The sequence below is a fragment of the Streptomyces sp. NPDC002787 genome (assembly GCF_053592095.1).
In genome coordinates, this window is record NZ_JBSFVC010000039.1 from 1 (window position 1) to 55,325 (window position 55,325).

The 55,325-nt window shown below is 71.1% G+C and carries 53 protein-coding genes, 1 pseudogene and 1 riboswitch (1 of these 55 running past the window's edge); of the genes and pseudogenes, 24 read left to right on the forward strand and 30 right to left on the reverse strand.

Annotation, left to right across the window (positions count from 1 at the left end; all coding sequences use genetic code 11):
* Positions 1-213: 213 nt before the first annotated feature.
* The gene (pdxR, locus tag ACWD26_RS37775; RefSeq protein ID WP_451277183.1) at positions 214-1,668 is read right to left on the reverse strand and encodes a MocR-like pyridoxine biosynthesis transcription factor PdxR; all 1,455 of its coding nucleotides are present in this window, start codon (positions 1,666-1,668) and stop codon (positions 214-216) included.
* 47 nt (positions 1,669-1,715) lie between these two features.
* On the opposite strand from pdxR, the pseudogene ACWD26_RS37780 reads away from it, so the two are divergent.
* A pseudogene (locus tag ACWD26_RS37780) lies at positions 1,716-2,612 on the forward strand (DMT family transporter); the annotation flags it as partial.
* 39 nt (positions 2,613-2,651) lie between these two features.
* On the opposite strand, the gene ACWD26_RS37785 reads toward ACWD26_RS37780, so the two are convergent.
* Entirely contained in the window at positions 2,652-3,485 is an 834-nt protein-coding gene (locus tag ACWD26_RS37785) for an alpha/beta fold hydrolase (protein WP_451277185.1), read from the reverse strand.
* A gap of 159 nt (positions 3,486-3,644) precedes the next feature.
* On the opposite strand from ACWD26_RS37785, the gene ACWD26_RS37790 reads away from it, so the two are divergent.
* Entirely contained in the window at positions 3,645-4,532 is an 888-nt protein-coding gene (locus tag ACWD26_RS37790) for an RNA polymerase sigma-70 factor (RefSeq protein ID WP_451277187.1), read from the forward strand.
* Between the two features lie 155 nt (positions 4,533-4,687).
* The gene (locus tag ACWD26_RS37795; protein ID WP_451277189.1) at positions 4,688-5,449 is read left to right on the forward strand and encodes a GntR family transcriptional regulator; all 762 of its coding nucleotides are present in this window, start codon (positions 4,688-4,690) and stop codon (positions 5,447-5,449) included.
* A gap of 100 nt (positions 5,450-5,549) precedes the next feature.
* On the opposite strand, the gene ACWD26_RS37800 is transcribed toward ACWD26_RS37795, so the two are convergent.
* Positions 5,550-6,707 carry an ROK family transcriptional regulator gene (locus tag ACWD26_RS37800; RefSeq protein WP_451277191.1) on the reverse strand — a complete coding sequence of 386 codons (1,158 nt, stop codon included), beginning with the start codon at positions 6,705-6,707 and terminating at the stop codon, positions 5,550-5,552.
* Between the two features lie 287 nt (positions 6,708-6,994).
* On the opposite strand from ACWD26_RS37800, the gene ACWD26_RS37805 reads away from it, so the two are divergent.
* Positions 6,995-7,432 carry a hypothetical protein gene (locus tag ACWD26_RS37805; protein ID WP_451277193.1) on the forward strand — a complete coding sequence of 146 codons (438 nt, stop codon included), beginning with the start codon at positions 6,995-6,997 and terminating at the stop codon, positions 7,430-7,432.
* A 30-nt stretch (positions 7,433-7,462) separates the two neighbouring features.
* Here the strand turns inward: ACWD26_RS37805 and mug are convergent, their stop codons facing one another.
* The 13 genes from mug to ACWD26_RS37870 form a co-directional block, all read right to left on the reverse strand.
* A complete protein-coding gene (mug, locus tag ACWD26_RS37810; RefSeq protein ID WP_451277195.1) occupies positions 7,463-7,960 on the reverse strand; it encodes a G/U mismatch-specific DNA glycosylase in 498 nt (165 codons plus the stop codon).
* Positions 7,961-8,004: 44 nt separating this feature from the next.
* Entirely contained in the window at positions 8,005-9,447 is a 1,443-nt protein-coding gene (gene purB, locus ACWD26_RS37815) for an adenylosuccinate lyase (RefSeq protein WP_451277197.1), read from the reverse strand.
* A 364-nt stretch (positions 9,448-9,811) separates the two neighbouring features.
* Positions 9,812-11,047 carry a PP2C family protein-serine/threonine phosphatase gene (locus tag ACWD26_RS37820; protein ID WP_451277199.1) on the reverse strand — a complete coding sequence of 412 codons (1,236 nt, stop codon included), beginning with the start codon at positions 11,045-11,047 and terminating at the stop codon, positions 9,812-9,814.
* Between the two features lie 296 nt (positions 11,048-11,343).
* Complete coding sequence (locus ACWD26_RS37825) at positions 11,344-11,691, reverse strand: DUF4326 domain-containing protein (RefSeq protein ID WP_451277201.1); 348 nt, start codon at positions 11,689-11,691, stop codon at positions 11,344-11,346.
* A 194-nt stretch (positions 11,692-11,885) separates the two neighbouring features.
* Positions 11,886-12,986, reverse strand: a complete 1,101-nt coding sequence (locus ACWD26_RS37830; RefSeq protein WP_451277203.1) for an amidohydrolase family protein — start codon at positions 12,984-12,986, stop codon at positions 11,886-11,888.
* A gap of 539 nt (positions 12,987-13,525) precedes the next feature.
* Positions 13,526-13,660: a hypothetical protein gene (locus ACWD26_RS37835; RefSeq protein WP_451277205.1), complete on the reverse strand. Its 135-nt coding sequence runs from the start codon at positions 13,658-13,660 to the stop codon at positions 13,526-13,528.
* Between the two features lie 172 nt (positions 13,661-13,832).
* Positions 13,833-14,672 (reverse strand): SGNH/GDSL hydrolase family protein, encoded by an 840-nt coding sequence (locus ACWD26_RS37840; protein ID WP_451277207.1) that lies wholly within the window; start codon positions 14,670-14,672, stop codon positions 13,833-13,835.
* A 187-nt stretch (positions 14,673-14,859) separates the two neighbouring features.
* The gene (locus tag ACWD26_RS37845) at positions 14,860-15,876 is read right to left on the reverse strand and encodes a hemolysin family protein (protein ID WP_451277209.1); all 1,017 of its coding nucleotides are present in this window, start codon (positions 15,874-15,876) and stop codon (positions 14,860-14,862) included.
* A complete protein-coding gene (locus ACWD26_RS37850) occupies positions 15,873-17,210 on the reverse strand; it encodes a hemolysin family protein (RefSeq protein ID WP_451277211.1) in 1,338 nt (445 codons plus the stop codon). The genes ACWD26_RS37845 and ACWD26_RS37850 overlap by 4 nt, the downstream gene beginning before the upstream one ends.
* A 205-nt stretch (positions 17,211-17,415) precedes the next feature.
* A complete protein-coding gene (locus ACWD26_RS37855) occupies positions 17,416-17,841 on the reverse strand; it encodes a GNAT family N-acetyltransferase (protein WP_451277213.1) in 426 nt (141 codons plus the stop codon).
* A 235-nt stretch (positions 17,842-18,076) separates the two neighbouring features.
* Positions 18,077-18,994, reverse strand: a complete 918-nt coding sequence (locus tag ACWD26_RS37860) for an LLM class F420-dependent oxidoreductase (protein ID WP_451277215.1) — start codon at positions 18,992-18,994, stop codon at positions 18,077-18,079.
* A gap of 50 nt (positions 18,995-19,044) precedes the next feature.
* Positions 19,045-21,615: an ABC transporter permease gene (locus tag ACWD26_RS37865; RefSeq protein ID WP_451277217.1), complete on the reverse strand. Its 2,571-nt coding sequence runs from the start codon at positions 21,613-21,615 to the stop codon at positions 19,045-19,047.
* 4 nt (positions 21,616-21,619) lie between these two features.
* Entirely contained in the window at positions 21,620-22,465 is an 846-nt protein-coding gene (locus ACWD26_RS37870) for an ABC transporter ATP-binding protein (RefSeq protein ID WP_451277219.1), read from the reverse strand.
* Positions 22,466-22,711: 246 nt separating this feature from the next.
* On the opposite strand from ACWD26_RS37870, the gene ACWD26_RS37875 reads away from it, so the two are divergent.
* Positions 22,712-22,951 carry a toxin-antitoxin system HicB family antitoxin gene (locus ACWD26_RS37875; protein ID WP_451277221.1) on the forward strand — a complete coding sequence of 80 codons (240 nt, stop codon included), beginning with the start codon at positions 22,712-22,714 and terminating at the stop codon, positions 22,949-22,951.
* A 4-nt stretch (positions 22,952-22,955) separates the two neighbouring features.
* Positions 22,956-23,330 (forward strand): fic family toxin-antitoxin system, toxin component, encoded by a 375-nt coding sequence (locus ACWD26_RS37880; protein WP_451277223.1) that lies wholly within the window; start codon positions 22,956-22,958, stop codon positions 23,328-23,330.
* Positions 23,331-23,365: 35 nt separating this feature from the next.
* Here the strand turns inward: ACWD26_RS37880 and ACWD26_RS37885 are convergent, their stop codons facing one another.
* Both ACWD26_RS37885 and ACWD26_RS37890 read right to left on the reverse strand, forming a co-directional pair.
* On the reverse strand, positions 23,366-24,040 hold the full coding sequence (locus ACWD26_RS37885) for a class I SAM-dependent methyltransferase (RefSeq protein ID WP_451277224.1): 675 nt from the start codon (positions 24,038-24,040) through the stop codon (positions 23,366-23,368).
* Between the two features lie 126 nt (positions 24,041-24,166).
* Positions 24,167-24,853 carry an esterase/lipase family protein gene (locus ACWD26_RS37890; protein ID WP_451277226.1) on the reverse strand — a complete coding sequence of 229 codons (687 nt, stop codon included), beginning with the start codon at positions 24,851-24,853 and terminating at the stop codon, positions 24,167-24,169.
* A 169-nt stretch (positions 24,854-25,022) separates the two neighbouring features.
* Between ACWD26_RS37890 and ACWD26_RS37895 the strand changes: the two genes are divergently transcribed.
* Positions 25,023-27,176, forward strand: coding sequence for a LuxR C-terminal-related transcriptional regulator (locus ACWD26_RS37895; protein ID WP_451277228.1), 2,154 nt, complete (start codon positions 25,023-25,025; stop codon positions 27,174-27,176).
* 81 nt (positions 27,177-27,257) lie between these two features.
* Here the strand turns inward: ACWD26_RS37895 and bioD are convergent, their stop codons facing one another.
* Genes bioD through bioB form a run of 3 tightly spaced genes read right to left on the reverse strand, consistent with a single transcriptional unit; the run spans position 27,258 to position 30,494 of the window.
* Positions 27,258-27,977, reverse strand: a complete 720-nt coding sequence (gene bioD / locus ACWD26_RS37900; protein WP_451277297.1) for a dethiobiotin synthase — start codon at positions 27,975-27,977, stop codon at positions 27,258-27,260.
* A gap of 14 nt (positions 27,978-27,991) precedes the next feature.
* Positions 27,992-29,281: an adenosylmethionine--8-amino-7-oxononanoate transaminase gene (locus ACWD26_RS37905; RefSeq protein ID WP_451277230.1), complete on the reverse strand. Its 1,290-nt coding sequence runs from the start codon at positions 29,279-29,281 to the stop codon at positions 27,992-27,994.
* On the reverse strand, positions 29,274-30,494 hold the full coding sequence (bioB, locus tag ACWD26_RS37910) for a biotin synthase BioB (RefSeq protein WP_451277232.1): 1,221 nt from the start codon (positions 30,492-30,494) through the stop codon (positions 29,274-29,276). The genes ACWD26_RS37905 and bioB overlap by 8 nt, the downstream gene beginning before the upstream one ends.
* A 198-nt stretch (positions 30,495-30,692) precedes the next feature.
* Here bioB and ACWD26_RS37915 point away from each other — a divergent pair, with 198 nt between their 5' ends.
* A complete protein-coding gene (locus tag ACWD26_RS37915) occupies positions 30,693-31,823 on the forward strand; it encodes an 8-amino-7-oxononanoate synthase (protein WP_451277234.1) in 1,131 nt (376 codons plus the stop codon).
* Positions 31,824-31,880: 57 nt separating this feature from the next.
* Here ACWD26_RS37915 and ACWD26_RS37920 read toward each other — a convergent pair whose 3' ends face one another.
* On the reverse strand, positions 31,881-32,105 hold the full coding sequence (locus ACWD26_RS37920; protein ID WP_451277235.1) for a DUF397 domain-containing protein: 225 nt from the start codon (positions 32,103-32,105) through the stop codon (positions 31,881-31,883).
* 23 nt (positions 32,106-32,128) lie between these two features.
* The gene (locus tag ACWD26_RS37925; RefSeq protein ID WP_451277237.1) at positions 32,129-32,986 is read right to left on the reverse strand and encodes a helix-turn-helix domain-containing protein; all 858 of its coding nucleotides are present in this window, start codon (positions 32,984-32,986) and stop codon (positions 32,129-32,131) included.
* 247 nt (positions 32,987-33,233) lie between these two features.
* Between ACWD26_RS37925 and ACWD26_RS37930 the strand changes: the two genes are divergently transcribed.
* Positions 33,234-33,692 (forward strand): ATP-binding protein, encoded by a 459-nt coding sequence (locus tag ACWD26_RS37930; RefSeq protein WP_451277239.1) that lies wholly within the window; start codon positions 33,234-33,236, stop codon positions 33,690-33,692.
* Here the strand turns inward: ACWD26_RS37930 and ACWD26_RS37935 are convergent.
* The 4 genes from ACWD26_RS37935 to ACWD26_RS37950 all read right to left on the reverse strand — a co-directional run bounded on the left by ACWD26_RS37935 (position 33,664) and on the right by ACWD26_RS37950 (position 36,349).
* Positions 33,664-34,233, reverse strand: coding sequence for a DUF6328 family protein (locus tag ACWD26_RS37935; RefSeq protein WP_451277241.1), 570 nt, complete (start codon positions 34,231-34,233; stop codon positions 33,664-33,666). The genes ACWD26_RS37930 and ACWD26_RS37935 overlap by 29 nt on opposite strands.
* 130 nt (positions 34,234-34,363) lie before the next feature.
* Positions 34,364-34,837: a C40 family peptidase gene (locus ACWD26_RS37940; RefSeq protein ID WP_451277243.1), complete on the reverse strand. Its 474-nt coding sequence runs from the start codon at positions 34,835-34,837 to the stop codon at positions 34,364-34,366.
* A gap of 3 nt (positions 34,838-34,840) precedes the next feature.
* A riboswitch (cyclic di-AMP (ydaO/yuaA leader) is annotated at positions 34,841-35,011 on the reverse strand.
* 371 nt (positions 35,012-35,382) lie between these two features.
* A complete protein-coding gene (locus tag ACWD26_RS37945) occupies positions 35,383-35,700 on the reverse strand; it encodes a hypothetical protein (protein ID WP_451277244.1) in 318 nt (105 codons plus the stop codon).
* A gap of 7 nt (positions 35,701-35,707) precedes the next feature.
* A complete protein-coding gene (locus ACWD26_RS37950) occupies positions 35,708-36,349 on the reverse strand; it encodes an ATP-dependent Clp protease proteolytic subunit (RefSeq protein WP_451277246.1) in 642 nt (213 codons plus the stop codon).
* A gap of 163 nt (positions 36,350-36,512) precedes the next feature.
* Between ACWD26_RS37950 and ACWD26_RS37955 the strand changes: the two genes are divergently transcribed.
* The 8 genes from ACWD26_RS37955 to ACWD26_RS37990 all read left to right on the forward strand — a co-directional run bounded on the left by ACWD26_RS37955 (position 36,513) and on the right by ACWD26_RS37990 (position 43,567).
* Positions 36,513-36,791: a type II toxin-antitoxin system Phd/YefM family antitoxin gene (locus tag ACWD26_RS37955; protein ID WP_451277248.1), complete on the forward strand. Its 279-nt coding sequence runs from the start codon at positions 36,513-36,515 to the stop codon at positions 36,789-36,791.
* A 360-nt stretch (positions 36,792-37,151) separates the two neighbouring features.
* Positions 37,152-37,454: an urease subunit gamma gene (locus tag ACWD26_RS37960; RefSeq protein WP_037705202.1), complete on the forward strand. Its 303-nt coding sequence runs from the start codon at positions 37,152-37,154 to the stop codon at positions 37,452-37,454.
* 10 nt (positions 37,455-37,464) lie between these two features.
* Positions 37,465-37,776 (forward strand): urease subunit beta, encoded by a 312-nt coding sequence (locus ACWD26_RS37965; RefSeq protein WP_451277250.1) that lies wholly within the window; start codon positions 37,465-37,467, stop codon positions 37,774-37,776.
* Positions 37,769-39,490: an urease subunit alpha gene (locus ACWD26_RS37970; RefSeq protein WP_451277252.1), complete on the forward strand. Its 1,722-nt coding sequence runs from the start codon at positions 37,769-37,771 to the stop codon at positions 39,488-39,490. Before ACWD26_RS37965 ends, ACWD26_RS37970 begins: the two co-directional genes overlap by 8 nt.
* Positions 39,490-40,164, forward strand: coding sequence for an urease accessory protein UreF (locus ACWD26_RS37975; RefSeq protein WP_451277253.1), 675 nt, complete (start codon positions 39,490-39,492; stop codon positions 40,162-40,164). Before ACWD26_RS37970 ends, ACWD26_RS37975 begins: the two co-directional genes overlap by 1 nt.
* A gap of 210 nt (positions 40,165-40,374) precedes the next feature.
* Positions 40,375-41,058 carry an urease accessory protein UreG gene (ureG, locus tag ACWD26_RS37980; protein WP_451277255.1) on the forward strand — a complete coding sequence of 228 codons (684 nt, stop codon included), beginning with the start codon at positions 40,375-40,377 and terminating at the stop codon, positions 41,056-41,058.
* Positions 41,055-41,816, forward strand: coding sequence for an urease accessory protein UreD (locus tag ACWD26_RS37985; protein WP_451277299.1), 762 nt, complete (start codon positions 41,055-41,057; stop codon positions 41,814-41,816). The genes ureG and ACWD26_RS37985 overlap by 4 nt, the downstream gene beginning before the upstream one ends.
* Before the next feature lie 161 nt (positions 41,817-41,977).
* Positions 41,978-43,567, forward strand: coding sequence for an alpha/beta hydrolase (locus ACWD26_RS37990; RefSeq protein ID WP_451277257.1), 1,590 nt, complete (start codon positions 41,978-41,980; stop codon positions 43,565-43,567).
* Between the two features lie 68 nt (positions 43,568-43,635).
* On the opposite strand, the gene ACWD26_RS37995 is transcribed toward ACWD26_RS37990, so the two are convergent.
* Positions 43,636-44,661: an NAD-dependent epimerase/dehydratase family protein gene (locus ACWD26_RS37995; RefSeq protein ID WP_451277301.1), complete on the reverse strand. Its 1,026-nt coding sequence runs from the start codon at positions 44,659-44,661 to the stop codon at positions 43,636-43,638.
* A gap of 106 nt (positions 44,662-44,767) precedes the next feature.
* Entirely contained in the window at positions 44,768-45,487 is a 720-nt protein-coding gene (locus tag ACWD26_RS38000) for a lysophospholipid acyltransferase family protein (RefSeq protein ID WP_451277259.1), read from the reverse strand.
* 530 nt (positions 45,488-46,017) lie between these two features.
* On the opposite strand from ACWD26_RS38000, the gene ACWD26_RS38005 reads away from it, so the two are divergent.
* The 6 genes from ACWD26_RS38005 (at position 46,018) to ACWD26_RS38030 (ending at position 52,904) form a co-directional block, all read left to right on the forward strand.
* On the forward strand, positions 46,018-47,817 hold the full coding sequence (locus tag ACWD26_RS38005) for a BCCT family transporter (RefSeq protein ID WP_451277261.1): 1,800 nt from the start codon (positions 46,018-46,020) through the stop codon (positions 47,815-47,817).
* 282 nt (positions 47,818-48,099) lie between these two features.
* Positions 48,100-49,185, forward strand: coding sequence for an S-(hydroxymethyl)mycothiol dehydrogenase (locus tag ACWD26_RS38010; RefSeq protein WP_451277263.1), 1,086 nt, complete (start codon positions 48,100-48,102; stop codon positions 49,183-49,185).
* On the forward strand, positions 49,185-49,817 hold the full coding sequence (locus ACWD26_RS38015; protein ID WP_451277265.1) for an MBL fold metallo-hydrolase: 633 nt from the start codon (positions 49,185-49,187) through the stop codon (positions 49,815-49,817). The genes ACWD26_RS38010 and ACWD26_RS38015 overlap by 1 nt, the downstream gene beginning before the upstream one ends.
* Before the next feature lie 300 nt (positions 49,818-50,117).
* Positions 50,118-50,480: a bifunctional 3-phenylpropionate/cinnamic acid dioxygenase ferredoxin subunit gene (locus ACWD26_RS38020; RefSeq protein ID WP_451277266.1), complete on the forward strand. Its 363-nt coding sequence runs from the start codon at positions 50,118-50,120 to the stop codon at positions 50,478-50,480.
* Positions 50,477-51,640, forward strand: coding sequence for an NAD(P)/FAD-dependent oxidoreductase (locus tag ACWD26_RS38025; protein WP_451277268.1), 1,164 nt, complete (start codon positions 50,477-50,479; stop codon positions 51,638-51,640). Before ACWD26_RS38020 ends, ACWD26_RS38025 begins: the two co-directional genes overlap by 4 nt.
* 130 nt (positions 51,641-51,770) lie before the next feature.
* Positions 51,771-52,904, forward strand: a complete 1,134-nt coding sequence (locus ACWD26_RS38030) for an aromatic ring-hydroxylating oxygenase subunit alpha (RefSeq protein WP_451277270.1) — start codon at positions 51,771-51,773, stop codon at positions 52,902-52,904.
* A 14-nt stretch (positions 52,905-52,918) separates the two neighbouring features.
* Here ACWD26_RS38030 and ACWD26_RS38035 read toward each other — a convergent pair whose 3' ends face one another.
* Positions 52,919-53,665 (reverse strand): IclR family transcriptional regulator, encoded by a 747-nt coding sequence (locus ACWD26_RS38035; protein ID WP_451277303.1) that lies wholly within the window; start codon positions 53,663-53,665, stop codon positions 52,919-52,921.
* A gap of 201 nt (positions 53,666-53,866) precedes the next feature.
* Between ACWD26_RS38035 and betA the strand changes: the two genes are divergently transcribed.
* On the forward strand, positions 53,867-55,325 hold the 5' portion of the coding sequence (gene betA, locus ACWD26_RS38040; RefSeq protein ID WP_451277272.1) for a choline dehydrogenase. The gene runs 218 nt beyond the window's last position; the window shows 1,459 of its 1,677 coding nt (coding positions 1-1,459); it begins with the start codon at positions 53,867-53,869; its stop codon lies off the right edge, out of view.

The window sequence follows — 55,325 nt, forward strand, 5'->3', positions numbered from 1 at the left end:
CCGCGCCCCTAAAGACACGGCCCCTACGGGCCGAAAAGCACGGGGCGCAGCCCCTGCTTTTCAGGGGCGCGGGGAACTGCGCGAGAAGCCCCACCGGACCCGCAGATGGGGGTCGAAGGGGCGCAGCCCCTGGGTGGTGGCACCTCCCGCTCGAGCGAAGCCGAGAGTGGGGGAGGGACGGGTAGGGGCGGCGGGGGCGAGAAAAACCCACGGTCAGCCGACCGCCGACGCCAGCACCCCCACTCCCTCCCGAATCCGAGCCGGAGACAGATGCGCGTACCCAAGAACCAACCGCACCCCCTCATCCGGCGTCCCCCCGTACCGCGCCAGCCCCCGCACCGCGACCCCCGCCGCCGCGGCCCGTTCGAGAAACCGGTCGATCGGCCCGTACCGATCCGGCAACGCGACGATGACATGCAGCCCCGCCGCGATCCCGGACACCTCCGCCCCGGGAAAACACTCGGTGAGCGCGGACACCAGCACGTCACGCCGCTCCCGATACGCCCGCTGGCACCGCCGCAACTGCCGGTCGTAGTCCCCCCGTTCCACGAACCGAGCGAAGAGCGCCTGGTCGAGGGTGGGATGGCCGAGATCCATGGTCCGTTTGCGTTCGACGACCTCCTCCGCCAGGGACGCCGGCACGAGGAGCCAGCCGAGCCGCAGCCCGGGCGCGAGGGACTTGCTGACGGACCCGGTGTACGCGACCCGTTCGGGATCGAGCCCCTGGAGCGCGCCCACGGGCGCCCGGTCGTAGCGGAAGTCCCCGTCGTAGTCGTCCTCGACGATCAGCCCGTCCACCGACCGCGCCCAGTCGAGCAGTTCGGCCCGCCGCCGAGCGGAGTACGCGATCCCCGAGGGGAACTGATGCGCCGGCGTCGTCACCACCGCCCGCACTCCCGACGCACGCAGCGGCCCGACGGCCAGCCCCTCCTCGTCCAGCGGCAGCGCCACGGTGCCGAGCCCGGCCGCGGTGTACAAGGTGCCGTGCTCGGGGCTGCCCGGGTCCTCGACGCCGACGACGCGTATCCCGCGCGCGTGGAGCACGAACCCGAGCAGGGTCGTCGCCTGCGCGACCCCGGAGACGACGACGATCCGCTCAGGGTCGGCGACCACGCCCCGGCGCCGGGTGAGGAGTTCGGCGAGGGCGGTGCGCAGCCGGGGCAGCCCGCGCGGATCGGGGTAACCCAGCGCCTGGTGCGGCAGCTCCGCGAGCACCCCGCGCTGGGCCGCCGCCCAGGCGGCGCGCGGGAACAGCGACAGGTCGGGCGTCCCGGGCACGAAGTCCGCGCGGGCGCCCGGGGAACGCGGAGCGAGGTCACGCGCGCGGGGGAGGGCGGCCCGCACGGCGGCGCCCACCCAGGTACCCGCACCCCGGTCGCTGCGCAGATACCCTTCCGCGGTCAGTTGTTCGTACGCCTCCGTCACCAGACCGCGCGACACCCCGAGGTCGGCCGCGAGTTCCCGGCTCGCCGGCAGCCGAGTCCCCCGCGCGAGCCGCCCCGTCCGGATCGCCTCCCGCAGCGCGGCCTGCAACGTACGTCCACGCGCGCGTGCGGGCGCGTCGGCGACGGGCAGCAGCAACTCCCAGGCGGTGGCCCAGGGAGCGGACCCGGAGGGGCCACCACTCCCCGAAGCGCCGTCCCCCGAATTGGTCCTCGATGACGTCATGGAAGTGGACCTTAAGCCGGACCGCCCGCCTCCCTAGCGTCACGACCATGAAAGCCACGCCCGCGCGGACCATCGCCCCGCACACCACCGCCCCGCACACCACGGCGACGCACGCCGGCAGCCTCCACGGAGCCCTCCTCGCCGCCCTCGCCTGCGTCCTCGTGGGCGGCTCGTTCACCGCCAACAGCGTCCTGGGCGACTACCCGTACGCGGGCGGCCAGTTCCTCCGCTACGGCCTCGCCTGCCTCCTGCTGCTCCCGCTCCTCGGCCGGGGCGGCACGGCACCCCTGCGCCGCCTCGGCGCACGCCAGTGGGTGCGGTTGGCGCTGCTCGCGGCCATCGGCATGGTCGGCTTCAACGTCGCCGTGATCGCCGCCGAGCGCACCGCGGAACCGGCCGTACCGGGAGTCTTCGTGGGCTGCGCCCCGGTGGCCGTGGCGGTACTCGTGCCGCTGCTGGAGGGCCGGCGCCCTCAACGGCTCGTCCTGCATGGGGCGTTGCTCGTCGCGGCCGGCGCGTTCACCGTCCAGGGGTGGGGCCGTACGGACGGCGCCGGAATAGCCTTCTCGCTGTGCGCGCTGGCCGGCGAGGTCGGCTTCGCGGTGCTGGCCGTGCCGGTGCTGCGACCGCTCGGGCCGAGGCTCCTGTCGGCGACCGTGTGCGGCGTCGCCGCGGTCGAGTCCGCGGCCGTCGGCCTGGTCGTGGACGGCGGCGCGTGGCTGCGCCGCCCGGACGGCACGGAGACCGCCGCGCTGCTGTGGCAGGCGGCGGTCGTCACGGTCATCGGGTTCGTGTGCTGGTACATGGGCATGCAGCGCATCGGCGCCGAGCGCGCCACGCTCTTCTCCGGCCTCATCCCGGTCGCCGCCGCCTGCACGGCGCCGCTCGTCGGCACGGGTTCCTACGGTGCCGCGCAGGCCGTCGGCAGCGCACTGGTGGGCGCCGGAGTCGCCCTGGGATCAGGGGCGTTGACCCGCCGCCGGTCAGCGGCTGCCGTCGAGGATGACACGGGCGACCAGCGCGGGGTCGTCGTTCATGGGGCAGTGACCGCAACCGGGCAGCCGCACCAGCCGCGCACCGGGGATGACCCGCTTGGCGCGGACGCCCTGGCGGCGCACGAGCAGCCAGTCTCGCGTGCCCCAGGCCACCGTGACCGGGAGCCCGGGCAGGTCGTCGGTGAACAGGACGCTGCCCCCGGCGCGGAGGGTCTCGTCGAATCCGGCGGCCCCCGCGAGCGCGAGGGTCTCGGCGACCACCGCCTCGGGTGAACGGCGGGCCGGGCGGGCGTAGATGGTGCTCGTCAGAGCCGTGCGGCCGACCGCCGTACGGGACAGTTGTTCGACCAGCGGCAGCGGCAGCCGCCGGGAGATGTGCCGCATGGTGAGCAGGACGCCGAAGGCGTACCGCCGCTCGGCCTCGCTCCAGAACCCGGCCGGGGACAGGGCCGTGACGGACCGTACGAGCTTCTCGCGGCCCAGTTCCAGGGCGAGCAGACCGCCCAGGGAGTTGCCCGCGACATGGGGGCGGTCGAGCTCCAGTGCCTCGCAGAAGGCGCCGAACACGGCGGACGTCGTGGGCAGGTCGTAGGCCAGGCCGTCCGGCAGCGCGGGGGACTCGCCGAAGCCGGGCAGGTCCACGGTGATGACCTCGCGCTCGGCCGCCAGGATGTGGACCACCGGGTCCCAGGCCTGCCGGTGGTGGCCGATGCCGTGCAGCAGGAGCAGTGGTTCGCCGGCGCCCTCGCGCGCGTAGGAGACCGTCACGGGTCGCGGGCCGAGCGGGGAGGGGACCTGGAAGGAGACCGTGGCGGCGGACATGGTGCAGCTCCTCGTCTGGGCGGTGGCGCGCTGACGTGCGGGGGTTCGTAGACAGCTTGTCAGCAACCGCTACCGGCGGGTAGTCCCAGTGGGTAACAAGCCGCGGGCGCAGCGGGAATCGCCTGGACACGGCCCCGCCCCTCGGGGTGGGATGGAGCGGTGACGACCGACATCGCGACCGACGTCTTCGAAGAGCACCGCCCCGTCCTCATGGGAGTCGCCTACCGCATGCTCGGCCGGGTCGCCGACGCCGAGGACGTGGTCCAGGAGGCCTGGCTGCGCTGGTCCGGCACCGACCGGTCCACGGTGCGCGAACCGCGCGGCTACCTGGTCCGCGTCACCACCCGGCTCGCCATCGACCGGCTGCGCCAGGTGCAGTCGCGCAACGAGGCGTACCCCGGCCCGTGGCTGCCCGAGCCGTACGTCACCGACTACGGGGCCACCGTCCCGGACACCGCCGAGCGTGCCGTCCTCGTCGACACCGTCTCGCTCGCCGTCCTCGTCGTCATGGAGTCCCTCTCGCCCCTGGAGCGCGCGGTGTTCGTGCTCCGGGAGGCCTTCGGCTACCCGTACGCCGAGATCGCGGCCATGATCGACCGCGCCGAGCCCGCCGTGCGCCAGCTCGCCGGGCGGGCCCGCCGCCACGTCGACGAGCGCCGCCCGCGCTACGAGGTCGACCCCGCCGAACGCCGTGAGCTGACCGAGAAGTTCCTCGCCGCGGCGGCCGACGGCGACCTCGACGGCCTCATGTCGCTGCTGGCGCCCGACGTCCGGCTGGTCGGCGACGGCGGCGGCCTCAACAAGGCGCCGGTGCGCGTCCTCGAAACCGCCGACAAGGTGGGCCGGTTCCTGCACGGCGCAGCCGGCAAGGGCCTCGCCGACGTGTCGTTCCGCTTCATGGAGATCAACGGCGGCTTCGCGGTGGTCCTGCTGTCCGGCGACAAGGTCGACAGCGTGTTCCAGCTCGACGTCGCCGACGGCCGCATCCAATGCGTCTACATCGTGCGCAACCCGGAGAAGCTGGTCTCGCTGCCGGTGGAGCGGTAGGCCGCCACGTCCGACCTGTCGGATGCCTGAGGGTTCGATGATTGGTCTTGACCAAGGGTGGGGGCGGGCCTATGGTCGCAAGAAAGTGCAACAACCTTTAATAAACAAGGGCGCTAAAAACGCCGCCGGGCCACGGCGAAGCAGCGGAGGACAGGGTGGGGACCCAGCAGCTGGAATCGGTGCCGGAACCGAAGTACTGGCATCTGAAGACCGTGCTCACTGAGGCATTGGACTCCGAGTTCTCGGTGGGGGAGATCCTGCCCAACGAACGTGACCTCGCGGCCCGCTTCGGCGTCGCCCGGGCCACCCTGCGCCAGGCACTGGAGCAGCTCGAACTGGAGGGCCGGCTGCAGCGCCGTCGCGGCGTCGGCACCACCGTCGCCCCGCCGCGCGTCGGGGTCGCGGTCGGCTCCGAACAGCACACGTGGCCGGGCACCGTCGGCGACGCCTGGCAGGCCGTGGACTGCGCGACCGTGGCGCCGCCCGCCGCGGTCGCCGACATCCTGGAGACCGCGCCCGGCGAGCAGGTGCACGTCGTGCGCCGCTCCCGTATGTCGCACGGTCAGCCCGTCGCCGCCGAACTGCTCTACGTACCGGCGGACTCGGTGCCCGCCCTCTCCGCCATCGACGCGCCCTCCGGTGCGGCACGCGCGCGTGCCGTACTGCGCGAGCTGCAGCGCATGGAGCTGGAGGGCCAGGACCGCTCGGTCGAGCTGGGCTCGGCCCGCGCGGACGACGCCAAGGAGCTCGACCGGCTGCCCGGCGCGCCCGTCCTCGTCGTCACCACCCGCTTCTTCGCCGAGGGCCGCACAGCGGCCGTCTCCCTGGCCACCTACCGCGCTGACACATGCCGCCTGACCTTCGGCGACTCGGGCGGCGTGGAGATCCACCACGGCCCGGAGAGCCGCGCGTCCTGACGACGAGGGCCGTACGTGGTGACCACGCCGGCCGACCCCGAGCCGTACCCGCCGCGTCCCGGACTTCCGGGGCGCGGCGTTCTCGTGCCCCGGCACCGGTTCAGCGCCGCGCCGTCACCGTGCCCTCCACCGCGAACAGCTCCTCCTCGACGTGGTCCAGCGCGAGCCGCAGCGCGCCCATGGCGACGGCCGCCTCGCCCAGCCGGGAGAGGGCGACCCGGGGCGGTCGCAGGCAGTAGCGCGCCAGTTCGTGCCGCAGGGGGTCGAGGACGTCGTCGATGCCCGTCGCCCAGCCGCCCACGACCACCAGTTCGGGATCGAGGGCGAGGACGAGCGCCGTCACATCATGGACGAGGCGCTGTATGAAGCGGTCCACAGCCGCGCGGGCCCGCTCGTCGCCCTCCCGCGCGTGCTTGAACACCTCGGCGACGGCCTGCTCGTCGAGCGGGTGCAGGGGCTCCCCCGTGGTCGACAGCAGCGCCTCCGGTGTGGCCTCCCGGCCCAGCAGATGCAGCGCGCCGATCTCCCCGGCCGCGCCGCCGTACCCCCGGTGCAGCCGCCCGCCGATCAGCGAACCGGCCCCCGGGCTCAGCCCCGCCAGCACGAACACCACGTCGTCGGACTCGGTGGCCGCGCCCTTCCAGTGCTCGGCGACCGCGGCGGCGTTGGCGTCGTTCTCGACCAGGACGGAGCACTTGAAGGAGCGGCTCAGCCGCTCGCCCAGGTTCAGCCCCGTCCACTCCGGCAGAGCCGCGCACAGCCGTACGGCGCCGTCGGCCTCGATGACGCCCGGGCTGCCCACGCCGACCGCGCGCAGCGAACCCCGGGAGACGCCCGACCTGCGGAGCAGCTCCGCGACGGTCGAGCGCAGCCGCTCCAGCCGGTCGTCCGCCGACGCCGACTCGGAGACGTCCTTGGACAGCGACCCCAGCACCCGCCCGTCCAGGTCCGCGAGCAGCGCGGTCACCTGGTGCGAGCCCACGTCCAGGCCCAGAAGGTGGCCTGCCTCGGCCCGGAACCGGTAGTGCCGCGCCGGCCGTCCCTGCCGCCGGGCGGCGCCCTCCTCGGCGGCCCGCTCGACGACCAGCCCGGCCTCGACCAGGCCCTCGACGACGCCCTCGACCGTCGGCCGCGACAGCCCGGTGACCCGGGTGATCTCGGTGAGCGTCGCATGGTCCGTCGCCCGCAGCGCGTGCAGCACCACGGCCGAGTTGATTCTTCGCAGCAGAGAAGGATCCCCGCCGGTCAGTCGCCCCAACGCCCGTCCTCCCAGCTCGCGCCCGATGTCTGCCGGATCGTACTCGCCGCGGCGGACCCCGGCGAGTGCCCGGCGCCCCCGACCTGCGGAATCCCGCACGGTCGCCGGGGCCCCGCCTGGCTGGGCCGGCGCCACGAACCCCGACCCGTACGCCACGCCAGCGCCCGGCGGAGCACGCCGTGCCCGCCCTGGTCACAGTCCGCGTACCCGCGTACGATCCCGCGGCCTGAGCGGACCGCCGCCTGACGCCACGCCAATTGTCAGTGGCCGGCGCTTTACTGGACCGCATGAGCATCACGCGGCACCTCGCGGTCATCGACCGGCTGTGCTCCGAGGACTTCCCGGCGGAGCGCGGCCGGTCCGACGTCGGCACTGCCGGGCCCGGCTATCACCTCGCCGAGTTAGAGACGAGTGCCGACTTCTGGGAGGACGACGGCACGCGCCGGGAGGAGACGGAGGAGCAGTACGAGGCGGCCCGGGACGCCCTCTCGGAGCGGCTGGCCGAGCGCTGGGGGCCTCCGGACGTCTTCAGTCTGTGGAGCGTGTCCAGCCGTCACCTGGAGGGGGAGGGCATACCCGAGCCCTGGGGACCGCTCAGCTCCCACGTCCCCGACGTGCACCTCTGGCAGGCCGACGGCCGCTGGATCGCCCTCGGCGTCTCGCAGTGGGACCAGGAGCTGCCGTTCCAACTCGTCGCGGTGATAACGGAGATCGACCCGCCCTGACCGGACCGCCCCGTGGCGAACGGCCGGCGGTCAGGCCTCCGCCGCCACCCGCAGCCGCCCGAACTCCTCCGCCATCGTCGCCGCCGTCCAGTGCGCGTTCAGCCCGCTGGGATTGGGCAGCACCCACACGCGAGAGTCCCCGATGGTCCGCTCCTGCGGACCGACGACAGCCTTCCGGTCACCGAAGGCGGCCCGGTACGCGGTCACGCCGACCACCGCGAGCCAGCGCGGCCGCAGCCGTTCCACCTTGGCCGTCAGCAGGCGCCCGCCCTCGACGTACTCCTGCGCCGTCAGCTCGTCGGCGCGTGCCGTGGCCCGGGCGACGACGTTCGTGATGCCGAGCCCGTACGAGGGCAACTCGTCCTGCTCGGACGGCTTGAGGAGGCGGGGCGTGAAGCCGGACAGGTGCAGGACGGGCCAGAAGCGGTTGCCGGGGCGGGCGAAGTGGTGGCCGGTGGCCGCCGTCATCAGCCCCGGGTTGATGCCGCAGAAAAGGACCCGGAGGCCGTCCGCGGTGACGTCCGGCACCAGCCGGTCGCGGGCGGCCTCCAGTTCGGCCTGGGTGAAGCGGGTCAGAGGATCGCTCCCGGGGTGTAGCCCGCGGCCTCCGGGCGCTGCTTCACGATCTCCTCGATCCGGCCGACGACGACGGCGACCTGGTCGGAGGCGGCACCCGTGAAGGAGAGCTTGTCGGCCATGAGCGCGTCGAGCTGGGCACGGTCCAGCGGGATGCGGTCGTCGGCGGCGAGCTTGTCGAGCAGCTCGTTGCGCTCGGCCCCCTGCTCGCGCATGGCCAGCGCGGAGGCGACGGCGTTCTCCTTGATGGCCTCGTGCGCGACCTCACGGCCCACGCCCGCGCGCACCGCGCCCATCAGCACCTTGGTCGTGGCGAGGAAGGGGAGGTAGCGGTCCAGCTCACGCGCGACCACCGCCGGGAACGCGCCGAACTCGTCGAGCACGGTCAGGAAGGTCTCCAGCAGACCGTCCAGCGCGAAGAACGCGTCCGGCAGCGCGACCCGGCGCACCACCGAGCAGGACACGTCGCCCTCGTTCCACTGGTCGCCGGCCAGCTCGCCGGTCATCGAGGCGTAGCCGCGCAGGATGACCATCAGTCCGTTGACGCGCTCGCAGGAGCGGGTGTTCATCTTGTGCGGCATGGCGGACGAGCCGACCTGGCCCGGCTTGAAGCCCTCGGTCACCAGCTCGTGCCCGGCCATGAGCCGGATCGTCTTCGCCAGCGAGGATGGCGCCGCCGCCAGCTGCACCAGCGCGGTCACCACGTCGTAGTCCAACGAGCGCGGGTAGACCTGGCCGACCGAGGTGAACGCCTGGGCGAACCCGAGGTGCCCGGCGATGCGGTCCTCCAGCTCCGCCAGCTTGGCGGCGTCCCCGCCCAGCAGGTCGAGCATGTCCTGGGCCGTGCCCACCGGGCCCTTGATACCGCGCAGCGGGTAACGGCCCAGCAGCTCCTCGATGCGGCCGTACGCCACGAGCAGCTCGTCGGCGGCGGTCGCGAACCGCTTGCCGAGGGTGGTGGCCTGCGCGGCCACGTTGTGCGAGCGGCCGGCCATGACCAGCTCGCCGTACTCACCGGCCAGCTTGCCGAGGCGTGCCAGCACGGCCACCGCACGGTCGCGGATCAGCTCCAGGGAGAGCCGGATCTGCAGCTGCTCGACGTTCTCGGTGAGGTCGCGGGAGGTCATGCCCTTGTGCACGTGCTCGTGCCCGGCGAGGTCGTTGAACTCCTCGATCCGCGCCTTCACGTCGTGCCGCGTGACCTTCTCGCGCTCGGCGATGGAGGCCAGGTCGACGGTGTCGAGGACCCGCTCGTAGTCGGTGAGCGCCTCGTCGGGCACCTCGATGCCGAGGTCCTTCTGGGCCCGCAGCACGGCCAACCAGAGCCGCCGCTCCAGCCTCACCTTCTGCTCGGGCGACCAGAGCGTGGCGAGCTCGGCGGAGGCGTAGCGTCCGGCGAGGACGTTCGGGATGCGGGGCTTGGCTGGCGCAGAAGTCACGTAGACGGAGTTTACCGGGCGTCCATATGGGCTCCGGACCGTCCAGGCGATGTAGGAACGTACAGCTCAGGGGCTCCTAATGGGAGGGGGCGAGTTCTGGTCAACAGGCGTGACGTCGTCTCGTAAAGCAGCACGCCTGCAGCACAGGCCGCCTTCTTCGGCTGCATGTACTACGACCGCTTCGGTGTGGCACCGGATGGGCGAGTGTTTCGCAACGCGGCCGGGATGACATCTCCGACGGCACCTCCCGTGCCCGGAGGCCAGCGGCCCTCTTGCAGGACCGCAGGAAACATGACGGGGGCGACGCAGCTGCCGTCCGGCGATCTCGCGTAAATCATCGGCGCCCGTCACCTTGCCCGCTCGGCTACAGGTCTACGACGACCAGGGCGATGTCGTCGCGGGAGCCGCCGGCCACGCCGAGGCGGGCCAGCAGGGCGTCGGCGAGGCGGTCGGGGCCCATACCGGCATAGCGGGCCAGGGCGTCGGTCAGCCGGTGCAGGCCGGCGTCGATGTCCTCGCCGCGGCGCTCGATGAGCCCATCGGTGTACAGCACGAGGGTGTCACCGGGGGCGTACGACAGAGCGGCCTGCGGGCGGGTGACGTGCTCGGGGCGGGCACCCAGGGGCGGGTCGGTCGCCTCATCCAGCAGGTCGCAGCCGCCGTCGTGATGCACCAGGACGGGCGGGGGATGGCCGGCGCTGCTGTACGTGATCCGGTGATGGCGGGTGTCGACGACGACCTCGACAGCGGTGGTGGCCACCGCCCCCTCCACCGAGCGGGCGTACAGGCCGAGGACTTCCAGCGACCTTGCGGGCTCGTGCAGGGCACGGACGGCGGCGCTCAGTGCGCTGCGGAGCATGCCCATGACGGCGGCGGCCCCCAGACCGTGGCCGACGACGTCGCCGACGGCAACGCCGAAACAGTCACCGGGCAGGTCGACCACGTCGTACCAGTCGCCGCACACGTTCAGCGACCCGACCGCGGGCAGGTAGCGCACCGCGACGTTCGGGTGCCCGGCCAGATCGGGCGCGTGCAGCATGGCCTCCTGAAGGGCGAGGGCGACCTGGCGTTCCCGTGCGTGCGCCTGGCGCAACTCCTCGTTCAGGCGCTGCAGCTCCCGCGCTCGCGCGTACAGCTCGGCCTCCATCGCTTCGCGCTCGCCCAGCGTTCCGCTTTGCGGGCGGGCCGGGCGGGACAGGACGAAGGCGGTCACGTCCTCCACCCGGTGGATGATCCATGCCACTTGCCCGTCCGGCCCGAGGACGGGTGTGTTGATCGGGGACCACCACCGCTCCTCGAACGTCCCGGGCCGGGCGGTGACGGGGATGTCGTACTTCTGCACCGCCATGGTGTCCGGCTGCCTCGACCGCAGGACCCGGTGAAGCGAGGCGTCGAGGTTGCGCACGCCGTCCGCGTCGGGGTCCGCGGGATTGTCCGGGAAGGCGTCGAACAGGTACTGCCCCACCAGCTCTGGCCTGCTCCGCCCGGTCGCACTCAGGTACGCCTCGTTGACGTCGACGATCACCAGGTCGGGCCCAAGCACGAGATAGGGACTGGGTGTGGCCGCGAACAACGCAGAGTAGTCGATCTGCGGTACCACTGGTCTGGTGCCAGTCCTTTCCGGTCGGTGGGATTCTCACAGGCCGCTTGTCCACTCCGGCGAGCCGCACGCGGACTGCAGCATGGCGGCGGGTGACCGGGCTCCGGCTGGAGGGGGAGACGGGCGAAGCCGAAACACGCCTCGCCCACCGTTCCAACGGCTGGGAAGGCGTGGCCTACCGAACCCTCGCCCGGGACGACGCCTTTTGGGGCGGCGCATTCTCCCTGTGACGCGGATCGATGCAGGCGCGGGGCGGGAAGGGTCTGGTGATCTGCATCGGCGCGAAGAAGAGGAACCTACGAAGAGCCCGACGCGTCGGCCGGCTCCGCCAGGATGTCCCCGTGGCACAACTCCGGCGCGCACCAGCAGGCCAGCGTCCTGCCGCGCAGCTCCGGCACCAGGGCCAGCAGCTCGGGGTCGGCCATCAGGTACTCCCGGTACTTGGCCATGACCTCGGCGCGCGTCCCGTCGCGCTTCTTCTTCTCCGTGTCGTACTGGAACGGGTTGTACAGCGGATGCTGAGGAAGGTCCCAGTGGCCCATCGTCCAGCGGCGGCCGATGTACACCAGGTCGCTCGGGGCGAACTCCAGCCGGGGACCGAAGTCGCGGATGCGGCCCTTCAGATTGATCACTGTCGTGGACACGCGTGCCTCCCGGTACAGCGGCTCCCTAGGCTACTGGCCCCTCGTACGGCAGCAACTCGGGCCGCTTGGCCGGCAGACCGTCGCCGGAAGGCTTCCCACGAGGCCGGACGTGAGAACACATCGTCCACCGAGGCACAGCGTCTCCAACTCCCCATCCAGCGACCGGATCTCGGCGTAAGTAACCGGCTGGGGTACTAGGTTCGCTTGAGCGTGGGCATGAGGCGGAGGGCGTTGTCACGGTTGATGCCGCGGCGTTGGCGTTGGGTGAGGACGGAGTCGGTCTCGACGGCCGGCACCGTGAAGCCGGTGATGATGTCGGCGGAGGCGGCCGGCCAGTCGGTGCCGAAGAGGATCTGGTCGGCACCGGCGGTGGCCACCAGAGTGCCCGAGGGGGCTAGCGGGCCCGCCGTGTCGTAGTAGAAGCGGTGGAGATAGTCCTGTACACGGGCAGCATCGAGGGGTGGCGTGCAGAAGCTGCCGAAGGCCTTCATGCGCGTGGCGATCTGAGGAAGGAACCCGCCGGCGTGTGGCAGGACGACTGACAGGTGCGGGTAGCGGTCGAGTGTCCTGGTACGGATCAGGTTCACGGCGGCACGCGTGGAATCCAGCAGGAAGTCGCACATGAAGTTCGGAATTCCGGGGACGGTGGGCACACCGGGTGGTCCGCCCGGGAGGTCGAGTGGGTGGGTGAAGAGGACCGTGGCGCGTTCGTCGAGTTCTGCGAGGAATCGGTCGTAGGAGGGATCACCGAGGTAGATACCGTTGTAGTTGGCTTTCACGCTGACTCCAACGGCCCCGAGCTTGTCGAAAGCGTGTTGGAGAGCCCACGTGGTCACGTCGGGATGGTCCAGGACAGCAGGGCCGAGGATCGCGAAACGGCCCGGGTGTGCGGCCACCAGGTCGGCCAGTGCCTCGAAGACGACAGTGAGGCCTTCCCTGGCCTGCGCGGCGGAGCGGTACCGGTCCTGCATGGTCGGGTTGAGGACTGCGGTCGCGATGCCTACCCGGTCCATCAGCGCCAGAGTGGAGTCCAGATCCCAGCGCGCCCACCAGGGCAGTTCCTGCCGCCGCACCAGGCCCTCACGCTCGGCCCAGTCGACCCATGCCGGAGCGGTGAAATGGTGGTGGACGTCAATCCTTGCCCGGCTGGCGTCGTCACCGCTCTGCGAGCCCTGAGGCACCGCTTCCTCCCTGGCCAGAGCACTGGACCCGCCCGTCGCGGCGACGGTGGTCGCCACCGCACCACCGGTGATCAGCAGACTGCGCCGACTCATGGCCTCGGTCGATTCCGGCATTCCGCGTATCCCATCCGTAGGTTGCTCCAGCTTGCTGCATCACGATGGCCCGGCGACGGGCCTGCGATCAGCACGGCGTGCCCTGTTCGAGGCCGGTTACCTCGAACGGACGAGGTCCAGAGGGTGGGGCCTGGCCAGTTCCCGCTGTCGTCCGGCTTTTGGGACGGGGCGCCCGGTGCGGACCCCCGGTGGGGAAGGCGTCGTGCACGGCATCGATATACAGATCCCCCTGTACAGGTTTTCGCCGTGGACGGGGCGGATGATGTGGCCGCAGCGCAGCGCAGCGCATCGCGGACGGCGCGCGCGGGTCGGGCTGCGGCAGCTGGCCCGCGCCCGGGAAGTGGCAAAGGAAGTCCGGCGCCCGACTATGGCTGACCGTCCCCGACTGGACATCTGGCAGGGCGGCAGGCCGTACACGCTGGCCGCGTACTCCGAGCGGATCACCGTCGGCTCACCACTGGGATTTCTGGTGGGACTGATCCACTCCGCAGAGGACGCTCAATCGGGGAACTGGCTTTCAGGAGTGCGGTGCTGGGTCGTCAGGCGACGGAGAGTCGGTGCCACCAGATTCCCAGTTGCTCGTCGATCCGGCCTCGTGAGATCAGCACCGCGGGCGTATGTGTCGGGCGCAGCCCCTGCGCGAGCTCGTTGAGCAGGACGTCGCGTTCGTTCATGACTGCCTGCCTGGGGGACGGACGCCTCTCCGCCGCGGTGATCTGGGCAGGTGGTCTGAGTTCACCCATGACGTCCCGCAACAACGACTGCGGGCCATGTGCGGGGAAAGAGGCGGCGCCCCGGCGGCGCCCCGCGTCGAATCGGTGCATGGCAGCCGGGCGGGGCTCCGGGTCAGGGCCCCACCTGTCGCCAGTCCGTCACAGGGCCGGGGTTCGTGTGGTCCACAGGGGTGACCCAGAAGGCTTTGCCCAGCTCAGCGCTGAACTGGGCGCCTGTCCGGCCGTCGCCCGAGGAGCGGCCCGTGAGACGGCGGCCTATCCACGGCAGCAGATACTGGCGGGCGAACCGCGCGTGGGCCACCTGGCGGGCTTTCCAGCCGGGCGGTGGTGTGACGGGCATCGGCGTCCGCCACTCCGGGTCCTCCGCCTGGTAGCCGAGCGTCTGCCAGACCGCCTCGGCGACCCGGCGGTGTCCCTCGGCGGTCAGGTGCAGCCGGTCCACGTCCCACATCCGGGGGTCGGCCAGCGAAGGCGCCCCGTACAGGTCGACGACGAGGGCGCCGTGCCGGGCGGCCAGCTCGTCCACGCAGACGAACAGCTCCTCCATGCGCGGCCGGAACCGCTCCAGGACGGGGCCCTGGCGGCCGGGGCTGCGCATCAGGACGAGCTGCTTGCAGGCGGGGGCGAGGCGTTCCACGGCCTCCTCCAGCAGGCCGCGCACCCGGCCCATGTCGCACTTGGGCCGGAGGGTGTCGTTGAGGCCGCCGACCAGGGTGATCACGTCCGCCTCCATCGCGGCCGCGACCTCCACCTGCTCGGCGACGATCTGCCCGATCAGCTTCCCGCGCACCGCGAGGTTGGCGTACCGGAAGCCGGGCGTCCGCGCGGCCATGCGGCCCGCGAGGAGATCCGCCCAGCCCCGGTACGTACCGTCGGGGAGGAGGTCGGACATGCCCTCGGTGAAGGAGTCGCCGACCGTGACGAGGCTGGAGTATGTGGGGTTCGTCTGCATGGCGGAAACGATGCTAACGCGTTCACATACCCAGCGGTCGGTCGGCCTCCTCGCCTCGGGCGGTGTCTCCGCCGGTATCTCGGACAGCGCCGCCGCCGGTTATCTGGGACAGCGCCGCCCCCGGTGATCTCGGACAGCGCCGCCCCTGGTCATCTGGGACGGCGCCTCCGTCGGCATCTCGAACGGGTCACACCGCAGGCTGTCCGAACAGCTCCCGCAGCACGTCCTCCATGGTCACGATGCCGGCCAGTCGCCCGTCCGCGCCCAGGACGGCCGCCAGGTGCGTCCGGCTGCGACGCATCGCGGTGAGCACGTCGTCCAGCGGCGTGGTCTCCCGGACCCGGGCGATGGACCGCATGTCGCGGACCGAGAACGGCACATCGCGCGGCGCCGCGTCGAGCGCGTCCTTCACATGGAGGTAGCCCACGATCCGGCGCCCCTCGTCGACCACGGGGAAGCGGGAGAATCCGGACTCGGCCGACAGCCGCTCCAGTTCCTCCGGGGTGACCCCCATGCCCGCGTAGACCACGTGCTCCAGCGGGAGCACGACATCGCGCACGGGCCTGCGGCCCAGCTCAAGGGCGTCGCGCAGCCGCTCCCGCGCGCGGTCGTCGATGAGGCCGGCCTCACTGGAGGCCCGGACCAGACGGGCGAGTTCGGTGTCCGAGAAGGTCGCCGTGACCTCGTCCTTGGTCTCGATCCGCATCAGCTTCAGCAGGGCGTTCGCGAAGGCGTTGATCGTGAAGATCACCGGGCGCAGCGCGCGTGACAGGGTCACCAGCGGCGGTCCGAGCAGCAGGGCGCTGCGGACCGGTTCCGCGAGGGCGATGTTCTTCGGCACCATCTCGCCGAGCAGCATGTGCAGATAGGTGGCGAGCGCCAGGGCGATCACGAAGGACACCGCGTGGCCCGCGCTCTCCGGCACCCCGAGCGCGTGGAACAGCGGCTCCAGCAGATGCTCGATCGCGGGCTCCGCGACCACACCGAGGACCAGCGTGCACAGCGTGATGCCGAGCTGCGCCGCCGCCATCAGCGCCGACACATGCTGCAGGCCCCACAGCACGCTGCGGGCCCGCCGGTCACCCTGTTCGGCGTACGGCTCGATCTGGCTGCGGCGCACCGAGATCAGGGCGAACTCGGCGCCCACGAAGAACGCGTTGACGACCAGCGTCGCGAAACCGATCAGCAGCTGGACGGCGGTCATCGCGTCTCCTCCTCGTGCTCCTCGTAGGGCGCGACCGGCGCGTGCAGCAGCACCCGCGCGGCCCGGCGCCCGGCGGCGTCCACCACGTCCAGCCGCCAGCCGGCGACCTCGACCGTGTCACCGATGGCCGGAATCCGGCCCAGCTCGGTGGCGACGAGTCCCGCGAGCGTCTCGTACGGTCCCTCCGGGGCGCGCAGGCCCACCCGGGCGAGCTGGTCGGTGCGGGCGGAGCCGTCGGCGGAGTACAGCTCACGGCCGTTCTCGTCGGTGCCCACGGGGGCCAGGTCGGGCGTCTCGTGCGGGTCGTGCTCGTCCCGCACCTCGCCGACGACCTCCTCGACGATGTCCTCCAGCGTCACCACGCCGGCGGTCCCGCCGTACTCGTCGATGACGACGGCCATCGTGCGCTTGCCCGAGAGCCGGTCCAGGACGCGGTCGACGGTCAGTGACTCCGGGACGAGCAGTGGCTCGCGCAGCAGCTCCGCCACGGAGGTGCGCAGCCGACGACCGGCGGGCACGGCGAGGACGTCCTTGATGTGCACGGTGCCGACCACCGAGTCGAGGCTGCCCCGGTAGACGGGGAAGCGGGACAGACCGGTGGCCCGGGTCGCGTTCGCCACGTCCTCGCAGGTCGCCTGGGCCTCCAGGGCGATGACCTGGACACGCGGGGTCATCACGTTCTCCGCGGTCAGGTCGGCGAGGTTCAGCGTCCGCACGAACAGCTCGGCGGTGTCCGCCTCCAGCGCGCCCTCCTTGGCCGAGTGCCGGGCGAGGGCCGCCAGCTCCTGGGGTCCGCGCGCGGAGGCCAGCTCCTCGGCGGGCTCGACGCCGAAGAGGCGCACGAGACGGTTGGCGGTGTTGTTGAGATGGGTGATGAAGGGCCGGAACGCGGCGCTGAACCAGCGCTGCGGGTTCGCCACCTTCTTCGCCACGGGCAGGGGCGCGGAGATCGCCCAGTTCTTGGGCACCAGCTCACCGACGACCATCAGCACGACCGTCGACAGGGCCGTACCGATCACCAGCGCCACCGAGCCCGACGCGGAACCGGGTATGCCGGCCGCCTCCAGCGGGCCCGCGATCAGCTTGGCGATGGACGGCTCGGCGAGCATGCCGACCACCAGGTTGGTGACGGTGATGCCGAGCTGCGCGCCGGAGAGCTGGAACGTCAGATTCCGTACGGCCTTGAGGGCGCCGACGGCGCCCCGTTCGCCGCGCTCCGCTGCCCGCTCCAGCTGGCCGCGCTCGACTGTGGTCAGGGAGAACTCGGCGGCGACGAAGGCACCACAGATCAGCGAGAGCAGCACCGCCACCAGAAGGAGGAGCACTTCGGTCATCGGGTCACCTCCGTCCCATGGTCGGACAGGGGCGGGAGGATCGCGCGATGTCGTGCACCGGCTCGGGTACGAGAGGTACCGGGCCGACTACTGGGAGGCTCGCCCATGGGCGGACGCTCACAACCTTTCCGTAGAGGTTGGCTGGTCCACCCATGGTAAAGGATCGGCAAAGTACCTTCCCGTCGCCTCCGTGCGCTCCGGGCCCTCAGTCCCCGAGCGGCTTCACCCACCGCCGCCACTTCTCCTCGGGCGCGTACCCGGCCGCGCGCCACGCATGTTGGGCCGTCTCGTTCCGGACGAGCACCATCGCGTCCACGCGGCGCCCCCCGAGCCGTACGAACCGCTCCTCGGCGGCGGTCAGCAGCGCCGAGCCGATGCCCCGCCGCCGTCGCTCCGGGTGCACCGCGAGCCGGTACAGATGGCACCGCCAGCCGTCGAAGCCGGCGATCACCGTGCCCACCAGCTCACCGTCCAGCTCGGCGAGGATCAGTGCCTCGGGGTCACGGGCCACCAGCCGTTCGACGCCATCACGGTCGTCGCTGATGCTCGTGCCCTCGGCGGACACCTTCCAGAAGGCGAGGACGGCGTCGAGGTCGTCGGGCGTCGCGGCCCGTATGCGCAGGTCGGTCATGGAGCGATCCCATCACCGGGGGAGGAGGGCCACCTGGAATTCCAGGATCCGGACAACGTCCGGCGGACAACGTCCGGCGGACAACGTCCGGCGGACATCGACCGGGGGATAACGAAGGGCGGACAGGGAAGGGCGGACAACGAAGGGAACCGGATCCCACCGGGCACCGCTCCGGTCCACCCGGACCCCATCGGGCCCACCCCGGGCGAACCCGCCCGGCCCGCCCCGGCCAGCCTCACCTGCCCCGCAGCGCCTCGACGACCTTGGCGAACGTCTCCATGTTCGGCTCCAGGACGGTCAGGTACGAGAATCCGTACCGCTCCCGCTGTGCCAGCACCTGGTCGACGATCTCCTCCAGGGTCCCCACGAGGACCAGCGGCAGTTCGAGGACCTGCTCTTCGGTCAGGTTCGGGAGGTGGCTGAGCCACGGCGCGGCGGCGGCCCTGCGGTCCTCGGTGATCTCGACGATCTGGATCAGCAGGTTGAGCTCGGCGGGTTCCTTCCGCCCGGCCGCGAACTCCTGGTAGCGGGCGACCCGTTCGTCGAGCTCCCCGGCGGTGAGCGGTTCCAGCTTGCCGCCCGCCACCGTCCGCGCGCCCGTGAACGCCGCGACGTCCGCGTGCTCGGCGGTGATCCGCAGCATCCGGTCACCGTTGGCGCCGATGAGCAACGGCACCCTGGGCCGCTGCGCGGGACGCGGCATGGGGGTCCCCCCGCTCGAGCGCAGCCGAGAGTGGGGGAGCTCCTCGGAGCCGAGGAGCCGGTCCAACTCACTCACAGTGCGCAGCAGATGGTCGACACGCTCGCCCGGCGAGCCCCATGGCAGCCCGGCCTTGTCGTGCTCGGCCCGGACGTACCCGGTGCCGAGCCCCAGCTCCAGCCGTCCGCCGGTCAGGGCGTCCGTGGTGGCCACCTCGCGTGCCAGCAGCGTGGGGTTCCAGAACCCGGCGTTGAGCACGAACGTGCCGAGCCGTGGCCGTTCGGTCGCCTCGGCGGCGGCGATCAGGGACGGAAACGGCGCGGGCATGCCCAGATGGTCCGGGACCAGGATCACGTCGTAACCGAGCTGTTCGGCGCGGCGGCACTTCGCGCGCCACTCCGCGGCCGACGTGGGGCTGAGCAGATTGACTCCGAAGCGGAACGGGCGCGGCATGAACTCTCCTCACCTACAAGGGACTTGAGCCGACATACCGGTGGAGTACATCACTCGTGCGCGATTGCCGCCAGCACGTTCATCCGGGAGGCGCGCAGCGCGGGCAGCAGGGCCGCCACGACGCCCACGACCGCCGAGCCGATGACCACGGCGATGACCGTGCCCCACGGGATCGCCAGCGCCTTCATGCCCTGCAGCGCCAGCACCTGCTGCACGCAGACGCCCCAGACCAGGCCCAGCGCGAGGCCGAGGACCGCGCCGAACACGGCGATCACCACCGACTCCAGCCGGATCATCCGCCGCAGCTGCCGCCGGGCCAGACCGATCGCGCGCAGCAGCCCGATCTCCCGGGTGCGTTCGACCACCGACAGGGCGAGGGTGTTGACCACGCCGAGCACCGCGATGACGATCGCGAGACCGAGCAACGCGTAGACCAGATACAGGAGTACGGCGATCTGGCCGCGGATCAGCTCCTTGTAGTCGGCCTGGTCACGGACCTGCACCTGCGGATACGCCTCCAGCGTGCGCTCCAGGTTCGCGCGCAGCTCGTCCGCGCCGACGCCGGAGCCGGCGTTCACGTACAGCGCCGAGTCCTGGCCCTCGGGCACGTACTTCTCGATGGTGTCCATCCCGAAGTACAGCCCGCCCTGCGTCCCGAAGCCGTCGGCGGTGTCCTGGTCGGTGAGCGCGACCACCTTCAGCTCGGCGCTCTTCCCGGCCGGGAACCGCACCGGGACCGTGCTGCCGATCGTCACGTCGTGGTCCCGCGCGAACTCCACGTCCATGGCGATGGAGCCGTCCGCCAGCGCCGCCGCGCTGTCGCCCCGGGCGTAGGTGACGTTCGCGACCTCGTCCAGCCGGGAGTCGTAGGCCGAGGCGGTCGTCTCGATCCGCTCGCCGTCCGGCAGCCGGACCGCGACCGGGGTGAACCGCTGCCGGACGACGAGGCCGGCGCCGTCCGTGGCGCTGACCTTGTCGGTGACCTCCTGCGGGAACGGCATGAAGTTCTGGTTCTGGATGACGAAGTCGGCGCCGAGGGTGTTGTCGATCTCGTCGTCGAAGGACTTGGTCATCGACGCGCTGGCCACGGACATCCCGCCGACCAGTGCGATCCCCACCATCAGCGCGGCGGCGGTGGCCCCGGTCCGGCGCGGGTTGCGCAGGGCGTTGCGCTGGCTCATCCGGCCGACGGAGCCGAACAGCGCGGGGAACGCGCCGCCGAGGACCCGGATCACCGGCCGTACGAGCAGCGGTCCGGCGATGACGGTGGCGATGAGCGTGAGGACCACGCCGAGCCCCAGCAGCGAGGCCGCGGAACCCGTGTCCGACGACATGGCGCAGCCCACGAGCGCCGCGGCCCCGGCCGCTCCGACGGCCGCGCCGACCACCGCGCGTACCTTGAGGGGCCGCCCCACTCCGGCGATCTCGGCGTCCGAGAGCGCCGCCATCGGCGACACGGTCGCCGCCCGCCGTGCCGGGAGGTACGCGGCCACGAAGGTGACGCCGAGCCCGACGACGTACGCGGCGACCGGGGTGCCGACGCCGATCACCATCTCGGTGGACTTGAGGTTCATGCCGAGCAGGCCCATGAGCTCGATCAGCCCGAAGGCCAGTCCGATGCCCGCGGCGAGGCCGAGCGTCGACCCGACCAGGCCGAGCAGCGCCGCCTCGGTGAGGACCGACCTGCGCACCTGCCGCCGGTCGGCGCCGAGCGCGCGCAACAGGCCCAGTTCGCGGGTGCGTTGGGCGATCAGCATCGAGAAGGTGTTGACGATGAGGAATATCCCGACGAGCGTCGCGATACCGGCGAAACCGAGCATCACGTACTTGATGACGTCGAGGAATCCACCGAGCGAGGCGGCCGCCGACTCGGCCTGCTCGTCGGCGGTCTGGTAGTCGTACGCACCCGGTCCCAGCTCGTCGGCGATCCGCTGCTTGAGCTGCTCGTCGCTCACGCCCGGCGCGGCGGTCACCGAGATGCCCGTCGCGCCGTCCGGGTCGCCCAGCAGCTTCGTCTGCGCGGTCGGGGTGTCGAGGAAGACCAGCGCCGCACCGGGGTTGGTGGTGGTGAAGGTGGCGATGCCGACGATCCGCACCTTGAAGGAGCCCGGCCGGGCGAGCACTGTCAGGGTGTCGCCGATCTCCACGTCCTTGTTCTTCGCGGTGTCCGCGTCGAGCAGCGCCTGGTCGGGCCCTTCGGGCGCGTGACCGCTGGTCAGCTCCACCGGACTGCGGTCGGTGAGGTACCAGTTGGTGGCGATGGTGGGGGCGCCCGTCGTGGGCCCCACGGACTCGTTGGCGCTGTCGACGACCGTGATGTTCTCCACCGCCGCGTCGACATGGGTGTCCGCGACGCCCTCGATCCCGGCCAACCGCCCGGCGAGCGACGCGGGCACGGTCTCCACCGCCCCGGTCGGCAGCTGCCCCTCCAGGCCGTCGTCCTTCGGGCCCACGGTCACATCGGCCGAGGTGGAGGCGAAGAGCCGGTCGAAGGTGCGGGTCACGGTGTCCGAGAAGATCAGGCTGCCCGCCACGAACGCCACGGACAGGACGACCGCCAGCGCCGACAGCAGCAGCCGCCCCTTGTGCGCGACAAAACTCCGCAGGGTCGCCTTGAGCACGGTCTCAGTCCTTGTCGAGGCCGGTGGGCCCGGTAGGGGATACGTCGGTGGTGTCGCCCTCTCCGTCGAACGTCGCCCGGATCGTGTCGAAGCGCTTCATGCGTTCCAGCACCGCCTCGGCCGACGGTCGCTCCATGCGGTCCACGATCCGCCCGTCCGCGAGGAAGAGCACCAGATCGGAGTGGGCGGCGGCGCCTGGGTCGTGGGTGACCATGACGACCGTCTGGCCCAGCTGGTCGACCGCCTCGCGCAGGAAGCCGAGGACTTCGAGGCCGGCCCGGGAGTCGAGGTTGCCGGTCGGCTCGTCGGCGAAGATCAGCTCCGGCCGCGAGGCGAGTGCGCGGGCGCAGGCGACGCGCTGCTGCTGACCGCCGGAGAGCTGCGAGGGCCGGTGTTCGAGCCGGTCCCGCAGCCCGAGCGTGTCGATGACCTGGTCCAGCCACTTCTCGTCGGGCCTCTTCCCCGCGATGTCCATGGGCAGGGTGATGTTCTCGGCCGCGTTCAGCGTGGGGATCAGGTTGAAGGACTGGAACATGAAGCCGATCCGGTCCCGGCGCAGCCGCGTCAGGTCGCGGTCCCTGAGGCCGGTGATCTCGGTGTCCCCGAGCCAGACCTGCCCGGCGGACACGGTGTCGAGCCCCGCCAGACAGTGCATCAGGGTGGACTTCCCCGAGCCCGAGGGGCCCATGACCGCGGTGAAGCGGCCACGCGCGATGTCCACGTCGACCGCGTCGAGGGCGAGCACCGTCGTCTCGCCCGAGCCGTACGCCTTGGTCAGGCCCCGGGCGCGGGCGGCGATGCCGTCGGCCTCCGCGCGGCCGAAGGTGTGCTCAGCGGCTGCAGTGGACAAAACGGCCTCCAGGATCGAACCAGTTCGAATTCCGGGCGTTCTCGGACGAGCCTAGTGTGATCCAGTGCACACCCGAAATCCCCCCGAAGTCCGAGTCGGCCTCCACCGCAGGTCGGGTTTCCCGCATTCATGTAAGGGGCACCTAAATTCTCGCCAGCTAGAGGTGGCGAGTCGAGGCGGTGTGCCGGGGAGGTCAGGGAGCAAGGCGCCCTTGCCCCGCTAGCACTCCGGCGCTAGCGTCGAGTCATGGCCAAGACCCAGCTGAACGTACGGGTGGACGAGGACACGGCGCGAGCCGCCCGGGAGCGAGCCCTGGAGCGCGGGATGAGTGTGAACCGGTACATCGAGGAGTTGGTCAGGCAGGACACCGGCGAAGCGGGTCACACCTTCGTCGAGTCCGCCGCCGACTTCATGAAGCAGTACGAGGCGGTCTTCGCCGAGGAGTTCGGCGCCGAGTTCGAAGGCCGGCGCGAGGGACGTCGCTGATCCCTTGAGCCAGCTCAGAATCGACCTCGCCTGGCTCCTGATGGTCGCCGAACGGAAGACGCCCGGAGATCCCCAGGTCGCCGACTGGGGCGCCCTGGTCGCGGCCGTCGCCCGCCACGAGGCCGAGATCTTCGACGTCCCCGTCTACGACACCCCGCACGCCCGAGCCGCCGCACTCCTCCAGCTCCTCATGCACGTCCCGGCCCTGGAGCGCTCCAACGCGCTCTTCGCCTCGGCCGTCGCCTACGGCTACCTCGTGGCCAGCGGCGTCAAGGTCGTCACCTCCGCCGAGCAGGTGCGCGAACTGGCCAAACTGGTCAAGAGCGGCGAGGCCACCGTGCACGACATCACTCAGCAGCTGCGCCAGTGGAGTCTGTGAACCAGCCGCCGTGAACCAGCCGCCGTCCTAACGCCCTAGCCCTCGGCATCGTCGGGTTCGGGCCGCAGGGCCCGGCCCACCACGCAGTAGGAGGTGGGCAACCGCGGCCCCGTCTCGGGCATCGGGATCTCGCGGACCTCCTCGACCTCGAACCCGGCGGCCCGGATCGTGCCGACCGGGTCGCGGGACACATGACAGCCCCCGAACAGCAGCGGCCACACCGTACGGTCCAGCGTCCGCTGGGCCGTACGCATCGCGCTTCCGCCACCCCGGCCGTGCTCGAAGAACCGCAGCTCACCGCCGGGACGCAGCACCCGTCGCACCTCGCTCAGCGCACGCCGGACGTCCCGCACGCTGCACAGCACCAACGACACGACAGCGGCGTCGAACGCCTCGCTCTTGACCGGCAGCGCCTCCGCCGCGCCCGGCACCACGTCCACGGGCACCTCGGCGCGCAGGGCGGACTCCCGGGCCAACTGCCGCAGGGAGCGCTCGGGTTCGATCGCCACCACCTCCGCGACCGTGCTCGGGTAGCGCGCGAAGTTCAGGCCGTTGCCGGCGCCGATCTCGATGACCCGACCCGACAGCCCGGCGAGCAGTTCGTCGCGTACGGGACTGATCCTCGGCTCCGCCGACACGCTCAGCCTGGCGTAGAACCGGGCGAAGAGAGGGTGGTGCACGGCGTCCTTCGCGGCGCGGGCTCGGGCCATGAGGACCTCCCGATGAGGACGGCGGATACCGCGATTGTCCCCCGGGAAGCACCGGCTCACCCGTCGCGCGGCCGTGGGGAACGGCTGTGCGACGGGTGCCGTGGGGGCGCTGTGCCGGGTGCCGGATCAGGCGATGAAGGCCCGGACCTGCTCGTAGATGCCCTCGTCGTTGTTCATCTCGTTGTGCGGGACGCAGCCGACCTCGACGTTCGTCGCGCCGCTGAGGATCGCGGAGGTGTCCGGGGTGAGCGCGTCGTCGCAGTTCGACCAGTAGCTGGCGTACGACACGCTGCCCGGCGTCTCGTCACCGGAGTTGAGCGCGGTCAGGAACGAGCTGCCGGTGTACATCTCGGAACAGGACGTGTAGAGCCACCGGCACCAACCGGCGACGGTCGTCCCGTGGTTCACCCCGGCCGTGGAGACGAAGTCGTCCACGTACGACGTCCCGCCGAGGTTCTTGAGGTAGTAACGGGAGCTCAGCGCGCCCATGGAGTGGACGACCACGTCCACCTTCGCGGCGCCCGTCGCGGCGCGCACACTGTCGATCTTGGTCTTGAGCTGTGCCGCCGTCGTGGCGTTGGACTGGCCCCAGTCGTAGGACCAGGAGTACAGCTCCGAGGACGTGTAGCCGTCCGCCTTGAAGTACGCGGTCCAGTCGTCCCAGCTGCTGGACGAACTGCTCAGGCCGTGTACGAAGACGACGGGGTTGCGGGTCGCGGCCTGAGCGGAGGTCGCGGAGAAGGAGAGCGACAGAAGGAGCGTGGTGGTCACGGTCGCGAGGGCCGTGGCGATACGGCGCATGCGGCGATGCATGGAGCCTCCTGATGCGGGTGGGGTTCGTCAGGAGTGTCAGGGCGGTCTACGCGCGCCGCATCGGCGAAATCGCCGGTCTTTACTGGTCGGTTAACTCGCAAGTAACGTGATGAGTGTGGTGACTCCGGTGAACCCCCCACACCTTCCGCATCGCTCGCCACCGCCCCCCATGAACGTGTGGCCGAGCCCCAGCACAGCGTCGGCCGCCGCGCCCACGCTGTCCGAAGGCGTGCGCGTACGCCTGCTGCACGCCGCCCACGGCGATCCACGGGCCGCCGCGGAACTCGCCGCCGTCCTGACCCCACGCCAGCTCACGGGCCTCGACCCGCTCCCCGCCGAGCCCCTGGCGCTGGCGCCCGCGCTGCTGAGGACCCACCGCCGGGACGTACGGGCCCTGCCCGACGACACCCGGTTCCTGCTCCTCCTCGCCGCCGCCGACCAGCATCCGGTCCCGACGCGCGCCTACGCACGGGCCGTCACGGCGGCCCGGCTCGACACCCGCCCCCTCGACACGGCGGAGGCGGCCGGCCTCGCCCACGCCACGGCCCGGGGCATCGTCTTCCGCGACGCCTGGACCCGGATGGCCGTGTACGAGTCCGCTTCCCTGGCCGACCGGCGCGAGGCCCACCGTCTCCTCGCCGCCGTGCTGAGCGGCGAGGGCGAGAGACCCGGCCGGTCCTGGCACCGGGCCGCCGCCGCCCTCGGCCCCAGCCGCCGCCTCGCCGCCGAACTCCGCTTGGCCGCACGGGTGGCACGTGCCATCGGCGACCCCGCCCTGGCCTCCGCGCTCGCTGAACGCGCCGCCACGCTCACCCCCGAACCGGCCGAACGCATGCCCCTGCTCGCCCACGCCGCAGCCGAGGCATGGCAGTCGGGCGACGGCGACCGGGCCCGCCGCCTCGTCGCCGCCACCGCCGACGACGCCCTCGGCGGCCTCCTCGCGCTCCGGGCCGGCAACGCCGCCGAGGCCTTCGACGCCCTGCTCACCGCCACGGTCCGGCACGGCGGGGACCACACCTCGGACGCGGCCGCCCATCTGCTGGCACGAGCCACCGAGGCCGCCATCTACACCGGCGACCTGCGCCGCTGCCGGGAGGCCGCCGCCGTCGCGGACGCGTTGGGCATCCGGCCGCCGAGCACCCTCGGCGCGCTCGCCGCCGCGTTCGAAGGACGGTACGACGACGCCCGGGACGTCCTCGAAGCCGCCGCCGGACGCTGCGGTCCCGGCGGCGACCCCACCCAGCTGATCCACTCCGGGATCGCCGCCCTGCTCCTCGGCGACCACACCCGCGCCTTCACCGCCACCGCCCGCGCCGCCGCCTCCGCGCGGGCCCGGGGCGAGACGGTGACCGTGCCGCAGGCCATGGAGTTCCGGGCGTACGCCGAGTTCTGGACCGGGCGCCCCAAGGCCGCCGAGGCCGCCGCCCTGGACGCCCTGCGCCAGGCGTACGCCACCGGACAGGACAACGGGGCCTGCCATCTCCAGGCCGCCCTCGCGATGTTCGCGGCCGTCACCGGCGACGAGAAGGTGTGCCGGGAGCGCGCCGAGTCCGCCCGCGCGTACGCCCTGGAGCGCGGCCTCGGACTGCCCGCCGCGCTCGCCCTGCTCGCCCTCGCCTTCCTGGACCTCGGCGCGGGCCGTTACGCCGCCTCGGCGGCCCGTCTCCGCGCGCTCGCCGGCTTCGGCCCCGGCCACGGGCACCGGGCCATCCGGCACATCGCCACCCCGCACTACGTCGAAGCCGCCGTCCGCACCGGCGACACCCGCGTCGCCAGCGTCGCGCACGCCGACTACGACCGCTGGGCCCGTACCGTCCGCAGCGCCGACGACCTCGCCCTCAGCGCCCGCTGCCGTGCGCTGCTCGCCACCGGGGAGGAGGCCGTCGAGCACTACCGCGCCGCCCTCGACCTGCACGCCTCCGGCACGCGCGATTTCGAACGCGCCCGTACGGAACTGTTGTTCGGCAGCGCCCTGCGTCGGCTCCGCAACCGCACGGAGGCCCGCGACCGCCTCCACAGCGCCCTGGAGGCCTTCGACCACTTCGGCTCCCCGCGCTGCGCCGCCCAGGCCCGCGCCGAACTCCGGGCCCTGGGCGAGCGCGCCTCGGCCGCGCCGGCCGCGGAGGACCTGGCGACCAGGCTGACCGCTCAGCAGTTGATGATCGCCCGCATGGCGGCGGAGGGTGCCACGAACAGGGAGATCGCCGCACGACTGCTGCTGAGCCCGCGCACGATCGACCACCATCTGCGGGGCGTGTTCTCGCGGTTGGGGATCCGGTCACGGATCGAGTTGGTGAGGCTGCTCGGGGAGGCGGAAACGTGAGGCCGGGGCGCGCCCCGTCAGGGGCGCCGGGAACGGCGCGATCAGCCACGACGATCGCGCGGTCGGCGGATCGCGGAGCTTCTACGGCGCGGCTTCGGCGGCACTGAAGGAAACGGCGTCCCACACCCCACCAAGCGCCGGGGCCAGCCAACCCCCCGCCCTCGCCCGGAAATCGCGGGGCGCCAACGCCCCCACCCCCGCAGGCACCGCCCCCAGCAACGGCGCCCCCGCGACCACCGGCAGGTCCGCCAGGTTGCAGCGGGACGCCAGGTCCGGGGCCTCGGGCCAGCTGCCGATGACGACACCTGCCAACTCCACCTGCCGCACGGCGAGTTCGCGGGCCGTCAGCTCCGTCGTGTTCAGCGTGCCCAGTCCCGCCGCGGCGACCAGCAACACGGGCGCGCAGAGGAGCCGTGCGGTGTCCGCCAGCGTGCCGCCGGCCTCGTCGAAGCGGACGAGGAGGCCGCCCGCGCCCTCGACCAGGACCAGGTCGTGGTCGGCCTGCAGCTTGGCCGCGGCCTCGGCGACGTCCTCCGGATGCACCGAAGGCAGGCCGGAGCGCCGGGCGGCCGTCGCGGGAGCCAACGGCTCGGGATAGCGGGCGAGTTCACGCGCGGTCACGGCGCCCGCGAGCCGGGCCACCTCGTCCGCGTCGCCCCGCTCGTCCGCCCGTACACCCGTCTGCGCGGGCTTGAGGACGGCCACGGACCGGCCGGACGCCACGGCCACCGCCGCGACCGCCGCTGTGGTGACCGTCTTGCCGACCTCCGTGCCCGTCCCCGTGATCACCAGGACCGTCATGTCATCCTCTTCCGTCATCCCGCCGTCGCCGCCGCGCACACCGCGCGCGCTGTCCGAGCCACGTCCTCGTCGCCCGTGACATACGGCGGCATCGTGTAGACGAGGTCGCGGAACGGCCGCAGCCACACCCCCTCGCGCACGGCGGCCGCCGTGGCCGCCCGCATGTCCACCGCGTGGTCGAGCTGGACGACACCGATCGCGCCGAGGACCCGGACGTCCTGCACGCCCGGTACCTCGCGCGCCGGCGCCAGCCCCTCCCGCAGCCCCGACTCGATCCGCTTGACCTCCGTGAGCCAGTCCTGGCCCAGCAGCAGTTCGATCGAGGCACAGGCGACGGCGGCGGCCAGGGGATTGCCCATGAACGTGGGACCGTGGGCGAGGACCGGCACCTCGCCCCGCGAGATCCCGTCGGCCACCCGCGCGGTGCACAGCGCCGCCGCCATGGTCAGGTAACCGCCCGTCAACGCCTTGCCCACGCACATCACGTCCGGCGTCACCGTCGCGTGGTCCGCCGCGAACAGCGCCCCCGTACGCCCGAACCCGGTCGCGATCTCGTCGAACACCAGCAGCACGTCATGCGCGTCGCACACCTCGCGCAGCACCCGCAGATACGCGGGGGAGTGGAACCGCATCCCGCCCGCGCCCTGCACCACGGGCTCCACGACGACGGCGGCCAGTTCGTCGGCGTGCCGCTCGACCGCCGAGCGCAGCAACTCCGCGTACGACTCCTCGAACTCGGCCGGCGGGGCCTCCACGAACACCTGGCGGGGCAGGACGCCCTGCCACAGCTCGTGCATCCCGCCCTCGGGGTCGCACACCGACATCGGCTGCCAGGTGTCGCCGTGATAGCCGCCGCGCCAGGTCAGCAGGCGCTGCTTGCCGGGACGGCCGAGCGAACGCCAGTACTGCAGACACATCTTGACCGCGACCTCGACGGAGACCGAGCCCGAGTCGGCGAGGAACACATGCTCCAGACCCTCGGGTGACATGTCGACAAGGTGCTTCGCCAACCGTACGGCGGGCTCATGGGTGAGTCCGCCGAACATGACATGACTCATCCGGCCGAGCTGCTCGCGCGCCGCCTCGTTGAGGACGGGGTGGTTGTAGCCGTGGATCGCCGACCACCACGACGACATGCCGTCGACCAGCTCGCCCGAGCCGTCGGCCAACTTCAGCCGGACCCCGCTCGCCGACTCCACGACGAGCGGTTCCTGCCGGCCCGGCATGGGCCCGTAGGGATGCCACACGTGCCGCCGGTCGAGCTCCAGCAAACGGGGCACGCTCAGGTGGGGCAGATCAGGCATTGGGCGCGAGATCGGTTCCGGCGCCCCGACGGCGTACGGCGACCAGGTCCGTACGGGCCTCGCCGGCCGGCGCTTCCGCGGCGGGACCGCACACGCCACCGCCCTCGTGCGACCCGCACCCGGCGCCGTCGTGGGATCCGCACCCCGCGGCCTCGTGCGATCCGCACCCGGCGCTCTCGCGGGACCCACAGCCGCCGGCGGACGCGGTCGCCCGATGCTCCGGCAGCGTCACCTGGTCGGCGCCCTCCACCTCGAAACCGGCGTCCGCGATCATCTCCAGGTCGGCCTTGCCGGCCTGGCCCTCGCTGGTGAGGTAGTCGCCGAGGAAGATCGAGTTGGCCAGGTGCAGGGCGAGCGGTTGCATCGTGCGGAGATGGACCTCGCGGCCGCCCGCGATCCGCACCTCGATGTCCGGGCAGACGAACCGCACCATCGTCAGGATCCGCAGACAGCGCTGGGGGGTGAGGTTCCACTCCTTGGCGAGCGGGGTGCCCTCGAACGGGATCAGGAAGTTGACCGGCACCGAGTCCGGGTCCAGTTCACGGAGGGAGAAGACGACGTCGACCAGGTCCTCGTCGCTCTCGCCCATCCCGGCGATGAGCCCCGAGCAGGCCGACAGACCCGCCGCGTGCGCCTTCCGGACGGTGTCGACGCGGTCGGCGTAGGTGTGCGTCGTCGTGATCTCGCCGTACGTCGCCTCGGACGTGTTGAGGTTGTGGTTGTAGGCGTCCGCGCCCGCCTCGCGCAGGCGTTCGGCCTGGCCGTCGGAGAGCAGACCGAGACAGGCGCACACCTCGACGCCCTCGTTCTGGTCCTTGATGGCCTTGATGGTGTCGGAGACCCGGTCCACGTCCCGGTCGGTCGGGCCGCGCCCGGAAGCCACCAGACAGACCCGCTTGGCGCCACCGGCGAGCCCGGCGGCGGCGGCCTCGGACGCCTGGTCGGGCTTCAGCCAGGTGTACTTGAGGATGCCGGCGGTGGAGCCCAGCCGCTGGGAGCAGTAGGAGCAGTCCTCGGGGCACAGCCCGGACTTGAGGTTGACGAGATAGTTCAGTTTCACCCGTCGCCCGAACCAGTGCCTGCGCACCTTTCCGGCCGCGGCCACCACGTCCAACAGCTCGTCGTCGGAGGTGCGGAGGACGGCGAGCGCCTCGGCACGGCTCAGCGGCTCGCGCCGGAGCCCCTTGTCCACCAGCGTGTTCAGCAGGTCCATGAGAGCCGATCCTGTCCTACGGGACCGCTCCCGGCCAAGGAGGCTTCGGACAACAGAGTGGGATCGAGGTGTGGGTATCGCCACATCGTGGGCGGCCGACGGTGCCACTAGTGTCTGTGCACTGCCTACAAAAGCCCCCGCCGCGCTGTCCAGGACAGCCCCGGCGCCGTGGGCTGCCCACACCACCCCGGAGGACCCATGGCGTTCGGCTGGATCGACGAGCAGGCGTCGGCGCGCCGCCGGGCCGGGCTCGTACGCACCCTGCGCCCCCGCCCCGCCGACTCGCCGCTCCTGGACCTCGCGAGCAACGACTACCTGGGTCTCGCCCGGCACCCCGAGATCACCGAGGGTGCCGCCGAGGCCGCGCGCAGGTGGGGCGGCGGGGCCACCGGCTCCCGGCTCGTCACCGGCACCACCGAGCTCCACGGCGAGCTGGAGCGGGAACTGGCCGACTTCTGCGGCTTCGAGGCCGCCCTGGTCTTCTCCTCCGGCTACGCCGCCAACCTCGCCGCCGTCACCGCGCTCGCGCCGCACGGCTCCCTGGTCGTCTCGGACGCGGGCAACCATGCCTCCCTGATCGACGGCTGCCGGCTGGCCCGGGGCACCACCCAGGTCGTCGCCCACGCGGACCCCGACGCCGTCCGCAAGGCCCTGGGCACGGCGGGCCGGGGGCCTGCCCTCGCCGTCTCCGACACGGTCTTCTCCGTGGACGGCGACGCCGCCCCACTGGCCCGGCTGGCCGCCGCCTGCCGGGAGTACGGTGCCGGGCTCGTCGTGGACGACGCCCACGGACTCGGCGTCCTGGGTGACGGGGGCCGGGGCGCGCCCCACGCGGCGGGGCTCGCGGGTGACCCCGACGTCGTCGTGACGGTCACGCTGTCCAAGTCGCTGGGCAGCCAGGGCGGCGCCGTCCTCGGCCCGGCGCACGTGATCGACCACCTGGTCAACGCGGCCCGTACGTTCATCTTCGACACGGGCCTGGCGCCGGCCGCGACGGGTGCGGCGCTCGCCGCGCTCCGGCTGCTGCGCCGCGAGCCGGAGCGTGCCGCGCGGGCCCGTTGGGTGGCGCGGGAGCTGCACACACGGCTGACGGCGTCGGGCCATGAAGCGGTGCGGCCCGACGCCGCCGTGGTGTCCGTACGCGCGCCGTCTCCGGATCAGGCGGTGCGGTGGGCGGCGGACTGCCGGGCGGCGGGTCTCGCCGTCGGCTGTTTCCGCCCACCGTCCGTCCCCGACGGCGTGTCGCGGCTGCGGCTGACCGCCCGCGCGGATCTCACGCGGGAACAGATCGACCGAGCCGTGGGGATCATCGGCGATACGCGACCGTGAGTCGGCGTCCCGGCCGAGCGTCGCCGTAAGCGGAAGTACGAACGCTGTCGGTGGTGGTCACCGAAGCGTGGTGATGAATCCCTCCCAGGCTTCGGGGTCGAACAGCAGGGCGGGCCCCGCCGTGTTCTTCGAGTCGCGCACGGCCACGAGCCCGGCCCAGCGGCCGGGCCCGGGACGGGCCGTCTCCACACAGTTGTTCGCCGCCACGCTGTGGCTGCTGCGCAGCCAGCACACACCGTGCAGGTCGGTACTGGTGGATACCTTCCGAGGCGGTGCAGACATGGTGCCTCCTTACGCGCCGTCGACTAGCCGTCGGCCAGCCCGGCGATGTAATCCAACGAGTCCTCGGGCGAAAGGGCGTGGATCTGAAGGGCGTTGAAGGCCTCGACATAAGCCCTGAGGTCTTCTTTCCGCTCCAAGTAGAGGCTACTCGTCAAGTGGTCGAGAACAACCACGTCCAGATCGGAAGTGCTCCTAAATGAGAAAATTACGAAAGGGCCGGTGATGCCGATATACGCCCCGGCAGCGAACGGCAGCACCTGCAGTCGCACCTGGGGAAGGGCCGCCGCCTCGACCAGACGCCTCAGCTGGCGAGCCATGATCTCGGGACCGCCGACCTCCCGCCGCAGAACCCCCTCGTCGAGCACGGCGCTGAGCTTCAACGGCGGATCCCCGCGCAGGACGTCCTGGCGGGCGAGCCGTACCTCCACGAGCGCGTCGAGTTTGTCGTCTTCCAGCCCGTCCAGCGCGGCCCGCGTCACCGCCCGGGCGTACTCGGGGATCTGCAGAAGCCCCGGCACCACCGACGTCTCCAGCGTCCGCATCCCGCCGGCCTGTGACTCCAGACTGATGAAATCGCGGTACGTCGGCGGCAGCACGCCCCGGTAGGCGTGCCACCAGTTGTGCCGCCCGCTCCCGTCCTCGGAGCCCGCCAGAGCCAGGAGCACCTCCCGTAATTCGGAGTCGTCGACCCCGTACGCGTCCAGTAGCTTGCGTACGTCCCCGGGCTTCACCCCGCTGGCGCCCGTCTCGATCCGGCTCACCTTCGACTGGTGCCAGCCCACGAGACGGGCCGCCTCGATGCTCGTGAGACGGGAACGGGTGCGCAGGACACGCAACTCGGCACCGAGCTTGCGGCGGCGCACCGCCGGACCGTACTGCATGGGTTTCTCCTTCCGCCCGGCGAGCGAAGTCGGGGTGACGACAGAGGATGGACGAAGACCCCTGCCAAATACGGTCGGCCGTCGGAGAGTTCACCGCTTCGAGCGACAGATATATGCACATCTTGGTGGATCGCCGCCCGTGACGGCCCAGGTAGTGGCAGTCTGGCGCGAAGCACCAGTCCGGGACCGTAGTCGAACCATCCGCTCCCTGTCGGACACCGGTCCCGTGGGAAAGGGACGCCTCGCCATGGCAGATCACCAGGAAGCATCCGTCACTCTGCCGAGCGATCCCGCCTCGGTGCCCGCTGCCCGGAACTACGTCACCACCGTGCTGGCCGAATGGGGCCTGCCGGGTGACACGGACATCGCGGACACCGTGCGCCTGATCGTGTCCGAACTCGCCACCAACGCCGTCCAGCACACACTCGGTCAGTCGCCCACGTTCACCGTGGACATCGCGCTCGACCGGGACGAGCACCTGCGCATCGGCGTCACCGACAGCCATCCACGTTTTCCCAAGCGCCTGCCCGCCGCCGTCCAGCAGGACAACGGCAGGGGCATGGTCATCATCCGCTGGCTGACCGCCGAGTGCGGCGGCAGGCTGAGCATCAGACCCACACGGGAGGGCGGTAAGACGGTGGCGATCGAGCTGCCGTGGACGGTCCCCGTACAGCCGGTCAGGACAGGTGGTCCGCAGGAGCCGTGACGGAGTCCTGACCCCGGGGGGCGGGGACCGTCCCGTCCTGACGCGGCGTCCTCGTGCTGCCGTTGCGCTCGGAGCGTCCCACCAGCTTCGGGAGCACGGCCCACAGGAACAGACACCCGAGGAGCGTGCCGACCCCGGCGATGATCCCGGCCGTCCGGCCGAGCGTCACGTCCACGACGAGCATCACGGACCCGGCGAAGGCCGGCATCAGCACCCCCAGGCCCACGGTGGCCAGCCGGGACGAGACCTGGACGATGGTGGGCTTGGCGTTCTGCTGGAAGAGCAGCCGGTGCAGGGCGGCCGGGGCGGTGAAGAGCGTCGCCGCGAGGACCGCCAGCAGCAGGGTGGTGACGTAGGTGGCGCGCTGTACGGAGTCCAGGTCCGGGAAGCGCGGTGTGAAGGCCAGCGTCAGCAGGAACGCGAAGAGGATCTGCACCCCTGTCTGGGTGACCCGCAACTCCTGCAGCAACTCGGCGAAGTTACGGTCGGCGCGTTCGAGGGGCGTCTCGTTGCGGGCGGGGCGGGTGCTTTCGTCGGCCATGACTGAACGAGTAACCAGTTCGGCCGGGGGTACGCCCCTGTGCAAGGGGCGCGGAAGAGCGACCCGGGGGGCGGGTGAGGAGCAGGCCGGGGGGCGGCCGTGCGTTCCGCCGCCGCCCCCCGACGGTGGGTCAGCGGACCCGGCCGTACCAGACGCTCTTCGTCCAGATCTTCTGCAGCCGGACGACGTCACCCGTCTTCGGCGAGTGCCAGATCTTTCCCTTCCCCGCGTAGATACCGACGTGGTAGACGTTCGAGCCCGAGTGGAAGAAGACGAGGTCTCCGAGCTTGCGGCTGCTCGCGGAGATGTGCTTCGTCTTGTTGTACTGCTGCTGGGCAGTACGGGGCAGCTTCTTGCCCGCCTTCTTGAACGAGTACAGCGTCAGCCCTGAGCAGTCGAACCTGCCTGGGCCCGTGGCGCCGTACTTGTAAGGGGAGCCCTTCTTGGAAGCCGCGACCTTGAGTGCCTTCGACGCCACCGTGGCGGCCTCGGCGTCGGCTGCGACGCCCGGGACCACGATGCTGCCGCTGACAGCGGCGATGGTCAGAGCCGAGGCCGTGCCGGCCCGGGTCAACAGCGACGGGACACGATTCAGCGCAGTCATGCGCAACCCTTCGTCAGCCGCCTGTGAAGGATGACCTGTCGGATTCGGGCTGACAAAGTTGCCCGGCCGCTGACGCGGCTTCACCCCAAGGGCTGCTCGGCCCGGTCATGGCGTGACCGTTCCGGCGACCCGTCGTGCTTGGGTCCTCCACTCCTGCCGATGCAATCCTGTCGACCGGTCATCCGGGCGGCGGCAGGACTCGGCGTCCACCCGGATCGCCCCGCCGCTGCGGCGGGGGCTTGTCGTCAGGAAGGGATCTTGACGCACGGAAGTCCGAAAATCCCAACGGAATCGGGGATTTGTGGTCTTACTCACCACTCGCCCGTTCGGGTGGACAGGACGATTTCGGTAGGTGTGTCCACGTGGCCGAGGAGGTCCGCACCAGCACCGGAATAATGCATTCCGTCAGTTCGGTGGCCAGATCGCGCAACTTCACAGGTTCTTTGGACGTATGGGCCGATGGGTCGATCGTGCTAGGCCGTCCGGAGGGTGCGTACCCGGGCCGGACGCCCCGTCAGTAATACGGCGAGCGGCCGGGGATCGGTTCAGGCCGGTGAGTCCTCCGGCTCCGGCGGCAGCGCGACACGGGCCGCCCGGCGCTCGCCGTCGAGAACTCTCAGGGCCCGCGCGAGGGTTGGGGCGTGCACCTCGTTCTCACCGCGCCTGTGCATCAGTTCGAGCGCGTCGCGCAGAGCGATCGCCTTGGCGACGAGCGCCTGCGCCGCGCGCAACCCGCGGTACGTGTCGCCCGGGCGGGCCGGATTGATCCGGCCGAGGAGGTCGACCGCGTCCAGGTAACGGTCGATCAGCTCCGCCTCGGCGCGCGTGAGCGCGGGCAGCGGCGGCAGTTCGGGTGGGAGCATCGACGCCTCACCTCGCGCCGGGGAGCGTGCGCGAGGTCTTACGGCTCGGGATCACCCGATCGGCCAGTCCGTACTCCACCGCCGCCTCGGCGTCGAGGAACGTGTCCCGCTCGATGTCGGCACTGATCCGCTCGGGGCTCTGCCCCGTGTGCCGTACGAGCATCTCCTCCAGCTTCCGGCGGTTGCGCGTCAACTCCGCCGCCCGGATCGCCAGATCGCTCGCCTGCCCCTCGATCCGGTCGGCCGACGCCGGCTGGTGGATCAGCACGCGCGCCCCCGGCAGCACGAACCGCTTGCCCGGTGTGCCCGCCGCCAGCAGCACCGCGGCGGACGGCCCGGCCTGGCCCAGACAGATCGTCTCCACATCGCAGGTGACGAATCGGATCGTGTCGTAGAGCGCCGTCATCGCGCTGAACGAGCCGCCGGGCGAGTTGATGTACAGCGAGATGTCCCGGTCCGGCGACTGGTACTCGAGGTGCATGAACTGCGCCATCACATCGTTCGCGGACGTGTCGTCGATCTGCGTCCCGAGGAACACGATCCGTTCTTCCAGCAGCTTCGAGTACGGATCCATCGTTCGGTGACCCGCACTGGTGCGCTCGGTGAACTCGGGCAGCACATGGCGGGCCGACGGTCGGTTCGCGGGCATGGGAAATGCCTCCTCTGATCGACTTCTGTAAAAAATGTACAGGACGTACGTATGGTGGGGGGAGGGGTGTCGGCTCAGAGCGAAAAAGTGCCTCACGGGAAGCGGGGTGGAAGGGGATCTTCCGCTCGGAGCGGTGTGTGGTGGCCGGTCTAAGCTGGACTTCATGGCCTACGAGATTCCGGTGACGCAAGCCAGGGCTGAGCTCGCCGAACTGATCAACCGCGTGGTCTACGGCGGCGAGCGCGTCGTCGTGACGCGGCACGGAAAGCCCCTCGTCGCCCTGGTCTCCGCCGCCGACCTGGAGCAGCTCGAAGCGCTTCAGGAACCCGCGGAGGAGCCGGTGATCAGTGCCGTCTCCAGCGTCCGCGAGGCCGCTTCGGCACCGAGGGAACAGCAGCGGTTCGGGATAGCGGCGGAGCACCGGAGGCCTGGGGCTTCGTAAGGGTTGCGGGGGCGCGTCGGGACACGCTCGGTGCCCCGAGAGGGCGGCCGCCTTACGTGCCCGGGTCTTCGCCCGAGCACGGTGACCGGCATCGGAGGTCGTGTCGGCCAGGGCCGGCGGCGGCGCACTCGAGCGCAGGCGGAGCCCCGCGTCGGCCGTCGATGTGGCCACCACATCGGTGGTCGGAAGCGAGCGGCGCGCGACCCGGGAAAGCGCGGGCCGACAGGAATCCGATCACGGTCCGGTTAACGTCGCTGAAACGCCACCCAATTAGCCTGCGGCCACGCCACCAGCGAATTTGCCCGGTGGCGAGGCAACCGGACCCCGCACGGTCCGGAGCGAGGATGTGAGGTGGACGCCGTGCAACTGACCCCGCACGAGCAGGAGAGGCTGCTGATCCATGTGGCGGCCGACGTGGCGGAGAAGCGCCGGGCCCGTGGCCTGAAGCTGAACCACCCCGAGGCCGTGGCGCTCATCACCGCGCACATCCTCGAAGGTGCCCGGGACGGCCGTACCGTGGCCGAACTCATGGCGTCCGGGAGGCAGTTGCTGACCCGCGACGACGTCATGGAGGGCATCCCCGAGATGATCCACGACGTCCAGGTCGAGGCGACCTTCCCGGACGGCACCAAGCTCGTCACCGTCCACGACCCGATCGTCTGAGGGGGCCTCCATGATTCCCGGAGAGATCCTCTTCGCCGAGGACCCGATCGTCTACAACGAGGGCCGTGAAATCACCCGGCTCACCGTCCTCAACGCCGCCGACCGGCCCGTCCAGGTCGGTTCCCACTACCACTTCGCCGAAACCAACCCCGGCCTGGAGTTCGACCGCGCCGCCGCGCGCGGCAAGCGGCTGAACGTCGCCGCCGGCACCGCCGTGCGCTTCGAGCCCGGGATCCCCGTCGACGTGGAACTCGTACCGCTCACCGGCGCCCGTGTCGTGCCCGGACTGCGCGGGGAGACCGGAGGTGCCCTCGATGCCTGAGATCTCGCGTGCCGCGTACGCCGACCTGTTCGGCCCGAGCACCGGTGACCGTATCCGGCTCGCCGACACCGATCTGCTCGTCGAGATCGAGGAGGATCGTTCCGGCGGTCCCGGGCTCGCTGGTGACGAGGCCGTGTTCGGCGGCGGCAAGGTCATCCGCGAATCCATGGGCCAGGCGCGTGCTACGCGCGCAGAAGGCACCCCCGACACGGTGATCACCGGCGCGGTGATCATCGACCACTGGGGCATCGTCAAGGCCGACATCGGCATCCGCGACGGCCGGATCACCGGCATCGGCAAGGCGGGCAACCCCGACACCATGGACGGGGTCCACCCCGACCTGGTCATCGGCCCCGAGACGGAGATCATCGCGGGCAACGGGCGGATCGTCACGGCCGGCGCCATCGACGCGCACGTCCACTTCATCTGTCCGCAGATCGCCGACGAGGCGCTGTCGTCCGGTGTGACGACACTGGTGGGCGGCGGCACGGGACCGGCGGAGGGCTCGAAGGCCACGACCGTCACGCCCGGCCCCTGGCACCTCGCCCGGATGCTGGAGGCGATGGAGCAGTACCCGCTCAACATCGGTTTCCTCGGCAAGGGCAACACGGTCTCGCACGAGGCGATGCTGTCCCAGATCCGCGGCGGTGCGCTCGGTCTGAAGCTGCACGAGGACTGGGGGTCGACCCCGGCCGTCATCGACGCGTCCCTGACCGTCGCCGAACGGACCGGTATCCAGGTCGCCATCCACACGGACACGCTGAACGAGGCCGGGTTCGTCGGTGACACACTCGCCGCGATCGCCGGACGCGGCATCCACGCGTACCACACCGAGGGCGCCGGCGGCGGGCACGCGCCCGACATCATGACCGTGGTCTCCCAGCCGCACGTCCTGCCCAGCTCCACCAACCCGACCCGGCCCTACACCGTCAACACCGCCGAGGAACACCTCGACATGCTGATGGTCTGCCACCACCTGAACGCGGCCGTGCCGGAGGACCTCGCGTTCGCCGAGTCCCGCATCCGGCCGTCGACCATCGGGGCCGAGGACATCCTCCACGACCTGGGCGCGATCTCGATCATCTCTTCGGACGCCCAGGCCATGGGCCGGGTGGGTGAGGTCATCCTGCGGACGTGGCAGACGGCCCATGTGATGAAGCGGCGGCGGGGTGCGCTGCCGGGCGACGGGCGTGCGGACAACCACCGGGTACGTCGATATGTCGCCAAATACACGATCAACCCCGCGCTCGCACAGGGGCTCGCCCGGGAGATCGGGTCCGTCGAGAGCGGCAAGCTCGCCGACCTCGTGGTGTGGGAACCCGCGTTCTTCGGGGTCAAGCCACAGCTGGTGATCAAGAGCGGACAGATCGCGTACGCCCAGATGGGCGACGCCAACGCGTCCATCCCCACACCGCAGCCGATCCTCCCGCGTCCCATGTACGGGGCCATCGGGCGGGCGCCCGCCTCCAACTCGTTCAACTTCGTGGCGCCGCTGGCCATCGAGGACGGGCTGCCGGAGCGGCTCTCACTGGGGAAGCGGTTCGTCGCGATCGAGTCGACGCGTGGGGTCACCAAGGCGGACATGCGCGAGAACGACGCGCGGCCCGAGGTACAGGTCGACCCGGACAGCTTCGCCGTGCACATCGACGGGGAGCTGGTGGAGGCGACGCCTGCGGCCGAACTGCCCATGGCCCAGCGGTACTTCCTCTTCTGATGTCCAGGGCGACTCTTCTCGTCCTGGCCGACGGCCGGTTTCCCGCCGGGGGGCATGCGCACTCCGGTGGGGCCGAGGCGGCCGTCAAGGCCGGGCTGATCACCGGGGCGGAGGGGCTGGAGGCGTTCTGCCGGGGCCGGTTGCACACGGCGGGGCTGGTGTCGGCGGCGTTGGCCGCGGCGGCTGCGCTCGGGGTGGATCCACTGACGCTGGACGCCGCCGCCGACGCGCGGACGCCGTCCGTCGCCCTGCGGGTCGCCTCGCGGAAGCTGGGGCGGCAGCTGATGCGGGCGGCGCGGGCGACGTGGCCGTCGGGGGAGCTGGACGCGTTGACGCGGGAGTTCCCCAAGGGGGCGCATCAGCCGGTCGTGTTGGGGCTGGCGGCCAGGGCCGCCGGGCTGGGGCCGGATGACGCCGCGTACTGCTCCGTGTACGAGAGTGTGAGTGGGGCGGCGAGTGCGACGGTGCGGTTGCTGAGTCTTGATCCGTTCGATGCGACCGGGGTGTTGGCGCGGTTGGCTCCTGAGATGGATGTGGTGGTGGGGGCGGCGGTCGATGCGGCTCGGGGGGTGGGGGCCGGTGGGGTGGAGGGGTTGCCTGCGGCTTCCGCTCCGTTGTTGGAGATCAGTGCGGAGGTGCATGCGGCTTGGCCTGCGCGGTTGTTCGCGTCCTGAGTTTCTCGCCCCCGCCGCCCCTACCCGTCCCGTCCCAGGGGCTGTGCCCCTTCGAACCCCCCTTTTCCGCGGGCGAGCTCGGGGGTTCGGTTGCTTGGCGGGTGCGGGTTGTGTGTGGTTGCTCGCGCAGTTCCCACCCGTCTGCTGCCGCCAATCAACCGCCCCCCGAGCTGTCCCGCGAGCCAGAGCCGAAACAAGGAGTCGCTTTCCATGCATCTCGACCACACCCACTCCCACGACGGCCCCTCCGCCGTGAGCGCCGACGCGCAGCGGGCTGACGGCAGTCGTCGTGCCCTGCGGATCGGGCTCGGCGGTCCCGTCGGGTCCGGCAAGACGGCCACCGTCGCCGCGCTCTGTCAGGCCCTGCGGGAGGAGCTGTCCCTCGCTGTCGTGACGAACGACATCTATACGCGAGAGGACGCGGAGTTCCTGCTTCGCGAGGCCGTGCTGCCGCCCGAGCGGATCACGGCCGTGGAGACGGGGGCATGCCCGCACACGGCGATCCGGGACGACATCTCCGCGAACCTCGAAGCGGTGGAGGACCTGGAGGACGAGGTCGGGCCGCTCGATCTCATCCTGGTGGAGTCCGGCGGCGACAACCTCACCGCCACCTTCTCCAAGGGGCTCGTCGACGCGCAGATCTTCGTCATCGACGTGGCCGGCGGGGACGACATCCCGAGGAAGGGCGGGCCCGGTGTCACCACCGCCGACCTGCTCGTCGTGAACAAGACGGACCTCGCGCCGTACGTCGGGTCGGACCTCGCCCGGATGGCCGCGGACGCGAAGGCGCAGCGGGCGGAGCTGCCGGTGGTGTTCCAGTCGCTCAGGAGCGAGGCCGGAGTCGCGGACGTCGCCGCCTGGGTGAGGGAGAAGCTCACCGCGTGGACGGCATGACGACGGCCGGGGTCAGGGCCACCGCGCGGATCGTGGCACGCGCCGACGGACTGCGCGGCACCGCCCTGCCCGTGCTGGAGAGCGACGGGCCGTTGGCGTTGCGGCGGACCCGGGGCAGTGGCGACGAGGCGCGGGTCATGCTGGTCGGCGCCATGAGCGGGCCGCTCGGTGGGGATCGGTTCGCCGTGGAGGCGGGGGTCGGCGAGGGGGCGCGACTGCGCGTCGGGTCGGCTGCCGCCACGATCGCCTTGCCGGGGCAGGCCAAGGGCGAGGCCCGCTACGACGTACGGATCGATGTCGCCGCCGGAGGCGAACTGCGTTGGCTGCCCGAGCAGTTGATCTGCGCGAAGGGGAGCGATCTGCGGGTGTCGACACGGGTGGAGCTCGCGGTCGGCGCGCGGTTGGTGTTCCGGGAGGAGCAGGTGCTCGGGCGGGCCGGGGAGGAGCCCGGGCGGCTGGGCAGCCGCCTCACCGTGCTGCTCGGCGGGCGGCCGTTGCTCGACCAGGAGGTGGGGTGCGGCCCGGGGGCGCCCGGCGGTTGGGACGGTCCCGCCGTGCTGGCCGGCCACCGGACCTTGGGGCAACTCGTCGTCGTACGACCGGAGTTCGCCGAGAAGGCGCCCGGGCCGAAGGTGCTGGGGGAGACCACCGCACTCACTCCGCTCGCCGGGCCCGCCGTACTCGTCAGCGCGCTCGCGCCCGACGCGCTGCGGCTGCGGCGTGTGCTGGACGAGGCACTCGCCGAGCTGGACGGTTGAGGAGGGTGGGGGCGGAGATCCGCTGAACGGGACTTTCCGTACCGGTTATCGGATTAGTAAAGAACTCCTCGCTCCTCTGTTCTCAGGCGCCTCACAGGCACGAGGATCCCCGTGACCATGCGAACTCGGATCGATGTACGGGGAGTTCCCTCTTGAGTGGTATGAGGCCGACGAGAAGGGCGGCAGCGTTCGGCTCCGCCGGACTGCTCGTCACGGCGACCCTGATAGCCGGTGCCGTCACCGCCCCCGCGGCCAACGCCGCGGGCTCCGCGAGTGTGCGGGACCGTGAGGCCCAGGGCGTCGCCGTCGCCGCAGCCAAGGCGGCGAAGAAGGGCATCAAGTGGCAGGACTGCCCTGAGAGCTGGGGTCTGGAGAAGCCGATCAAGTGCGGCTGGGTCACCGTGCCGCTGGACTACGCCAAGCCGAACGGCAAGCAGATCAAGCTCGCCGTGGACCGTATCGGCAACACCGGTACGAAGAAGGAGCGCCAGGGCGCCCTCGTCTACAACCCCGGTGGTCCGGGCGGCTCGGGCCTGCGCTTCCCGCGCCGGGTCACGACCAAGGCCCCGCTGTGGGTCGACACGGCCAAGGCGTACGACTTCGTGGGCTTCGACCCGCGTGGTGTCGGCAAGTCGGCGCCGATCTCCTGCGCCGACCCGCAGGAGTTCGTGAAGGCCCCCAAGATGGACCCGGTTCCCGACTCCGAGGCCGACAAGCGCAAGCAGCGCAAGCTCGCCGCCGACTACGCGGCCGGCTGCAAGAAGCGCAGCGGCGCGATGCTGCCGCACATGACGACGCCGAACACCGCGCGTGACCTGGATGTCATCCGGGCCGCCCTCGGCGAGAAGAAGCTCAACTTCCTCGGCGTCTCCTACGGCACGTACATCGGCGCCGTCTACGGCACCCTCTTCCCGAACCACGTCCGCCGCATGGTCGTCGACAGCGTGGTGAACCCCTCCCGCGACAAGATCTGGTACCAGGCCAACCTGGACCAGGACGTCGCCTTCGAGGGTCGCTGGAAGGACTGGACGAAGTGGGTCGCCGCGAACGACGCCACGTACCACCTCGGCGACACCCAGGCCGAGGTGCAGGCGAAGTGGCTGGAGCTGCGCGCCACCGCGAAGAAGAACCCGATCGGCGGGCTGGTCGGCCCGGCCGAGCTGATCTCCTTCTTCCAGAGCGCCCCGTACTACGACTCGGCGTGGGCGCCCACCGCCGGGGTGTGGAGCAAGTACGCCGCCGGTGACACCCAGGCGCTCGTCGACGCCGCCGCCCCGGACCTCACCGACACCGCCGGCAACGCCGCCTCGGAGAACGGCAACGCCGTCTACACCGCGGTCGAGTGCACCGACGCCAAGTGGCCCACCAGCTGGAAGAAGTGGGACCGCGACAACACCCGGCTGCACAAGGACCACCCGTTCATGACCTGGGCCAACGCCTGGATGAACCTGCCGTGCGCCACCTGGCCGTCCAAGCAGTACACCCCGGTGGACGTGAAGACCAAGAAGGGCCTGCCGCCCGTTCTGATCGTCCAGTCCGAGCGGGACGCGGCCACCCCGTACGAGGGCGCCGTCGAGCTCCACAAGCGGTTCAAGGGCTCCCGCCTGATCACGGAGACGAAGGCCGGCTCCCACGGAGTCACCGGCCTGGTCAACCCGTGCGTCAACGAGCGTGTGGACACCTACCTGCTCACCGGCAAGGTGGGCAAGGCCGACGTGAGGTGCGCCCCGCACGCCACGCCGACGCCGTAGCTCCCCGAGAGGCGGAAGGGGGCGACCGGTTTACTCCGGTCGCCCCCTTCCGTATGCCGCTCACACGGTCACGTCGGCCGGCCCGCCAGCCACGCGTCCTCGGCCGCGTAGTCGAAGAGGTCCCCGTACGCCGCGGCCATCTTGGGGTACGCCTCCCGCCAGTCCCGGCCGCCCGCCAGCCGGCTCTCGATCCACGCGATCGTCTCCGGCAGGGTCTCGGCGTAGCGGACCACCGGGCGGTAGCCCAACTCCCGTTCCGCCGCCGTCATGTCGCACACCACGGGCACCGGCACCGACCATGGGGTGTCGCCCACGGTGGGAGCCGGGGCCGGGCCGTCCACCAGCACGTTCTCCGCCTCGACGCCCATCACCGCGTCGATCGCGGCGGCGATCTCCGTGACGGTCGGCGCGTCGGGGTCGACGGCGTTGAGCGCCCGTGTCCCGGGCCGTGCGGCGGCCAGCCGGATCAGCTCGGCGATGTTGTGGACGCTCGCGGGATGGAAGCGGCTCTCACCGCCGTACGCGAGGACCCGGCGGGGCCGGCCGTCCAGGTTGCGCTTCACGAAGTACAGCTCGCGTGGCGTACGGCAGCGCACGCCGTGGATGGCGCCCGCGCGCAGCAGTGTGGTGGGCAACCGGTCGGCGGCGGCGAGCAGTTCACGCTCCAGCCCCGCCTTGCGGGTGCTGTACGAGGTCTCGTCCGGCCGGATCGTGCGCTGGCTCTCGGGCAGCGGCACGGGGTATTCGGGGAAGCCGTCGGGTTCCGCCTGGGTGTCGAAGTTGCGGCCCTTGTCGTCCTCGTACACCGAGACGCTGGAGACGACGACCGCCGAGCCCACCCGGTCGGCCAGCGCGAGCAACTGCCGGGCGTGCTCCGGGCCGTACGCCACCATGTCCACCAGCACGTCACATCCGTCGCCGACGGCGGTCGCCAGCGCCGCGTCGTCCCCGCGATCGGCCGGAACGACCCGTACCTCCTCCGGCCAGCCGTCGTCCCGGTCGCCGCCCCGCGAGAGGGCGGTCACCGCCCAGCCGTCCCGCGCCAGCGCGTCCACGGCCACCCGGCCGATCTGTCCCGTCGCTCCGATCACCACAGCACGTCGTGTCATGCCCCCGACCGTACGACGCCCGCCCAGGGTTCGCGGGGCATCTCTGCTGCCAGCAGAATGGCTCAACTCGGCGGCGTCCGCAGAGCGTTGCTCAACTCAGCGGCATGCGGGGGAACTTGCGCTCCTTGGCCGCCGCGGCCTCCTCCGCCTTCACGACGGCCGCGTACTGGTCGACGTACTCCTGCTCGGAGAGCGAGAGGATCGCGTACATGATCTCGTCGGTGACGGCGCGCAGGACGGCCTTCTCGTTCTCCATGCCCTCGTAGCGGGAGAAGTCGAGGGGCTTGCCGAAGCGGATGACGACGGGGTGGATGTTCGGGATGACCTTGCCCGGGGGCTGCGCCTCGAAGGTGCCGATCATCGCGCAGGGGACGACGGGCACGCGGGCCTTGAGGGCCATGACCGCGACGCCGACCTTGCCCTTGTAGAGGCGGCCGTCGTGCGAGCGGGTGCCCTCCGGGTAGATGCCGAGGAGTTCGTCCTTGCTCAGCACCCCCAGACCCTCACGGATGGCGGCCTGACCCGCGTCTTTACCGGAGCGGTCGACCGGGATCTGGCCCGCGCTGTGGAAGAAGAAGGCCGTCAGCCGGCCCTTGAGGCCGGGGCCGGTGAAGTACTCGGCCTTCGCCAGGAAGGTGATGCGGCGCTTGAGGATCGCGGGCATCAGGAAGTGGTCCGAGAAGGACAGGTGATTGCCCGCGACGATGGCCGCGCCCGACGACGGCACGTGTTCGAGGCCCTCGATGCGAGGCCGGAAGACCAGCCTCAGCAGTGGCCCCAGAAGCACGTACTTGAGCAGGTAATAGAACACGGCGTCTCCCTCGCGCTACCGGATCGGCTCTATGGACGTGTTCCGCCAGATCACAGGACACATGCGCGCACTCAGTCGCTGTGCGGGTGTGGCCGTCTGCGGGCGGGTCTGGTCGGACTCATGCTGACTCCTCGCTGACTTTGCTGACGTTGCGTCAGGCGCATGAGCGCTGGTGAGCCTCGTCCTGCGTGTCGACGATTGATCGTAGCCCGATGCGCCGTGTCACCGGGAGCACCCCGACCCTCCGACCTCACCCCGAGCGGTCGGGACGGCTGATTCCGCCCGTGCCGACCCCTTGACAGCCTTCCCCTGGAACGCAAGATTGTTGTTGCCTATCGCGGGTGGTGGTGCGTGATGCGCAACGCGCGTCCGATGGCTCGGCTGCTCGCCCAGATCTCCTCGACCCCGAGCGCCCGCCGAGCGCGCGTCCGACGACCCCTTCGCGCCGTCCGGCACGGCCGACAGGTCGGCGACGTGAGCCGCTGACCGAACCCGAACGCACCGCACTGCCGTCTGCGGAAAGGACGAGCATGACGAACAGAGCAATCGGAAAGGACGAGGGCCCGGACTGTCCCGTCCAGGCGGATCTACCGGGGAGTCCGGAGACGTCCACCGCCCCCCGGACGGACGCCGTCGTCTTCGGTGTCGCCGCGGCCCTCACCGTCGCCTTCATCGTGTGGGGAGCCACGGCGACCGACACGCTGGAGAGCGTGTCCGGGAAGCTGCTGGACGGGACCATCCGCAACGGCGGCTGGGCCTTCGTGCTCGCCGCCTCGGGCTTCGTGGTCTTCGCCCTCTGGCTGGCGATGAGCCGTTACGGCCGGATCACCCTGGGCGAGGAGGGTGAGGAGCCCGAGTTCCGCACGGTCTCGTGGATCGCCATGATGTTCAGCGCGGGCATGGGCATCGGCCTGATGTTCTACGGCGTGAGCGAACCGCTGTCGCACTTCGTCACGCCGCCGCCGGGCACCGACCCGGCCGACGCCCACCAGGCCATGGAGACCGCCATGGCCACCACCCTCTTCCACTGGACGCTCCACCCGTGGGCGATGTATGCGGTCGTGGGCCTGGCCATCGCCTACAGCACCTTCCGGCGCGGACGCCGGCAGCTGATCAGCGCCGTGTTCACTCCGCTGATCGGCGAGAAGCGGGCGAACGGCTGGGGCGGCCGGGTCATCGACATCCTCGCCATCTTCGCCACCCTCTTCGGCTCCGCCGCCTCCCTGGGGCTCGGCGCTCTGCAGATCGGCAGCGGCTTCACCGGACTGGGATGGATGGCGTCGGTCGGCAGCGGCCTGCTGGTCGCCGTGATCGCGGTGCTGACCGTGGCGTTCGTCGCCTCGGCGGTGTCCGGGATCGCCAAGGGCATCCAGTGGCTGTCCAACATCAACATGGTGCTGGCGGTGGCCCTGGCGGCCTTCGTGTTCCTCGTCGGGCCGACCGTCTTCATCCTCGACCTGCTGCCCACCTCCATCGGCGCCTTCCTCGGAGACCTGGCACAGATGGCCGGGCGCACCGAGGCGTCGAGCGGTGAGGGAGTCGCCGACTGGCTGGCCGGCTGGACGGTCTTCTACTGGGCCTGGTGGATCTCCTGGACGCCCTTCGTCGGCATGTTCATCGCGCGCATCAGCCGTGGCCGGACCATCCGGCAGTTCGTGGGCGGAGTCATCCTCGTGCCCAGCACGGTCAGCCTGCTCTGGTTCGCCGTGTTCGGCGGCTCGGCGATGCACCTCCAGGACGAGAAGCGCCTCAGCGACGCCTCGACGGCCCAGGGCCAGCTGTTCGACGTGCTCCAGCAGTACCCGATCGCCACGGTGACCAGTGTGGTGGTGATGATCCTCGTCGGGATCTTCTTCGTCTCCGGCGCCGACGCCGCCTCGATCGTCATGGGGACGCTCTCGCAGCGCGGTTCCCTCGAACCGACCCGGGGCATCGTCGTCTTCTGGGGCGTGCTCACCGGGGCGGTCGCCGCGATCATGCTGCTCATCGGCGGCGGAAAGGGTGACGCGCTCACCGGGCTGCAGAACCTCACCATCCTCGCCGCGGCCCCCTTCACCCTGGTGATGATCGGCTTGTGCGTCGCGCTCACCCGCGATCTGCGCCACGACCCGCTCATCATCCGCAGGAGCCAGGGCAAGGAAGCGGTCGAGACGGCCGTCATCGCCGGTCACGAGAAGTACGACGGCGACTTCGAGATCCGCATCGGCCCCGCCACGACAGACGACGGGGCGGTGTCCCCGGAGTCCACATCTTCGGAGCCCACATCTTCGGAGTCCGCGTCCCCGGAGTCCACGTCCACGTCACCGACCGCGTCCTCGCCAGCGCTCTGAGGGGGCGGGCCGACACCGGCGGGACCGTGGAGCAGGCGCGCTCGACCACGGCCCCGCCCTCGTCGTCCGGCCTCGTACGCCCACCCCCGTACGCCCGGCGCCGCGCCGCCGCATCCTTGACCCCCGGTCGGCGCTCCACGATGCTGTGTTGCGTTACATGAGATGCGTGCCGCGATGAGCAACATCAAGTCGGTTACCGCATCACTCACTTCTTACATCACTCGGTTCTTGCACCAGTCGGTTCTTGCACCAGTCGGTTCTCACATCAGTCGAGGAGTGCCCATGACTCACCAGGTCCGTGCTGTCGTCGCGCGAGGCAAGGGTGCCCCCGTCAGCCTGGAAACGATCATCGTGCCGGACCCCGGACCGGGTGAGGCGCTGGTGAAGATCGAGGCCTGCGGGGTCTGTCACACCGATCTGCACTACCGGGAGGGCGGCATCAACGACGAGTTCCCCTTCCTGCTGGGCCACGAGGCCGCGGGCGTCGTGGAGTCCGTGGGGGAGGGCGTCACCGATGTCGCCCCCGGCGACTTCGTCATCCTCAACTGGCGCGCGGTCTGCGGGCAGTGCCGGGCCTGTCTGCGCGGACGCCCGTGGTACTGCTTCAGCACGCACAACGCGAAGCAGAAGATGGCCCTGACCGACGGCACCGAACTGTCTCCGGCGCTGGGCATCGGCGCCTTCGCGGAGAAGACGCTGGTGGCGGCGGGGCAGTGCACGAAGGTCGACCGGGCCGCCTCGGCGGCGGCCGCCGGTCTGCTGGGGTGCGGAGTGATGGCCGGCATCGGCGCGGCCATCAACACCGGCAACGTCGGACGGGGGGACAGCGTCGCGGTCATCGGCTGCGGCGGCGTCGGCGCCGCGGCGGTCGTCGGGTCGAACCTCGCGGGCGCGGCCAAGATCATCGCGGTGGACATCGACGACCACAAGCTGGACACCGCCAAGAAGCTGGGCGCGACCCACACCGTCAACTCCAGGAGCACCGACGCGGTCGAGGCGATCCGCGAGCTGACGGGCGGCTTCGGCGCCGACGTCGTCATCGAGGCGGTGGGCCGACCGGAGACGTACAAGCAGGCGTTCTACGCCCGTGATCTCGCCGGCACGGTCGTCCTGGTCGGCGTGCCGACGCCGGAGATGAAGCTGGAGCTGCCGCTGCTCGACGTCTTCGGACGCGGTGGCGCGCTGAAGTCGTCCTGGTACGGCGACTGCCTGCCCTCCCGTGACTTCCCGATGCTCATCGACCTGTACCTCCAGGGCCGTCTGGACCTGGACGCCTTCGTCACGGAGACCATCCAGCTCGACGAGGTCGAGAAGGCCTTCGAGCGGATGCACCGGGGCGACGTGCTGCGCTCGGTGGTGGTGCTGTGATGGCCGGCGCCCGCATCGAACACCTGGTCACCTCGGGGACGTTCTCGCTGGACGGCGGTACCTGGGACGTCGACAACAACGTGTGGATCATCGGCGACGACCACGAGGCCGTCGTCATCGACGCCGCGCATGACGCGGATGCCATCGCCCGAGCCCTCGGCGGGCGCACCCTCCGGGCCATCGTGTGCACACACGCCCACAACGACCACATCGACGCCGCGCCCGAGCTCGCGGCCCGCACGGGCGCCCCGGTCCTGCTCCACGCCGACGACCTGCCGCTGTGGAAGCAGACCCACCCCGAGCGGACACCCGACGGCGAACTCACGGACGGCCAGGTCCTCACCGTGGCCGGTGTCGACCTGACCGTGCTGCACACGCCCGGCCACGCTCCCGGGGCGGTCTGTCTGTACGCGCCGGCGCTGACGGCGCTCTTCAGCGGTGACACGCTCTTCGCGGGTGGCCCCGGGGCCACGGGAAGGTCGTACAGCGACTTCGGCACGATCGTCGAGTCGATCCGGGAACGGCTGCTCACCCTGCCGGGCGACACCGTCGTGCACACCGGACACGGGGAGACGACCACGGTCGGCGCCGAGGCTCCCCACCTTCAGGAGTGGATCGACCGCGGTCACTGACCTCCCCCGGGGGTCTCGTGGCAGTGCCGTCGTGTGATGGCGCCCGCCGCTCGTCGAGGAGTTCACGCCCGCCTCACGCCCGCCTCTCGCCTGCCGTCGTCGCAGGCCGGAGAGGCGGGCTGTCGTTTGCGGGCCTCGACGCACGTTCAATTGGTTGCGTATCGCGCTCAGAGTTGTGTGAGAAGCAACAAAGTGGAGCGAGCGAAAGCGCCTCTTGGATGCCTTGACAAGGGTTGGGGGCGACCCCAGACTGATGTTGCGCTTACCGCAATCCGTTTCGCTATACGCACCCGAGGTGTCATGATGATTCCCGCGTGCCGTCTCGCGGATCTTCCGCGAGGCGAGGCCTTCAGGCTCGACATCGACCCGCCGGTCTCGGTGTTCCACACCGACGACGGCGAGGTCTTCGCCATCGACGACACCTGCACCCACCAGGACGCCTCGCTCGCCGACGGCTGGCTGGAGGGCTGCGAGGTGGAATGCCCGCTGCATGCTTCGAAGTTCGACCTGAGGACCGGTGCCGTCGACTCCCCGCCGGCCAAGCTCCCGGTCCGGACCCATGAGGTCCTCATCGAGGACGGCATGATCTACGTCCGGGTGTCCACGGACGCCCCCAACCTGCCGCCCTGCGTCGCCGCGCGGCTGGCCGGAGGTCCCGCGTGAGGACCGTGGCCGTGGTGGGCGCCTCGCTGGCCGGTCTGTCGGCGGCGCGCTCCCTGCGGAAACAGGGCTACGACGGACGGCTCGTCGTCATCGGCGACGAGATCCACCGTCCGTACGACAGGCCCCCGCTGTCCAAGGAGTTCCTGGCCGGGACCATCGGTGAAGCCGACCTCGCCCTGGAGACGGACGGCGAGGACCTGGCGGCGGAGTGGCTGCTCGGCACCCGCGCCACCGGCCTGGACCGCACCCGGCGTGCGGTCCGGCTCGCGGACGGCAGGGAGCTACGGGCCGACGGCCTCGTCATCGCCACCGGCGCCGCCGCGCGACAGCTGCCCGGTTCCGAGGGCCTGACCGGAGTCCACGTCCTGCGCACCCTGGACGACGCCCGCGCCCTGCGCGACGAACTGACCCGGGGCGGACGGCTGGTCGTCATCGGCGGCGGGTTCGTCGGCGCCGAGGTCGCCTCCACCGCGTATGCCCTCGGGCTGGACGTGACGGTCGTCGAAGCGGCACCGACGCCGCTCGCCGGCCCGCTCGGCCAGGCCATGGGGAGCATCGTCTCCGCTCTCCACGCGGACCACGGCGTACGGCTGTTGTGCGGCGTGGGCGTCAAGGGGCTGAGCGGAGAGCGCAAGGTCGACGCCGTCCTGCTGGAGGACGGCCGCAGCATCCCCGCCGACCTCGTCGTCGTGGGCGTGGGCGCACGCCCCTGCGTCGAGTGGCTGGAAGGATCCGGTGTCACGCTCGACAACGGCGTGAAGTGCGGCGCGGACGGCCGCACCAGCCTGGCCGGCGTGGTCGCGGTCGGTGACTGCGCCTCCTGGTACGACCCCCGGGCCGGCCTCCACCGCCGCGTCGAGCACTGGACCGGAGCGCAGGAGCGCCCGGCGGCGGCCGTCGCCACGCTGCTGGCGGGCGGCGCGGTGGAGCCGGGTGTGCCCCGGCCGCCGTACTTCTGGTCGGACCAGTACGGCGTGAAGATCCAGTTCGCCGGTCACGCGGCCGGTGCCGACAGCGTGACGGTCGAGGAGGGCGCCCCCGACGACCGCGACGTCCTCGCGGTCTACAGGCGAGAAGGCCGTCCCGTCGCCGTGCTCGGGATGAACCAGCCGCGGCTGTTCACCCGTTGGCGCAAGCAGCTCGCCGCCGCGGCATCTTGACACCGCGTGTGCCCCATCCCATGCTGCGGTTGCACATAGCGCGCAGCGTTGCACCACATACAACGCCGTCCGGAGTCGCTCTTCCCGGCGCGTGACCGCCCGATCCACGACGTTTCCCGAGGAGTGCACCGTGACCTCGACCAGCCTGCCGGACAGCCTGATCGCCACCCTCCCCGGCTCCTCCTACACCGATCCCGCGATCTTCGCCCTGGAACAGGAGCGCATCTTCGAGACGATGTGGTTCTGCGTCGCGCGCTCGTCGGACCTGGCGAAGCCCGGCGCCTTCCGCACCGTCGACGTGGGCCGCGAAAGCATCCTCGTCACCCGCGCCCGGGACAACTCGATCCGCTCCTACTTCAACGTCTGCCGGCACCGCGGAGCCAAGCTCTGCACGGAGGAGACCGGCGAGGTCAAGCGGGCCTTCCAGTGTCCGTACCACGCCTGGACCTACGACCTGACGGGCAAACTCGTCGCGGCGCCCAACCTCACCAAGATGCCCGACGTCGGCCGCACCGAGTACGGCCTGGTGAGCGTGGCCACCCGAGAGTGGCTCGGTTATGTCTGGGTGTGCCTGGCGGAGAACCCGCCCTCCTTCGAGGAGGACGTCATCGCCGATGTCGTCGGCCGCCTCGGCGACGTCGAGTCGATCGAGCGTTACGGCGTCGAGAACCTCTCGGTCGGCAAGCGGATCGTCTACGACGTCAAGGCGAACTGGAAGCTCATCATCGAGAACTTCATGGAGTGCTACCACTGCGCCACGATCCACCCCGAACTCACCGAGGTGCTCCCCGAGTTCGCCGACGGCTACGCCGCCCAGTACTACGTCGGGCACGGCGCCGAGTTCGGTGCGGAGGTCCAGGGCTTCACCGTCGACGGCTCCGAGGGCCTCGACCGTATACCGGGAGTCTCCGAGGAGCAGGACCGCCGCTACTACGCGATCACCGTCAGGCCGCAGGTCTTCATCAACCTCGTCCCCGACCATGTGATCTTCCACCGGATGATCCCGGTGGCCGTGGACCGCACGATCGTCGAGTGCGACTGGCTCTACCTCCCGCACGTCGTCGAGAGCGGGAAGGACGTCAGCCGGTCCGTGGAGCTCTTCGACCGGGTCAACCGGCAGGACTTCGAGGCCTGCGAGCGCACCCAGCCCGGAATGAGTTCCCGGATGTACGCCAAGGGCGGTGTCCTGGTGCCCAGTGAGCACCACATCGGCGCTTTCCACGACTGGGTGAACGAGCGCCTGGGCATGCGGCAGCCGCAGTAGCCGCGAACGGGCGATCAGCCCAGGTAACCCATGCGGTGGCTGATCTCGTCCGCGCCCTTGCACAGCACCGGAGCGAGCTCGTGCAGACGCTCCTCGGTCAGCCGGTACGAGGGCCCGGAGGCGCTCAGGGCCGCGACGACCGTGCCCTCCCTGTTGCGGATCGGGGCGGCCATGGCGTGCAGGCCGATCTCCAGCTCCTCGCGGGCCCAGGCGTAGCCGGCCTCACGGACCTCGGCGAGGTTCTTCTCCAGCTTCGTCTTCGCGGTGATGGTGTGCGGGGTGACCTTCTTCAGGCCCGCCTCGGCCACCAGCGCGGCGCGTTCCTTGGCGGGCAGATGGGCCAGCAGGACCTTGCCGCTGGAGGTCGCGTGCAGCGGGGTCAGCTGGCCGACCCAGTTCTGCGCGGTGACCGCTCCGGGGCCGCGCACCTGGTAGAGGTTGACCGCGTAGTGCTCCTGCAGCACGGCGATGTTGACGGTCTCGCCGAGCTCCTCGGCCAGGGCCTCGCACACCGGGCGGCCCTGCTGGGTGATGTCGATGCGGCCCGTCACCGCACCGGCCAGGCGTACGATGCCGAAGCCGAGGCGGTACTTGCCGCGCTCGCCCGCCTGTTCCACCAGACCGCGTGCCTCCAGGGCGCCGAGCAGGCGGAAGGCGGTGGACTTGTGAACATCGATCTCGGCGGCCACCTCGCTGACGCCCGCCTCGCCCCTCTGGGCCAGGATCTCCAGGACACTGATGGCGCGGTCCACCGACTGCACTCCGCCGGCCTGCGAGTTCGAGGTTTCTGTGTCAGTGCTGTAGTTGCTCACAATGAAACTATACGCGCAGTAAACAACACCATTGCAAGTAACGGCGTCGAAACGATGACCTTGTAAGTTGCGTCGTTCGCAACCTGGTGCGTATAGCGCTACCGGTACTAGCATGCACGCGTATCTACGGCGCGAGCGAGACGAGGCATCATGGCTCCCCTGCAATACGACTTCGTCATCGTCGGCGGCGGATCAGCCGGCTGTGCATTGGCGAACAGACTCTCCGCGGACCCGGCGAACCAGGTGCTCGTGCTGGAGGCCGGCCGCTCCGACTACCCGTGGGATGTCTTCATCCACATGCCCGCGGCGCTCACCTATCCGATCGGCAGCCGGTTCTACGACTGGAAGTACGAGTCCGAGCCCGAGCCCCACATGGGCGGCAGACGCGTCTACCACGCACGCGGCAAGGTCCTCGGCGGCTCCAGCAGCATCAACGGCATGATCTTCCAGCGCGGCAACCCCATGGACTACGAACGCTGGGCGGCCGACGCCGGGATGGAGACCTGGGACTACGCACACTGTCTGCCGTACTTCCGGCGGATGGAGAACTGTCTCGCGGCCGACCCGGACGACGAGTTCCGCGGCCACGACGGCCCCCTCGTCCTCGAACGGGGACCGGCGACCAACCCGCTCTTCGGCGCCTTCCTCAAGGCCACCGAGGAGGCGGGCTACGCCCCCACGGACGACGTCAACGGCTACCGGCAGGAAGGTTTCGCCAAGTTCGACCGAAACGTCCACCGCGGACGTCGGCTCTCGGCCTCGAAGGCGTACCTCAAGCCCGCCATGAAGCGGCCCAACCTCACGGTCACCACCCGCGCCCTCGTCACCCGCGTCCTCTTCGAGGGCAAGCGGGCCATCGGTGTCGAGTACCAGCGGGGAAGGGGCGCCCTCCAGCAGGTCCGCGCCAAGGAAGTCATCCTCTGCGGCGGCGCGATCAACTCCCCGCAGCTGCTGCAGCTCTCCGGCGTCGGCAACGCCGAGGAACTGAGCGCCCTCGGCATCGACGTCGTCCACGACCTGCCGGGCGTCGGCGAGAACATGCAGGACCACCTGGAGGTCTACGTCCAGTACGCCTGCAAGCAGCCCGTCTCCATGCAGCCGTACATGGCCAAGTGGCGCGCGCCCTTCATCGGACTGCAGTGGCTCTTCCGCAAGGGCCCGGCCGCCACCAACCACTTCGAGGCCGGCGGTTTCGCCCGCAGCAACGAGGACGTCGAGTACCCCAACCTGATGTTCCACTTCCTGCCGATCGCCGTCCGCTACGACGGGTCCTCGCCGTCCGGCGGCCACGGCTACCAGGTGCATGTGGGGCCCATGTACTCCGACGCCATCGGCTCGGTGAAGATCAGGAGCAAGGACCCCCGCGAACACCCCGCGCTGCGCTTCAACTACCTCTCCACCGAGCAGGACCGCCGCGAGTGGGTCGAGGCGATCCGCGTTGCCCGCAAGTTCCTCAGCCAGCCCGCGCTCGCCCCGTACAACGACGGGGAGATCTCGCCCGGGCCGAAGGTGGAGACGGACGAGGAGATCCTCGCCTGGGTGGCGAAGGAGGGCGAGACGGCCCTGCACCCGTCCTGCACCTGCAAGATGGGCCCCTCGGCCGACGAGA

What these genes read in the sequence shown, in the direction of transcription:
- ACWD26_RS37835 (WP_451277205.1), bottom strand. Translation starts at nt 13,660, where the DNA reads ATGAACGAACGCGACGTCCTGCTCAACGAGCTCGCGCAGGGGCTGCGC.
- ACWD26_RS37975 (WP_451277253.1), top strand. Translation starts at nt 39,490, where the DNA reads ATGTCCAGGGCGACTCTTCTCGTCCTGGCCGACGGCCGGTTTCCCGCC.
- ACWD26_RS37805 (WP_451277193.1), top strand. Translation starts at nt 6,995, where the DNA reads ATGAGCATCACGCGGCACCTCGCGGTCATCGACCGGCTGTGCTCCGAG.
- ACWD26_RS37970 (WP_451277252.1), top strand. Translation starts at nt 37,769, where the DNA reads ATGCCTGAGATCTCGCGTGCCGCGTACGCCGACCTGTTCGGCCCGAGC.
- ACWD26_RS37930 (WP_451277239.1), top strand. Translation starts at nt 33,234, where the DNA reads ATGGCAGATCACCAGGAAGCATCCGTCACTCTGCCGAGCGATCCCGCC.
- ACWD26_RS37945 (WP_451277244.1), bottom strand. Translation starts at nt 35,700, where the DNA reads ATGCTCCCACCCGAACTGCCGCCGCTGCCCGCGCTCACGCGCGCCGAG.
- ACWD26_RS37925 (WP_451277237.1), bottom strand. Translation starts at nt 32,986, where the DNA reads ATGCAGTACGGTCCGGCGGTGCGCCGCCGCAAGCTCGGTGCCGAGTTG.
- ACWD26_RS37955 (WP_451277248.1), top strand. Translation starts at nt 36,513, where the DNA reads ATGGCCTACGAGATTCCGGTGACGCAAGCCAGGGCTGAGCTCGCCGAA.
- ACWD26_RS37965 (WP_451277250.1), top strand. Translation starts at nt 37,465, where the DNA reads ATGATTCCCGGAGAGATCCTCTTCGCCGAGGACCCGATCGTCTACAAC.
- ACWD26_RS38005 (WP_451277261.1), top strand. Translation starts at nt 46,018, where the DNA reads ATGACGAACAGAGCAATCGGAAAGGACGAGGGCCCGGACTGTCCCGTC.
- ACWD26_RS38015 (WP_451277265.1), top strand. Translation starts at nt 49,185, where the DNA reads ATGGCCGGCGCCCGCATCGAACACCTGGTCACCTCGGGGACGTTCTCG.
- ACWD26_RS37935 (WP_451277241.1), bottom strand. Translation starts at nt 34,233, where the DNA reads ATGGCCGACGAAAGCACCCGCCCCGCCCGCAACGAGACGCCCCTCGAA.
- ACWD26_RS37905 (WP_451277230.1), bottom strand. Translation starts at nt 29,281, where the DNA reads ATGCCTGATCTGCCCCACCTGAGCGTGCCCCGTTTGCTGGAGCTCGAC.
- bioD (WP_451277297.1), bottom strand. Translation starts at nt 27,977, where the DNA reads ATGACGGTCCTGGTGATCACGGGGACGGGCACGGAGGTCGGCAAGACG.
- ureG (WP_451277255.1), top strand. Translation starts at nt 40,375, where the DNA reads ATGCATCTCGACCACACCCACTCCCACGACGGCCCCTCCGCCGTGAGC.
- ACWD26_RS37920 (WP_451277235.1), bottom strand. Translation starts at nt 32,105, where the DNA reads ATGTCTGCACCGCCTCGGAAGGTATCCACCAGTACCGACCTGCACGGT.
- ACWD26_RS38010 (WP_451277263.1), top strand. Translation starts at nt 48,100, where the DNA reads ATGACTCACCAGGTCCGTGCTGTCGTCGCGCGAGGCAAGGGTGCCCCC.
- pdxR (WP_451277183.1), bottom strand. Translation starts at nt 1,668, where the DNA reads ATGACGTCATCGAGGACCAATTCGGGGGACGGCGCTTCGGGGAGTGGT.
- ACWD26_RS37855 (WP_451277213.1), bottom strand. Translation starts at nt 17,841, where the DNA reads ATGACCGACCTGCGCATACGGGCCGCGACGCCCGACGACCTCGACGCC.
- ACWD26_RS37915 (WP_451277234.1), top strand. Translation starts at nt 30,693, where the DNA reads ATGGCGTTCGGCTGGATCGACGAGCAGGCGTCGGCGCGCCGCCGGGCC.
- ACWD26_RS37840 (WP_451277207.1), bottom strand. Translation starts at nt 14,672, where the DNA reads ATGCAGACGAACCCCACATACTCCAGCCTCGTCACGGTCGGCGACTCC.
- ACWD26_RS37895 (WP_451277228.1), top strand. Translation starts at nt 25,023, where the DNA reads ATGAACGTGTGGCCGAGCCCCAGCACAGCGTCGGCCGCCGCGCCCACG.
- bioB (WP_451277232.1), bottom strand. Translation starts at nt 30,494, where the DNA reads ATGGACCTGCTGAACACGCTGGTGGACAAGGGGCTCCGGCGCGAGCCG.
- ACWD26_RS37940 (WP_451277243.1), bottom strand. Translation starts at nt 34,837, where the DNA reads ATGACTGCGCTGAATCGTGTCCCGTCGCTGTTGACCCGGGCCGGCACG.
- ACWD26_RS37830 (WP_451277203.1), bottom strand. Translation starts at nt 12,986, where the DNA reads ATGCCGGAATCGACCGAGGCCATGAGTCGGCGCAGTCTGCTGATCACC.
- ACWD26_RS37985 (WP_451277299.1), top strand. Translation starts at nt 41,055, where the DNA reads ATGACGACGGCCGGGGTCAGGGCCACCGCGCGGATCGTGGCACGCGCC.
- ACWD26_RS38020 (WP_451277266.1), top strand. Translation starts at nt 50,118, where the DNA reads ATGATGATTCCCGCGTGCCGTCTCGCGGATCTTCCGCGAGGCGAGGCC.
- ACWD26_RS37875 (WP_451277221.1), top strand. Translation starts at nt 22,712, where the DNA reads ATGGCCAAGACCCAGCTGAACGTACGGGTGGACGAGGACACGGCGCGA.
- ACWD26_RS37860 (WP_451277215.1), bottom strand. Translation starts at nt 18,994, where the DNA reads ATGCCGCGCCCGTTCCGCTTCGGAGTCAATCTGCTCAGCCCCACGTCG.
- ACWD26_RS37845 (WP_451277209.1), bottom strand. Translation starts at nt 15,876, where the DNA reads ATGACCGCCGTCCAGCTGCTGATCGGTTTCGCGACGCTGGTCGTCAAC.
- ACWD26_RS37850 (WP_451277211.1), bottom strand. Translation starts at nt 17,210, where the DNA reads ATGACCGAAGTGCTCCTCCTTCTGGTGGCGGTGCTGCTCTCGCTGATC.
- ACWD26_RS37885 (WP_451277224.1), bottom strand. Translation starts at nt 24,040, where the DNA reads ATGGCCCGAGCCCGCGCCGCGAAGGACGCCGTGCACCACCCTCTCTTC.
- ACWD26_RS37950 (WP_451277246.1), bottom strand. Translation starts at nt 36,349, where the DNA reads ATGCCCGCGAACCGACCGTCGGCCCGCCATGTGCTGCCCGAGTTCACC.
- ACWD26_RS37890 (WP_451277226.1), bottom strand. Translation starts at nt 24,853, where the DNA reads ATGCATCGCCGCATGCGCCGTATCGCCACGGCCCTCGCGACCGTGACC.
- ACWD26_RS37785 (WP_451277185.1), bottom strand. Translation starts at nt 3,485, where the DNA reads ATGTCCGCCGCCACGGTCTCCTTCCAGGTCCCCTCCCCGCTCGGCCCG.
- ACWD26_RS37990 (WP_451277257.1), top strand. Translation starts at nt 41,978, where the DNA reads ATGAGGCCGACGAGAAGGGCGGCAGCGTTCGGCTCCGCCGGACTGCTC.